This window comes from Paenibacillus oenotherae (assembly GCF_019443105.1).
GTDB classification, from domain to species: Bacteria; Bacillota; Bacilli; order Paenibacillales; family Paenibacillaceae; genus Paenibacillus_Z; species Paenibacillus_Z oenotherae.
In genome coordinates this window covers 115,343-173,013 of sequence record NZ_JAHZIJ010000002.1, presented here as the reverse complement: position 1 = coordinate 173,013, position 57,671 = coordinate 115,343, and the positions used below count along the sequence as shown (strand labels likewise).

The following is a 57,671-nucleotide window of genomic DNA, read 5'->3' as shown; positions in this document are numbered from 1 at the left end:
CAAGAAGGGGAGGTAAGCATAGTGGGGGACTTAGTCAGCCAGGCGCTGCAGCAGATCGGCCTAACCGATGCTGATGTTCAGAAGGGTACGATCACAACCGGAGGCACGGCGGGACCGACTTACTTGTCGAGCAATCCGCAATTTTCATCCGCTATTCCGGCGAAAACGATTGTTATTAACAGCGTGGAAGAATTGAAGGCGATTGTAGGCGCCAAAGCAGCAAGCAGCAGTCAATTAGGTGCCGTGCCTGCTCCTTGGCCGCAGGACAAAAACACGTTGCAGAAGCATGAGCTAACGGAATCCGACGAGCTGGATGTATATTCGGCGCTGAGGGCGATTGTGCTTGGACACAGCGATGCGGTGAACAGCTATACCGGTATCGTGAATGCACGGTATTTCCCGATGAGCGCAACTGCATATGCGGGTGAGGATATCGTTGTAACCGCTAACAATCCATTGATCATTGAGCCTCATGGCCATGACCCGGTTATTGTCACATTCAATACAGTTACCCTTGAGCAGGGCGGGCAGATTATTTGCGACGCTCCAGTCATTATGACGGTTAATACATTTACTAAACAATAATTGAAAATTCAGGAGGCGTTTATTAATGAATGCACAAACAATCCGTAATCAGTTCATGAGCAAATTCAATCTTACAGATGCTATTGTCCACACAGCTACAATCAATACAGGAGATACTCCGGGACCGACTTATATTTCGGCGCATCCTGATCATGATTCGGTTATCAAGCCAACCTATGTGACGATTCAAAACATTGATGATTTCAAGCAATTCGGAGGCAATCCGGATGAAGTGTATCATAACAACCTGATGGCAGAGCATCATGCTCCGCTTGCTGCCTGTGATGCCGCTTTGACCAGCCTTCCCTATTCCGAATTGTCAGTGACGCAGAAATCAGACCTGTGTCAAGCATATCAAACCTATGTTTATGGCAACTCGCAGAATGTACAGTCCTATAAGGATGCGCTTCAGAAGCACTTTTTCCCGGCGCAGCTGGCTGTGTTTGCCGCACAGGACGTAGTTGTCACGAAGGACAATCCGCTTATTCTCAGCGGCAACGGCGATCAGCCTGCCTCATTCAGCTTCGGCACGGTTACGATCCAGCCAGGCGGGCAAATCATCAATCAGGCGAATGCAACATTGCTCGCTGACAATCTGATCCAACAAACGGACAGCACTACGCAGCCGACGAATAACTTTATCAGCGTCGGTCCAGATGGACAGAACGGAGCAGCGGGCGGCAATGGCGGCAACGGCAATACGGGCAACCAAGGCAGCGCGGGCTCCGATGGCAAGAGCTCTTGTTCCACTGGAGCGGGCCAAGGCGATACGGGCGGCACTGGCTACAACGGAACCGGAGGCGGCAACGGTTCGCGCGGTACTGACGCTCAGGTCGTTAGAGCGACGTTTACGACAGTAGAAGGTCCTGTTATTTTGATGTCCTGCGGCGGCAATGGCGGCGCTGGCGGTGCTGGCGGCAACGGCGGCAATGGCGGTCAGGGCGGACCTGGAGGGAACTCAACCTCGTATTGCTCTACAGGTGCTCAAGGTAAAGGCGGCCAAGGCGGAACGGGCGGCAACGGAGGAGCGGGCGGCGATTCCGGCAACGGCCAGAACATCTACTGCACGTACCAGACACTAGGAACGAACGGCTCGATTTCTCTCGGTACGCCAACGAAAGGCCAAGGCGGTCAAGGCGGCGCGGCAGGAAACGGCGGCAACGGCGGTCAAGGCAATCCTAACGGAAATGGAGCTTCGGCAGGAACTCCGGGAGCGAACGGCAAGAATGGCACGCTCGGAACGGTATATATCAATAACGTACCGCAAGGTTAGTCGAACTCATATAAGGAGGGAAAACCGATGAGCGCAAATTGCGATATTCTCATTCAAGGCGCTAATGGAGCAAACGGGGCTAGCGGCCAAGCCGGACAAAACGGCGCAAGCAATGGCGCTAACGGAGCGCCAGGCACCTTTGACAAGAAAGACAAACCGAATTGCACTTCTGCAACGAACGGGCAAGCGGGCCAGAATGCAGTTTCTTCAGGCGGCATAGGCGAGCAGGGCGGAGCGGGAGCGATTCCCCCTGATTTTGTACTGAAATGCCAGAGCATTGTTACGCAATCGCCAATCACCATCTCCAGCCTCGGCGGCAATGGCGGCAATGGAGGAAACGGCGGCAATGGCGGCAATGGCACGAACGGCGGCAACGCCGGAGAACAGGCTTCCAAATGCTCCAGCTCGCTTCCTCCGGCTCTTGGCGGAGTCGGCGGCAACGGAAGTAATGGCGGCAACGGCGGCAACGGCGGCAATGGCGGCAACGGCGGCATGATTCTCGTACAATTCGTAACGGCTTCGATCAATATCCCGGCACTTGGGCAATCGACCGGCGGAATCGGCGGAGTGGGCGGTACAGCTGGCTTCGGAGGTCTTGGCGGCTTCGGCGGCAAGAACGGCTCGGCTTCCGGGCAGAACCCGTCGAGTGCTAATGACGGTGTTGGCGGAGCGGCTGGCGTTCCCGGCAACTCCGGCTCCAACGGCAGCAATGGCTCTGTTACGGTAGAACCTGTTAGTCAAATTTAATGTAAGGGCAGGAGGAATGGAGATGTCTTCGGATTCGATGACATTTATTGGCAAGTGGGCATTCAGTAATCCCGCAGGCAGCTCCTTATTGAGCCTGGATGAGTCTACCGCAACGTTGGTAGCCGTCCAGGCTTCTTCCGCCGCTGCCGACCAGCGCTTTAATGCGTATGGCGACAGCGCGAGCGGATTTTGGCTGCAGGCAGCTAATGGAAGCTATTTGGTATACGGGGGCAGTTCCTATACAGCGACGGCAGGGCGGGACGGCTCTCCGGCGCTGTTCATTCTGCAAACAGCAGGCACTAATGTCAATCTGATTGAGCAAGCTTCAGGCGTGCAGTATGCGGTGAATATGAGCGGAAGCACTGTAACCCGCGTCGCTGCAAGCAATCCGCCGGCAACGGCGCAGTTCATTCAACAAAGTATAACGCCGGGCCTTGCGCAAATTCAGCAATCCTCGGTTATTCACGACGCCGATTTAACATGGGCTTATTTGGCCAGCGCGGACGTCAGCTATGTGGATTTCTCGGGTTGTAATATGACGAATGCGAATTTTGCGAACGCGACTTTATTCGAGGCTACCTTTCAAGGACCGGATACGATCCTGTCGCAGGCTGTCTTCACCGGCGCGCAAATGAATTACGTCATAATGCCCAAATGCACAGCAGCGGACACCGACTTCTCCAACGCCACTATGAAATTTGCGGTACTGTCTGATGCGACGATGAAGAATTGCAATTTCACAAGCGCTAATCTGACTGATGCTTCGATTGACGGCGCCGACCTGACGGGTTCAGCGATGGCCAAAGCCAATCTGTATGGTGCGATACTTATCGGAACCGTATTGGCGGATGCTGATTTGACCGGTGCGAATCTGCTGCTTGCCAACGTGAACAGCATCCACATTCCAGGGGCAACGCTGAGCGGCGCCAATATGAATAATGCGGATTTAACGACTGCGGAAATTGATGCTCATACGAACTTTACCGGAACAAGCCTGCAGAATGTGCGCTTCTTGAATTGCGCACTGCCAGGCGTTACCTTTACCCATGCGGATTTGACAGGCGGGCTATTGGATGGCTGTGATCTGACGGGTACGGATTTCAGCTTCGCCAATCTGACGAACGCCTCGCTCAAGAACGGCGTCAAGCTGTTCAGTGCGAGCATGTCCAATGCAACGCTGACAGGAGCTAACCTTACAGGTGCCCAGCTTGGCGCCAAGCAGGAAGCTTTCACGCTCAGCACCTCGCTGATCGGGGATCTGAACGGCGGCGCGATCACGACGGGAATCAGTCAAGCTTTTCAAGCGGCGGGTCACCCGTTGTCAAGCGCGGCCACATTAACGGTGCGCATTCCAAGCCAGGATTGGGTCATTACCGATAACAACACCGTCTACACCATTACAAACGGCGGCTCTGTTTTGTATGTCTGGCTGTATGTGTCAAGCAATGATGCCGCGGTGTTGGCGGGTGCTTATATGCCGAATGCTATTTTCACTGATGCCAATTTGTACGCTGTCAACATGTCCGGCGTCAATTGGTACGGCAATCTGGCCAAGGCGGACAATGCGGATCTGGAGGAAGCGGATCTTGCCAATGCTAATCTTGCCAGTATGGACTTCTCTCAAGCGCGCATGTACGGTGCGAATCTGGATTCTTCGAATCTGATCGGGACGACGATGAATGGCACATTCCTGACCCCTTCCATCAATAAGAAGCAAACCTCGCTCGCATTCGCTAATATGCAAGGAACAACCTTTCAGCAAGCGCAGCTTCAGAATGCGGTTCTGACGAATGCAGCCGTATCGTTGAATGAAGGGCCATTCTTCAATCTCCCGTCTACCTATTCTACCGATCTGGACAATGGGACGATTTCTTCGGCGTTAAGGCAGCAGTTCCAGAACAATAACTACCCTCTGGATACCAACGCGAAAGTGACGGTCGTTACACTGGGCAACTGCTGGACGATCAGCAATGGTTCCAACACGATCTATCCTGTCTATTCGATTATTAAGATCGGTACTCTGCTCTATGTATCCGGAGGTCCGATAGGCGTGCCGCTGTTCCAGCTGCCGCAATCGATGACTGCCGAGTTCGATGCCCAGAATCTTGCGCAGGATATCCAAACTGCGTTCAGCACGAACGGCTATCCGCTGCTGTCCTCGGCGAAGATCGACATGGTTATCATTGCGGGCAGCAAATGGCATATGACGAATATAAGTACAGATACTACCCAACTGCAGCAAGGTTATGTCGAGTTCTATGTGATCAGCAACAGCGACGGTACGCTGCATGTCTACGGCTCCGTGTTGATGGTCATTCGTCCGGATGATACACATACGCTCGAACAGGTGCGGGTTGTCCTCGCTACTACGGAATTGACGCAGGATGTGATGGACGGCACGACAACCTGTCCGAATGGGCAGAAGCTGCAGCAGTACTTGAATCAGAAGCCTCCGCAGCATCTGACCTGGGAGGCCATGATGACGGCTGCCACACCGCCGAAGCCGCCTGCCTGCATACCGGATCCTTGGCATTGGTGCTGATCCCCTGATTCATGAATCCCCTACGCAATAGGATAAAGCGATAACAGGAGGTTATGAAATGACAAGCCCGGCCGGACCATCTCCAATGGACTATGCGCTTCAATTGGCGGGAGCGCATCCCGAGCTTTCTTCGCCGGTTCCGGCGATTCAAGCATCGGTGACCGCATATATCAACAGCCAATCGAATGAGCTGTATAATCTCGCTACTGCCATCAGCAAGCAGGGGGCCGCTTCTCCTCAGGGCGGATGGGCCAAGACCGTTAATATTGGCAAGTTAGGGGAAACTCCCCTTTATCAATATAATATTTCAGCGGCAACAGCCGCTGCCGCTGGTTCTATCATTCAAGATACACTTATCTTGGTCAAGGGAGACAGCAGTCTGCAGAACAAGCTGTGGACCGTGCAGGTGGGGACGGATGGTTCTTACCAGCCGGTTATTCCGGCGATTGCTCCATACGCCTGGACAGCGGACGGCTTTCAGCCGCAGTTCGGGATCGCTGTGGATACGGTTAGCGGAGACCCGGACACACTGCAGTTTCAGATTGTGGCAGCCAATGTATATCCGGCTTTCTACAGTGTATACGCTGAGTTTCTGAATGCCTCCGGAGCTCCCGTTACACCTGCGGGCTGGACTTCCAGACTTCCGAAGGGGTCCCCCTACGAGTCGGCCACGATGAAGTTTCTTGGTATTGTCCCGCCAACGCTGACGAATGAAGGCATTGATATGGCCGTCCAGCAGGCAGTGCTGTCATGTACAGCACCGCAGGGGACCGCGTCCATTCGATTAACCTTCGGAACTTTGGGAGCGCTTGGGTGGGACGGGATCGTGAACCCGCTTCCATTGATGCTCTCTGGAGTTCTTGGCTATGCGGTGCCTTGGATCATGAAGAGCGCAGGCGGCTATACGTCACCTGATTGGTATAACGGACTGCTGGCGAATTCGGCTATTACGACCGAGATTATGCAAGCAGCCGGATGTCTCTCTTCAGCCGCCACAACCGAGGATGCGCTGGAGCTGCTTAGCGGGGTAATCGGATCTCTCCTCTTCGGCGGATCGCTGCCTAAGCTGTTGGCGGCACTGAGAAAGGTGTACGATGACGCTTCCCTTATTGCGGCGGCTCAAGGCATTAACTGGCCTTTGGCCGGATTGCTGTCATCGCTGCAAACGGGTGTTGTGAGCGGGATCGTTGAGACGCTTTCCGTTCCGGCCACTTTCACACAGCCGTATCGCCTGGATGCGATCACTTCATCCCGTGTAGAGGTGCGGCCAGATCCCAATCATGGTGCATGGCCGCTCACCGCAGCTCGCTATAAGATCCAGTGGCAGGCCAATGGCGCGACGAAGACATCCGAAGGCTCTATGAACGGCATTTGGACAGATGCGGTGTTGTCTGCCAGCTTCGCCGATGTTCCTCGCGATACCGCAGTATCGGTTCAAGTGTTCCTCTATAACTCAGCGGGGGCCGTCGTTGGAGAGGGCCAGGCGCAAGGCTATGCGTCATCCCTGCTGCAGATTGCCATTGAGGAATCCGTTCCAGGTCCAGCGTCCAGTTATACGGCGGTCATGGAATTGTCTTATGACAGTACGGCAGGATACAGCTGGAAGCCAGCTGTTACACCTGACAAGTCAACGGTGGCGAACCTGGATTGCAGCAATGTTGGAACCCGGTTATGCCAGTTGACCGGCATGTCGTATAATGCGGCGGAGGCTACGTTGGTATATGGCTGGAGAGCGTCCGGCATTCTGGCTTCTCTTTGCGGCGGCGGGACTACTAATGGAGCGCAGATGTACCGGCTGCAGGCGATCTCGATATCGGCTTCTGTCGGGGAATCGCTGAACCCTCCATCCTGCGGATTCAATACAATGACAACGATCGCAAGCGGGAACGGCAAGGATAATAATTTGTTCTTCGATACTCGTGTTGTCCCAGGTGCTTTGCGGGACATCGCTTTGGGCGATGCCGGGCCGTTTCAATTTCCGTCAGGACAGAGCTGCGGGCATTTGACCCTGAGCGCTATTGATGACCTCGTCGTACATCCGGCAGGCTATGCCGCCGCTGTCAGCGGAGCGGCCAACATGCTGCAGATCGTGCAGCTTAGCGGCAGTCCGGTTGACGATGCGGCAGCACCGGGACCTGCTTCGGTAGGCGGCTCGGGAACACGGGCGGGTCTGCTGCAGCTGCCTGTCGCGGTTGCGCTCACGCCGGACGGCTTCATCGTGGTGCTGGAGAGCGGCAACAGGCGTCTGCAAGTGTTTGACGTTAACGGCAACAGTGTCAATTACTTTGGCTCGTCGCCATTCCTGCCGCTGCGGCAGGATTCAGGCGTCACTTACTTGGATCTCGATATCGATAGCAGCGGCAATATGTATGTGCTGTCATACCAGGGGAATGGGGCTGCCGCCAGCCAGTACCAGCTCGACATCTATTCTTCCAGCGGAACGCTGCTGTTAACTACTCCAAGCATGAACGCTGCGAAAATCGCCGTAGATTCATGGAACAATATCTATACGCTGGATTACAGTCTTATGCAAGTCGCCGGAGGCGACTGGAGTCCAATCGTCCGGGTATGGGCACCTATGACAACTACATAAGAAGAGAGAGGAAGGTTCGAACGCATGTCAAAGAAAGAACCACTTAGGCCTGCGCAAACGGACGGGGACGCTATCGCAATTATTGGGATGGGCTGCCGTTTTCCCGGAGGTGTGAAGGGACCGGACGATTATTGGGAACTGCTCAGAAGCGGCAAGGATGCCATCGTCGAGGTTCCTCCAGAGCGCTGGAACAAGGCGGACTTCTATCATCCCGATCGGGATAAGCCAGGGAAAATGGTGACGAAGTACGGCGGCTTCATCGATGGAATCGACCGCTTCGACCCGGAGTTCTTCGGCATATCCCCTCACGAGGCGCATCATATGGACCCTCAGCAGAGACATCTTCTTGAGGTGACGTGGGAAGCGCTCGAGGATGGCGGGCTGCAGCCCCATAAGCTGCGGGGGCATGGGGTCGGCGTGTTTGTCGGTGCTTTTGCGCTGGATTATCATGCGCTTCAGTTCGGTGATCCGTTCCAGAGAGATGCGGGTCCGTATACGGCGGCCAGCAGCATGACGACGATGATTTCGAACCGGATTTCATATATTTTTGATTTTCAAGGCCCGTCGATGACGGTAGATACGGCCTGCTCGTCTTCTCTCGTATCACTGCATCTGGCTTGTGAAAGCTTGCGCAATGGCGAGAGCCAGGTTGCTGTGGCGGGTGGCGTCGTCCTTATTTTCACCCCGCAGTACACGCTGGTGGAGAGCCGTGGCGGATTCCTGTCTCCTGACGGGCGCTGCAAAACCTTCGACGCATCGGCTAACGGTTATGTGCGGGGCGAGGGTGTCGGAATGGTGGTACTGAAACGGCTTGCTGACGCTGTTGCTGACGGCGATCACATACAAGGGGTCATTATGGCCAGCGGCGTCAATCAGGACGGCCATACAGTAGGCATCACAGTTCCTAGCTCGGATGCACAGGAACGGCTGATTCGGGAAACGCTCCGCAAGTCCGGATTGCCCGCTTCAGCTGTGCAGTACGTCGAAGCCCATGGAACGGGAACGCCAGTGGGCGATCCTATCGAGGCCAGAGCGATAGCCGCTGCCTATAGCGGCGAGCGGCCGGGTGACGGTCGTTTGATCGTCGGCTCATGCAAGACGAATATCGGTCATACGGAATCCGCTGCCGGTATCGCCGGGTTGATTAAGGCAGTGCTCTGCCTAAAGCATAAGCAAATCCCGCCGAATCTTCATTTCGACGAACCGAATCCCGCGATTCCGTTCGAGGATTGGAAGATCCGTGTGCCGCTGGAGCTCCAGCCATGGCCGCAGCACCAGGGCGCTGCGGCAGCCGCAGTCAATTCATTCGGATATGGCGGCACGAATGCGCATGTCATTGTCCGCGAGGCGATCGGATCAGAGATGCATGCCGGAAGGAGCCAGCAGTCCGGTACCGAAGAGCGCAGGCAGGATCGTGCAGCAGCATCGTCATCGGCTGCAACGGCAGACGGATCAGCGCTCTCGACGGGCGGCATCCCTGCTCCCCGCTCCTATCTGCTGCCATTATCGGCACGCAAGGCCGACGGGTTAAGCACGCTGAGCGCTGCTTACAAAGCACTCCTCTCCAGAGGTGCAGCAGCCGGGGCGGATTCGGATCATTTGCTGGCCGATCTCTGTTGGAGTGCGGGAGCACGGCGCGAGCATCACCGGTACCGCCAGGCCTTCGTTGTTCATGACAAGGCGGAATTGAATGGGCTGCTGGATCTGTCAATTGCGGGGCAAAGCGGCAAAGGCATCGCAGCAGGCAAGAAAGCGTCCGGCGAAATTCCGAGGCTTGTCTGGACTTTCTCGGGCATGGGCCCGCAATGGTATGGGATGGGGCGTCAGCTTCTGAGCCAGGAGCCGGTCTTCTATGAGACGCTGGCCCGCTGCGACCGTTTGTTCTTTGAGCTTGCCGGATGGTCTATGCTGGCTGAGCTGGGCAAGGATGAGGCGGACAGCCTGATGGACGAGACAGAAATTTCGATGCCGATCAGCTTTGCACTTCAAGTAGCGCTTGCGGCGCTCTGGCGCTCGTGGGGAATTGTTCCTGATGCGATCGTCGGCCACAGCGCCGGCGAGGTTGCGGCGTTCTATGAAGCTGGTGTCTATACTTTGGAAGATGCGTTGTGCGTCGTTTACCACCGCAGCCGTCTGCTGCAGCGTCTTAGCGGCAGAGGCGGAATGGCTGCTGTCGGCGTGACGGAGGCTGTGGCGGAATCCATGCTGGAGCAAGTGAAGGACAAGGTGGACATTGCCGCGATCAACAGTCCGTCCTCAGTTACGCTGGCAGGCGATTCCGAAGCATTGGAGCATGTTCTGCGCTTGGCGGGAGAGCAGTCTTATTTCTGCCGCAAGCTGAAGGTGCAGGCTCCGTTCCATAGCCACTATATGGAAGAGATCAAGGATGAGCTCTTGGCAAGCCTGCACAATGTGCCTGCCCGCGCCAATTCGATCCCTCTTTACTCCACCGTAACGGCTGAACTGGTGGATGGGGCAGCTGTTGATGCTTTTTATTGGTGGAGAAATGTGCGGGAGACGGTTCGTTTCGCTCCTGCCATTGAGCAGCTGCTCGGACTTGGCTATACTGCGTTTCTGGAGATCGGCGCGCATCCTGTACTCTCAGGCGCATTGACGGAATGCTTCAAGGAGCGCAGCGCGCTCGCTGTTGCTTCGATCCGCCGCAAGGAGGATGAGCATCATGCGATGATGAATTCCTTGGCTCAGCTGTATATCTGGGGTTTGGAACCGAATTGGGATGTGCTATATCCTCAAGGACAATGGATCAAGCTTCCGCCTTATCCATGGCATAGTGGAACCTATTGGCATGAACCGGATATGATCCGGCTCATCCGGCTTGGACATCGGGATCATCCCTTGCTGGGACGGCCGCTGCTCGGCGCAATGGCTGCCTGGGAGGGCGAGGTATCGCTGCTCCGCTTCCCTTATTTGCAGGATCACCGGGTACTAGACGGAATTGTGTTTCCGGCAGCGGGGTATATCGAGGCGATTATGGGAGCGCTGCAGCATACTTTGGGCCAGGGGAGCTACGTGCTGGAGCACATTGAGCTGCATAGAAGCATGACGCTGTCCCAGCCTTCTGCGGTGCTGCTGACCCAGCATTATCTCGATGTGGAGAATGGCACCTTTCAAATCTACGGTGCCGCGGATGCGCCGAACAGTCCGTTCACGCTTCATGCCTCCGGCCGCGTCAGGCAGCTTCAGAAGAGCGGCTTGTCATCTGCTGTTGATTTGAAGCGTGAGGTGCTGGCCACTCCGCATCCTATAGACAGAGATAAGGCTTACCGTATTCTGAACAATATGGGCTTTGACTACGGACCTTATTTCCAAGGAATCCGCGCCGTGCATCTGGGTATTGATGAAGCCTGGGTTGAAGTGGAAATGGACATCAGGGACAATGAGGCGGAGGGATATGAGTTTCATCCGCGCTTAATGGATGCCTGCTTCCAGGCTCTGCTGGCTGCGGAATTTCCATTGGAGGGCGAGACGCCGAAGGAAACAAGGCTGGAATTCCGCATTCCGGTACGCATTGGCGAAGTGCGCTATTACCGCAAGCCGGAAGGGCGGCTATGGGCGCATAGTAAGGTCAGTGAGCGGAATAGCATGATTACGAAGGGCGATCTGCACATTTATGATGAACAGGGCCGCCTTGTTGCCCGCTTTCTTGATTTTGTCAAACAGGCCGTTGATGCAGCAGTCGGCAAAATCAACAGCACACAGCTCAAACGATGGTTCTATGAGCTGCAGTGGCAGCCTGATTCCAAATTGCTTCCACCCGCGAAACGCATGACCAGAAAGGATGTTTGGCTTTTCCTGGGGGATGAAGGTGATTTTGCCGCAGCTGCGGCCTCGCAGCTGCACAAGCAGGATTTTGACACCGTCATCGTGAAAGCATCGGCTGACGGCTCGTATTCATTCACGCCTGCTTCCGGCATTGTTGGCAATCGAATGGATCCGGCGAACCGCGAGCATTATGATCTGCTTGTAAAGGATGCGCTGCAAGCCTATGGCAGCCGTCTCCGCGGCATCGTACACTGCTGGAATCTTGATCTGCCCTCTGCCGAGGGGATGGCTGAGAGAGAAGGGATCGAGCCTTGGTCACATGTGAAGGCCTTGAGCGGCCATTCTCTGCTCTATGCTGCGCAAAGCATAGCCGGATCGCATGCGTCTGCCCGCATCTGGGTCGTTACTTGCGGCTCCCAAGCCACTCAGAAGCGTCAAGATGAGACGCTGCAGCATCCTTTATCTGTCTTTCAAGCTGCGGCATGGGGGCTCGGACGGACGCTAAGCCAGCAGGAGCTGCGCGATTATTGGGGCGGCATGGTAGATCTCGATCCGGCTGCAACGACAGCGGAATCGGCGGAGCTGTTCATTCAAGAGCTCGTCAGCGAGGAAGCCGGGGCGGAGGATCAGATTGCATATCGCGGCGGACAGCGATATTTGCTGCGAATGAATCATGCAGCCGATATTCCTGGATTATCGCTGCCTATGCGCTGCCGTGGTGACGGTGCTTATCTGATCACTGGCGCTTTCGGAGCGATCGGGCAAGAGACTGCCAGGCTGCTCGTCAAGCGTGGGGCCAGAAGGCTTCTGCTCGTGGGCCGCAGCCGGCTTCCGGAGCGAAGCCAATGGAAGGATGCCGCTTCCGGCAGCAGCGATGCAGAGCGAATTGCCTATGTGCTGGAGCTCGAAGCTGCGGGTGTGCATGTCGAAATCATCAGTCTGGACATTACCAATATCGCGGCTCTGAGCGACTACATGAAGGCGTATGTTGGCAGCGGGCAGCCGCCGATCTGCGGTGTTGTACACAGCGCAGGTGCGGTCAGGGATATTCTGATCGAGCATATGTCACAGGAAGCGTTCGACGAAGCGTTCGAGCCTAAGGTGAAGGGCGCCTGGAATCTTCATCTGGCTATGGATGGACAGCCGCTGGAATTTTTTATTCTGTTCTCCTCGTTGGCCGCCATTCTTCCGCCTGCTGGCCAGGGCAACTATGCGGCCGGGAATGCCTTTATGGACGCGCTCGCTGCATATCGACTTGGGCAAGGTCTCCCGGCACTTAGCATCAATTGGGGCCCATGGACGGTAGGGATGGTAGATAAGCTGAACTTGACCGCGCACTTTCAAGAGAACGGGATTGATTGTATTCGGGCAGGGGAGGGGATGCGGCTTCTGGAGCATCTGATCGGACAGAACAACGCCCAGGTCGCTGTACTTTCTGCGGAATGGCGTGCTGTTAGACGGCTGTATCCGGGAGTTGCGCTGCTGAATCTGCTTGATAAACAAGCCGGGCAAGCGGGTGACGGCACAACGGAAGAAGCAACTATGGCTGACTTATTGAAGACGCTGGATGCTTCGCTTCGCGGGCCTCTCATTCTGGAGAAATTCACTGCGCTGGTTGCTGAGCTGCTTCATTTCGACCATGCTTCGCTCGATACGACCAAAACACTGCCGGAGATTGGCCTCGATTCCATGATGGCAATCAAGCTTCGCATCCGGATACAGAATGAATTCGGGACTGCGCCGATGGTGGGCGATTTGCTTAGCGGCATTCCTATTACGGCTCTGGCGGATAAGCTGGCTGAGCAGTATGAGCAGGGGCTGAAGCCCGAGCTTCAGCCTGTATAAAGCGAAGAGAAACAAATCTGACAATGCTAAAAAAGAATCGCTCCTTGCAGGTGGAAGTTGCGCCAACCATTTGCAAGGAGCGATTCTTTGTTGTACTATTATACGGCTCTGATTTCAAGCAATTCATATTTGATTACGCCATCAGGAGCGGATACATGAATAATATCGCCTACCGATTTGCCGAGAAGCGAGCTTCCTAGCGGGCTTTCGTACGATATTTTGTTATCCAGCACGTCGGCTTCCGAGGGGCCTACAATCATGTATTCGATGATCTCGGCGAATTCCAGATCATTCAGCTTCACGATAGAGCCTACAAAGGCTTTGCTCGTGTCTACACCCTCCACGTCTGCAATCTTTGCCTTGCGCAGCATTTTCTCGATGACGAGAATTCGAGTCTCCATAAATGCCTGATCATTCTTGGCGGAATGATACTCGCTGTTTTCCTTCAAATCACCGTAGCTAAGCGCTAATTTGATCCGATCTGCAATTTCTCTGCGCTTGACTGTCTTCAGATCTTCCAGCTCAGCCTCAAGCTTGGCCAATCCCTCACGGGTCAATATAATTTCCTCTTGCGACATTGATACAACTCCTAATTGAAACGAATATGTTCAGTTATCCATTCTACACGATATTGGTGCATAATCATACCGTTATTGAGCAGGCGGAGCAATGATTCACAGGGACTCCAACTTGCAGCAGGGAGTAGGGTGAGCGATTTGAGAGTGACAGGAGCGGAAATTTCCTATTTCTGAATGGATACGATGAACACACAGATAAAAAATCAGCGTTGGGCCTATTTTTCATCCGATCAGCGAATGAGCCTGGTAGTAAGGATTATCGGATTATGGATGGTTCATACATGCCGTCAATAACGCCGAAACAAACGAGATGCGAGCTGTGAGATGCGAGCGAGGCGAAACATGCGAAACGGCATTTATTTGCCAGCTTCTGACCCCATGAAGGTAAAATGCCTGCCAGCGTGCAGGTATTACACCTTAGTTTCCTCTTTACGGCCGATTTTTTCTCACATTCATGCATGATCGCAGGAAATTTGCCATTATGGCGTCTTGTAACCGAAATGCATGCACATTCGCAGGCTTCTTCCTCCGCCACGCTGCGTCAAACCATATTTGGAGGAAGGGAGGGCAGAAAGGTGGCCCCATATACATAAAAAATGAAAAAATCCGTTTAAAGCCATCTCACAGGCTAAAAACGGATTTTTTGTGTTTTGGGAAGCCATTTAAATTGTTCTTAAAGACTTTGTCAGTGGCCTCCTTTTCCGTGGTTCTGGAAGCATCTTTTCGCATCATTTGGGATTTGATCATTGAATATATACTTTCAAGCAGCCCTTTGTTTATTGCTTATTACGGAATGAAGAGCTGCGAGGAAGGTATAATTTGCTTGCTCTGGCTGCTGCTTGACCATGACAGTTGAGCGACTGCGCCAACGATGTTGTCGTAGTATTCCATCTTGATATCGTACTTCTGTCCGGCATTCAATGTAATGGTGCCGCTGTACTCCGTTGCCCCCTGATCAACCCAGTGGTCGATAAGGAGCGAACCGTTGACCCATAGACGGACACCATCATCGGTATTGGTATAGAACGTGTAGGTTTCTGTATACAATGGTGCCACTTTGCCTGTCCAGCGGACGCTGAACGTGTCGCTGCCTACACCGGAGGCTGGACTGCCTGTTCCCCAGTTGAAGTTGACGTTGGCATCTGTGCGCGTTGTAATAAGATTGGTAAGATCGGCGTTGTCGTAATACTGCCCAAGCAGGCCGTTAGTCTGCAAGGTGACGCTGGCCTGAGCGGAATTGGCGCTTTCTCCCGTGCTGTTGACGGCGCTGACTACATAGTAATAGGTGGTGTTATTGGCCAGTCCGGTATCGGTAAAGCTGGTTGCCGATACATTCGTGCCTACTGTTGTATAGGGCCCGCCGCTTGAAGTCGAGCGCTTCACATTATAGCCTGTCGCATTGCTGGCTGCGCTCCATGATAAGGACGCCTGCGAGGTGCCTGCCGTTGCCGTCAATCCGGTTGGTGTAGCTGGAGCGGGCAGTACTGCGAACAATTGGTTCTTGGGAATAATTTGCTTCGACTGGCTGCTGCTTGACCATGATAGGTATGCGGCCGCATCGTAGGCGTTGTCATAATACTCCATCTTGATATCATACTTCTGTCCAGCTGTTAGTGAAATCGTGCCGCTGTATTCCGTTAACGCCTGATTAACCCAGTGGTCGATAAGAAGCGTTCCGTTGACCCACAAGCGGACGCCGTCATCCGTACTGGTATAGAACGTATAGGTTTCCGTATACTTAGGCAGAACCTGTCCGATCCAGCGGACGCTGAACGAGTCGGCATCCACGCCAGTAACTGGACTGCCTGAACCCCAATTGAAATCGACCTTGGCGTCCTTGCGGGTCGTAACCAGGCTGGTAAGGTCGGCATTATTATAATATTGCCCGAATAATCCATCACCGATAGGCACGCTGTAAGGCGCCTGCACCATACCGTAGCCGTAGGAGCTGTCACGTCCAGGGGCACCTAGATCCTGTGCGGTCTCCGCCAGCTTCGCGCGGATTTGTGCGACCGTATAGGTCGGATATTGCTCCATATATTGTGCAGCAATTCCAGCCGCGTAAGGGGTTGCCATGGAGGTTCCTGTCATATACGTATACCCGTTATTATTGTATGTGCTGTAGACGCTCGTACCCGGTCCGGTCAGCTCCAGATGCGGCCCCTTGTTGGACGAGCTGTTTCTCTCATCTGTTGAGGTCGCATTGGCCACCGCGATAACGGAGTCGAATGCAGCCGGATAACGATCAGGATCGTCGCTGCTCGTATTGGAGCTGTTGTTCCCTGCGGCAGCGAGGATAAGAATGCCATTGTCATAGGCTGCATCACAAGCATCTTCAAATGCGGATGAATACGATTCCCCGCTCAGGCTCATGTTGATGATATCCATATTGTTATCAATGGCCCAGTCGATGCCGTCAATAAACCAGGAATAGTAGCCATAATTGTTGTCACCCAGCACTTTAGCGGAATACAAAAGAACATCAGGCGCTGCGCCTACCGTTCCAATGCTGTTATTCTTCGCCGCGATAATACCCGCCACATGGGTGCCGTGGCCATAGATATCGCTTGTGCTGGTGCTGTCTGTGAAGTTGACCTTGCTTTGGATGACCAGATCATCGTGGTCTGCAATACCGGAATCGAGTACAGCCACTTTAATGTTATCCCCGGTCAAGCCGTTGGTCCAGCCCTGAGGGGCCTGGATTCTGGCAATTCCCCAATCCTCGGTCTGCGCAGAGCCTCGTCCGATCGCATCCTCCTCAATAGAGAGGATATTGCTGTCATTGATTAATTCCTTCAGCTCCTCCTGCGATACGGTCATAGCCTCCAGATTAATGTGCTTGTATTTCTTGTGGTCTTTATATTTCTTTTTGCTTGCTTTTTTCGCTGCTGCTGCCTCGGGACGATATTTGACGATAACGCGTTTGTCCCCTGACGGATTCAGAAGCAGCTGCGGATCTACGATCTTCTGCGGTTCTTGCGACACGGCGGATGCCGGACTAGCGGCGGCGATAGAAAAAGTAATCATCGACGCAACAACAGCTACATGCATAAGTTTTCTTAACACAATTTTCCCCCTCACAAGTTTTGGAATAAATAGTTGCATAATTACTGTAAAAAAATAATAGGAAACAGTCAATATATTGATAGTCCTATTATTTGTATACATAAAGTAAACGCTGGATAAAATGAAAATTAGTTGTGTGTTTTTCTGATTCTTAAATAGTTAAGGGTGCTGATAAGAGTTCTTCAGAAGCTAAATTGGATGCCGGGAAATAATTTAATAATTATAGCAAAATATAGTATTATTAGGATTGATAATGTATGGGTATAGATGCCTATTTCAATTAAGGGGGTAGCAAACATGACCATCGATCTGAACGTAGTAGAATTGAAGGAATTGGACGCAAGTATTGTTGAAGAACTCTCGGAACTGTTAATTGATATTGTTGAGGATGGCGCTTCTATTGGTTTTTTACCTCCATTAAGTAAAGAGATCGCAAAACAATATTGGAAGGAAGCGCTGGGCTCGGGCGTTATACTGTGGATTGCCAGAAGTGAGAACAAGATTGCCGGGACGATTCAATTGCATCTGGCATTAAAGCAGAATGCGACCCATAGAGCTGAGGTAGCCAAGCTGATGGTACATCCAAGTCAACGTAGAAACGGGATCGCTAGAGCATTAATGAACACCGTAGAAGACAGGGCGGCGGTAGAAGGGAGAAGCCTGTTGGTATTGGATACCAGATCAGGTGACCCTTCGAATTATCTCTACCAATCGCATGGTTATATAGAAGCAGGAAGCATTCCCAATTACGCAATTTCGGCAGATGGCAATCTGCATGATACGATATTCTATTATAAAATAATCTCGCCAACCTATCATGCCTCTTGCTTGGAATAGGTAATGGAGCTTCCCTCAAGCGGAGAAATGATTAGGATGACGATAACAGATCGCCTGAAAAATCGCTTGAGAGAGGCTTACCACATTAGTGCTGCAAAGTGAATAAATACGAAGAATGACAGATGTTATTGCCATCATGGAGCTATTTGGATGGCTTGTTCATTGTTGAGATTCTTTCAAGCATAGAAAAGAACAGCCAGCCGGGAATGTTCTCATGCAGTCTAGACTGCCATTCCTTCGGGTTTTGAAGCAGTCCGTCTTCCGCAAGAGAGCGGACCGCTTGCTCGCCCATTTCCTGCTGCCATTGTGTAAGTCCAACCATATCGTTTGTCACCTCTTCAGATCTTTTGGGAATGGGTATGTCCGGTTCCGCTGTGCCAGCTAATACCACTTTGACGTGTGGAATAAAGTTCTTCTGTGCATCTGACACCGTATTGCCGCCAAAAAAATTGGTGCCGGGGCAGCTTTTGGCAGGGATGCCCTTCAAGCGCTTGCCTGAGTTGAGATCATAAACCGTGTCTCCGCTGGCGGAATACCAGTGATGGTAGACGATATGCTCCGTATGTACAGGAAGATTGAAGCGTTGGCAGAGAACAGCGTTGATGAATAATATCGTCTGCCTGTGCTGGGCGCTCATCTCGTCGCCATGATAGTCAAAATTGCCGATATGCTCGATGCAAATGCCATTGGCGTTGGCCCCTTTAATGCCGGCCGGCGCGATATCGAAGGGCCTGCCTAAGGAATAGGCGATCCGGCCATCCGGAAACGTCGTGAGCTGCTGGGCGATGTCGCTGAATTTGCGATCCCGCATGTGTGAATTTCTCATCGCTTCAAGCCGCTCGAAATGATTCTTCCCGTTGCAATGAGCATAGTTCGGAATCCAGGTGTGATGATTCTGGATCTTGTAGATTGGCCGGGCAACCTTCTGCTGGAATAGCCACAGTCTGAATTCCTCTCTTGAATCGAAGAGAATAAAGTTATTTTGTTTGATCATGCTCGGCTTCGCCTCGATCTTGAAGAATAGCGAGAACTTTGGCCAGAGCTTCAGGTGTGCGCATCCCTAGTCTGCTGTAGTTCTCAAGAATGGACACAAGCTCGTTAGACAGCCAGAAGTATATGACGCCGCTCATAACAAAGTTAAACCCCAGTGCGAGGTCAATCCGATGCCCGATCAATACCATAAGCAGCATCAGACCTTTCTTCAACAGTCCCCAGAAGCCAAGCGTGCTGCGCAATCCTTTCCCTTCTTTAATACTGGCGAAGCAGCCGCTTAAATAATCGACGATAAAAAATAGAAATAAAATTTCCAAAATTCCAGACCAACCTCCAAACGCGTATGTAATCGCTGACCCTGCCATTGCGGAAAAGGTGTAGAAGAAGGAGAAGTCTCTGTTTGCTACTATTTTTAATGGAAATTGTTCCAAATGATTGCTGCTCCTTTGCTTGGTTATTGGAAAGAAAGAGAGCGCCGGGCGGGCGCTCTCTCAGGAGTGAAATTATAAAATATATACATATCCGCCGGGAATGTTGTCACCGCCGACGGTAATAGAGCTGTTGATCTCACTTATTCCTTTGACCCTTACAATCATCCGGCCTGTTATGACGTGTTCGCCATAGCTTGGGATAATCAGGTTTGCTCGCAAATATCCAGACAATACCTGAATACTGGAAGGTAAATGGGTGGCGTAAATGATATCTATTCTGCCAGGAATATTTTTCCTGTAAGGTACGATCATTCGACTTGTCAGATTGTCATGTTCGCGGATATCGATTCGGCCATTTATTTGCTTGTAGTAAGTAACAACAAGATGACCAGGCATAATCTTTTTATTGATTAGAATATTCGAAGGAATGACCTTATGTATTCTGGTTTGAATGGAAGATGGCAAGCTTCTGGAGCCTTGTTGTCTTACAATCAAATTCCCGACTGTACTGTTGCGTATTACAATCAGGTTGCTCGTAATCTCATCTTGATCATGCATAATCCTTCTGACAGTAAGGCTAGCATTTATGCTGTCCCTATATTTAACTGTTATTTTGCCTGGTCTGCTCTTCGCGATAACAAATAGATTCCCAATTAATCTATCCTGCGGCAAATGTCCGCCCTTGACTCTGACAATGACATGGCCAGGAATGCTGTGATCCTTGTTTTGTCTGACGATAAGATGGGAGGGCATGATCTTTTTATTGACAACCAGTTGGCTTTCCAACCAATAGTTTAAATTCAGTACATGTATATGGGATGGAAAGTTCCTATCGCTCTCATACTCTGGAATAACAATTTTTCCAATAATATTTTTATAGCCAACGGGAACAATAACAATATTTGAAGGTATTTCTGATCTTCCAGCGCTATAGATTTTGTTATGCTTATAGGTAACTTCAATGAATGGCTTATTGCTTGAGCTTTCTCTTGTGGAGAAGTTTTCAATTTGAGGATGCGCCTCGTCCATAGCTTTAATAATAAAGCCATAGTTGCTGTCAGTGTGGGCGTACCATTCTTTAACTTGATTCGTTACGTCAATACGAATATATCCCGACTGACTGCCTAAACTCTGTACTGTAATTATTTCTTGCACGGCGGGTTGACTAAGCCAAGTAACGCCTGTTTCTTCCCACGAAGCGGAGGATGTATATACTCCGATTTGATGATTGCTGTTATTGACTTGAGAGTTGAACATCTTCAACTCTGCTTTTTCCACTGTAATGTTATCAGGAAGCTCGTCTATATCAAATTGGATTAAAGATCTGTATTTTTCCTTATTGGTGGAATTGCAGCCTACAATCATGGATTGCTCTGTACCGTAATTTAATGTCGGAATATTGCTGCGAACAAATGCATCTTTTACAGACGGCAGCTCAGTTATATAGCTTGGGGGTTGAATAATATCAAGCAGCCCGGACATTCGGTTAGTCGGCGTAATGAAAAGCGAGCCCTGTATCTGATGTCTATAACGAATATAAATATTGGCCTTTCGCTGATTTCCTGTTCTCGGCGGATTCCCGGCATCCTCAATCACATAATCGCTATAAACAGCAATATTGGCATGGAGGCTGTCAAATTTAGATACAGTGATGGATGCCGGAAGACTGGACTTGCCGGAACCGATTATATTAACTTTCCCAGACATTTTATTGCGGGGAGAAATAAAGATATATCCCCCTATACTTTTACTATCATTTTCCAAGTTCTCACTTCCCATCCCATTGCATTGAGATTAAGCAGGATCTGCTTCAACATGAATATCAAAATTCCCGCCACCCGTGGATGCAGGATCAACTACTAGCCTGATATAAAAATCCAACGTGTTGTCAAACGCCAGAACCTGATCAAAGGTCAGTGTTTCTTCACCGATAAAGGGGGCGTTGGATTTGCTCAGCTGAAGTATAAGTCCATCTATAGCATGCTGTGAATGAATACGAATGTTTTGTACGTCAAAAGGGTTGGTGTTCGCTAGAATGACTTTGACATCGAGTGATGTTTGGCCTGCGATTAAAGTTCCGAAATTAAGGTATTTTAGCACTTCGCCCAGGGATGTCGAATAATAATTTTGTGAGGCGTCCATAAACATCAGACCGGAATACTGATGGTTTAATTCGTTGTACGCAATTACTGTAGATAAGAGTAATGGAGTACTGATGATAGACTTTTCAGCAGCATGCATAGAGGCGATAGCGGCTACATCAGAAGCTGTGCGCTGCTCCAAAAAGTAGGCTATTCTTATAAGTCCGCTCGGCGAAAGATTCTCCCATTGCGATTGTGTGACGGCATTAATGACTGTCGATGTCATTCCTGCAAGCCTCACGTCGGCTGCATTTTCTATATTTATAGTTTGCCATGCTCCATTAAGGATAGATTTCCAGATAACCCCATCAGAACTGGCGACCATGCTAACTGCTCCAAGTCCCGACTGATTAATAGTTGTCAGTATGGATTGTAGTTGTCCATTCAAAGGAATAGGACTAGTTGGAATGACCAATTGGGGGTGGGGGATTGCAGACATTGTGACTGTTTTCGCTGCGATAGTTGAATCTGTAGACCAGAGAACCAGTTCAGGATTCGTTAATTCATCCAGCAAGCTCAGGTTGCCTGTAATTTGAACTTGTGCAGAAGTTTTGGCCGTTTCTTCGGTATAATAGACCAGCTCTATTTTGTTATTGCTTGGGTCGAGTCTTTGGAAGTCTTCGTTAGTTAATTTGCTGATAGGATCCAGATCCATCCCTTGTGTCAAAAACTGCTGTTCGGTTGGTTGAGAAGAGGTGACAGTTTGCCAATGCTGCATCACATTAACTTCCATCATCTGCATTTCCCCAATTGTCAAAGAAAATCCCCCATTTATTGCACTCACATTTATTCGATACATCTTGTAGGGGTTGTAGTTTTTAAAAGTAAATACTTTGTCGATACCTAATGTCCAATCCGTCATATTATCAATTGTATCTAATACAGACCAATTATTCCCATCGTTTGAAGCTTCGAATGTCCACGTTTTAGGTGCGCATTTTGTACCATTATATTGATCGGCTGTATTCCAGTTTTTTGGCTTTAAAGTATATCTACCAATAATAATGGGTACGGTGAAATCAAACCCTAACCAGCCGGTGGTGGTTATTAAGCTTGACCAGCCCAAATCAGTCAAATCATTAAACGCCTTCCATGCTTCATACCCTGCACTATAAAAGGAGCTTGCAATTGCTGTTCCTTTGGAGGAGGATATATTGGATGATAGTGCCGGGATTGCATCGCTTGTTTTATGAGTAGATTCATTAAATCGTTTATAGTTCCCATCTACTTTCACCATAACTTTGTTATTGTATACAAGCTCATGGAATTTCAGATCTGAAATTCCCCAGCTGTTAGTCCCGACCCTTGCAAGAGCTCGAATACGGTAGGACTTATACCTGTTGAGAGTAGGGAGATCAAAGGTGTATTCCACCAGGTTAGTAGATGTGAAGTTGGAGACAGTATGGAGTACATCGAATGAGCCGAAATTGTTATTGCTTCCTTCCAGCGTCCAACTCGTAAGATTAAACCCGTTGAATGTAATGGAATAGCGCTTAACTAACACAGAACGGTTGAAGTTCAAACCAATATAATCAGGGAAAACAGGGCTAATACCACTTCTGTATTGAGTGGAATTGCTACTGTCGAATGCCAGGTAAGGGGCTGTATTCACACTGCTCGGGGCAATGATTGAGACATCACCAACATTAGCGGCACTTGTAAAAACCGGGGTAATGTTTATATATTGCATCGTATACCTTCTTTCTATTAAAACGATTGACTACCTACGGATTCAATTAAGTAATTGCTATATTCGTCATGTGTTCAAATGCTTTCAGATCCAATTCATAACTGAATAATTTCCCCACCCCAAGCGCTCCGTTATTTTCCAGATCTTTCACAATGGTTTGTTTTTTTCGATTCAATTGGGTGAAATCGCTAATTCCATATAAATCAATCATGGCAGCAGTTACTGTCTCTGCACCTATAAGAAGCCATTCCCCATCCGTGTTTTCCATCATTTCGATCTCATCGATTTGAGGATACGCTGCATTAGACGCGGTAATGTTAAGTCTGTAATAAAGGTAAGGGTCAGTATTTGCTATTGGAAATATCTTTTTCTCGCTGGCAGTCCATACAGCACTGGTTATCGTGTCAAGCGTGGTATAGTTTACTCCGTCGTTGCTGCCCTGGAATTGCCAATCCTTGGGTGAATAATTAACTGCATTTGCAGAGCCTTTGACCGCATACATTCTAATAATCTTCTGATTATTGAACTTATATCCAATCGTATAGGGAGGAGTACCGTTAGCACCATCCCAGAAGGATCCGGCATTCTGATTAAATGCCCGATACGGCTCATAAGTTGTTCCATAATAGTAACTTGCAAACACCTCTCCCGAAGGAGCGACTGCTGAGGTCATCTTAGGTATGATATTATCCTTGGATTCAGCGATTAATTGATAAATATTCGATCCATCTTTAAATACAAATTTCAATTTTTCTTCATAGGGACTATAACCTGCAGGAAGTGCGTACTTAAAAGGTAATGATCCAAAGTTAGCGGTTGCTGCGCGGGATGGACTGGATGAACCTGATCCCAGTGTCGGATAGACTGTTCCTAACAGAGCGACATCTGTATGGGAGTCCCCTTGACTGACGCCGTTCTTCCAAAATTCAATTTTGCCGTTGTCCATGTCCAATAAAACACTAATAACGTCATTATTTGCCCAGGATGCTCCGTATGCTGCGACTTCAGGATATTTTACACCGGAATAGTAATAAAATCGTACATTAGCTGTATTAAATATCGTAGTCTCACTAGACGCGGATGAGTTGGAAATTCCGATAAACAAAAAACTATTGTCTACAACAGTTATTTCCCAGTACCATTTGCCTGTTGATTTGCCATGGGTTGCTTTCGTTGATCCCATTCCTGTATTTGTGGAAGTTAAATTTCCATTGGATAAGGTGACAGTCGACCCCTTGTTAGCCGGATCCCAAGTCACCTTGCTCATATCGGCGCTTAGACTATTGATCATATACATATTCGTTTTATCGATTGCTGTAGTAAATAAACTTCCTCCGGTCTGCCAAGACGAATCTTTCGGTATCGTATTGGGATAACTGGTTTTGAGCGCGAGATTCCCATTGAAGTTAATGTAAGGATTAGGTTGGAATTGCGATGCTTCCTGACTCGAGAAAGTATGATGTTCAACTTGTTTCAGCACCTCTGTTCCGGTTAGCTCCACTTTGATCTTCATATATCGGCCCTGAGGTGAATTTATTTCCCCGGTGGAATGATTAATAAGCTCAAATGGACTAAAGGTGAGCCTGTCACTGGAAGTAGAGGTGGAGAGTTTAATACTTGCGCCTGCTGGAATAATATTAACCATGCTGATTGAAGTAATTTGGCGAAAATATTTACCCAGATCAATCTCATTCGAGATAAAGGTACCCTCACTGCTGTAAAAGTTGAATCGCCAGCTGTATGTCCCAAAGTAAACGCCATACATAAGCTCTAAATTGGTTAGTGAGTAATCCGCATTATAGCTGACGGAGAAAGTATTGTTCGGATCGGAAGTAAATGTGCTCGCATTTTTGAATGAGCAGTATTGAAACAATCCCTTTAAATAAGAGGAGTTCGTATCATTAGAAGAAAACTGTGTCAGAAATGAACAATAGGAATAAGTAAGTTTGGTTATCGTACATCCTGCGGAGTTGCCTGTATAAATGGGGTATACAATACTTATAGATCCTGTATCAAATACACAATTGTTGAATTCCAGATTGATGGTCGCAGCATCATAAAAATATTCGTACACATTGTACCCAGCAGATGTACGCTTGAATGTTATTCCTATGAATTGATTCAATTTGCTCATGACCATAGTTCTGTTAATGGATATGTTTTGCAGGTTGAAGATGACAGAACCCATCAGGCCGTTCATAACACCGTATGTTAATCGTATGCCGCTTTTTAGAATGGATTGAAGTCCATCTTGAATGTCATATGTTCCAGCTGTAATAATCAATATTAACGAGTTGTCAATGGTTACAGACGAGCATGCTTTTTGAACTGTCTTGTAAGGACTGCTCAATGTCCCAAGGCCCGTGTCGCTGCCATTTCTCCCATCTACATATATCACCGAAGGATACAAAGAGGGATCAACTGCTTCAGGAAAAGTCTTTTTCGTTTGAAGTGTAAGTACACCATTCGTATAGTCAAGATTAGTTCTGATCCCATCATTAAGGTTAATTGTTCTTGTGCCTGGTACGATGATCGCCATTATATAGTCACCCGCCAATTGATTTCTGAAGCTATATTTGCTTCTATCGGTGCATCGAATTCAACGACTTCAATTCCATGAAGACGAATACAGAATATTCCATCTATATGGTTGTCAGAAACAAGTCTGAGATTAAAATAAGCAGGCTTATTGTAAGGCAAGCTGAGAATAGCTTTGAAATTAAAATTTATTTCGTCGATCTTCAGGTTGCTTTTGTAACCAAAGTTATATTGCGTGATCTGCGAATTCATATCCCCGGCTTGTCCAGATGGATTAAAGGATGCTTCTGCGTGTTTATATTGAATAATGTCGTTGTACATTAGTTGTTGTCCGGTTAAAAAATATTGTTTCTGTGTTGCTTTGTCTTTGATGAAAAATTCGATCATTTGTCCGGCTGCTTTAAATACACCGCCAAAAACCTCGTAGTAAAGATTCATTCCGTGCCCAACCAGTCCGAAACGAATGAGCTTTCGTCTATCTATCCTATTGAAGTTATTTTCTATGCCTGATGCTCGATCAAACTCATCCAAAAAGGTTCCGTCCGCATACGAAGCAGTCCAAATAAATGATTGACCGCGCACGGGACTGTGTAAAAAATTATTTTGCATGGTATACATTCCTCCATTGTATTGAAGTGAAAAAAAAAAGAGTCCCGAAGGACTCTAGCATATTCGAATGATGATTAATTAATAGGTGTAAGTCAGTCTGAGCAGAAAGTCTGTACTGCCTGCTGTAGCAATTGCAGTAGGTGTGGCATGAAATGTCACTTGGGCGAAATTAGCGGCAGAATTAGCGATTGTGCCATCATTGATGCTTCCTTTTATCGTTCCTGCGGGAGCAGTACCTCCTGCTTTAACGGCCTTGGTCGTTGTACCCCCAATAGCGGTAAAAGAAGTTTCGCTCATACTGTCAACACGGGCCTTTATCCACTTGTCAACCACAAGTTCTCCGGTGTCCCCGCCAGCAATGTCCTTCGTTGTGATCGTCGTTGCCGAGCAATCCGGCAGTTCAGTTGCTCCACCACGATTATTCCAGATTAAAAATGTTCGGTCAGCAGAAGTAGAGCCCGCATCCACCTGGCCGATCTGCCATGAGGTAGCTTCATTCGTATTGGTTGCATTGAACCAGCTGATAGTAGGTTGTGGCATATTAAATTCCTCCTAATTAGTTGCAGTATATTTAGTGTTGATATCGATTTGGACGGTAACACCTCGGATGTTATTATCCAATTGCAAAACATTAATCCTGAAATAATCCCCCTGATTGACCTCTATGTCCCCTATAACCGGCAAATTACTTTCCTTCATACCTGCAGGTATAATAAGGTTTTGGGCTAATAGATTATCCCAAACACCGTTATTGCTGAATTCAGCCCCGGCTACTTTTTCAATCGATAATTCGATAGGTGCAGACAACCCTGATTCTGAGCACGAAGAATATGCCTTTGTAATTATTCCGTCAAAAGGGATTTTGATGAGCGCATTCTGCACACCCTGTGACAATATTCTAGGAAACTGAAAAACGACAGTGCGCAATACAAAATTCCGATAATCCTCCTTATGCAGAAGACCATCGGAATTCTCCGACACATAGGGAATCGTGCCTCCCAGCAGATTGCCGATATTAATCCATTGATGCGAGACAACGCCGTCATAGCGATAGACATCGCCTGTCGTATTAAGGGTAACCTGCCATCCATTCTCAGGGCTTGGATATGTAGTGAGCAGATCATCGAATTCATCGACAGAATCCTGCCTGATGACGACTGTACTCGCGGCAGCATCAAGGGCTGTTTGAGCAGCTTGCTCCGCGCTGAATGCTGCCTCAGCGGCATTATCAGCAGCAATGTTGGCAGAAGTGGCAGCTTGTACGGCATCAGATATGGCGTTATTAATCTCAACGAGCTTCAGATTAAGCTCCAGAGAGAGGGTGCTTAAGCTATCGATATAATCCTGCAATGTGATAACAATATCAGGATTTCTCTGCACCATTGCATAGATTCTGCTGGCAGGGTACAGAATTTTACCTTTGCCCAGGTAATTCGAGACGAGAGTTACACCTTCATGCATGGGATGGAATTGAATCGATCCGTTAGCGTAATCCACCAGAAATTCGTTCTCTTCAAGTGATACTTTCTTTCTGTACAACTCATGCGCTACTTCGGTAAAACCGGAGATCTGAACCTTATGGGTTTCTGACGGGATCTCCAGCAATGTGATTAAGCCGTTGATGATGGGGAGGGAGTCTGCTCTTGGTTTGTACGGATCCTCTGCAGTTCCCTTGCGCCATATAATAATGGATTTATCGTTATACTCAAGATTGGTCTGTAAGCTTGGCAATTTATCACCTCCTATCCGGCCACATTGAATTTGCTGTTGCCTGAGCTTATCGTTGCCGTCGTATCAAGGCAGGTGTTAACCGTTGACCCGACTAGCGCGACTGCTTTGCCCCCTAGAAAGACTTTGCTGCTGCCTGATGTGATCTCGCCATTACTGCTGCCAGAGGTCGGAGTGATTGCTGTATATCGAGTATCAGAGGTGCTACTGGGTACTTCTGGATAATCAATCCATTGTTCGTTTGTAGAATCGCCTACCAAGGCTATATAATCTCCAGCAATTTTTAGCTTTGCTGTTGTTGTAGCAACTTCGCCAGTTATCTTTGCTCCCGTACTTGAAGTAGTGCTTGCACCCCAATGTGCAGCTCTAGGCGGTATTGGAGGATCGGCATCGGGGTCACCCCCATAGTAGTCTACCCAGTTCTCAATAGTGTAGCGTACATGGTTTGCTTTTATGGTATCTGTGATCGATGATCCTTCTATTGCAACGCCAGCCATTGTTCACCTCCAGTAAGGTCAGAAGTATCAAATCTAAGCAAAATTATACTGCGTTCCGGAGAAATTGATTTGTCCGGACGCATTGAAGTTCATGTTCCCGGTAATATCTGCTGTCAATCCGCTCGCGTTCAACGTGATTGTACCGGCAGTTTTATGCTTCATGGTGATGTCGTTGCCATTGGTTGTAATCTCGAAGCAGGTACCGGTTGAATGTTCAATTTTGATGATGCCATTGTTGGAATAGACGATAATTCCCGCATCGTTAAAGGCTAATTTTCTCTCACGAGATGGAGTACCGCTGCTGTAATAGGTGAAATCCCAGGAGGTGGAAGGTTTCTTGATAAATGCCTTGGCGCCTAATGCTGTACCGTCGCCTGCTCCCATTTGGATGACGGGATAAGCTGTATCATCAGGCAATGGCTCCCGCTCGAATTTGATCACCATTTTGTCTTTGTTATCTACTTCAAGATTATAGACGGGATACGAAGTGACAGTGGTCGTAGCTTTGGATTTGCTGGCATCAGTCCAATACAATTGCGCACCATTGGAGTAAACAGGGAATCGATTCGTTATTTTGCCTGTTCGCAGACTGAATATCTCATCCTCAATATGAATGTAATCAACGATTTCATTTTTATCATCTTCCTGTCCAAAAGTGACCAATTTATTAACGGCCAGATTCGAGATAAATCCGACTCCGCCGATGACGGTATTAACAACGATAGAATCGGATTCGATCCGGCCCGCGCCGACCATGTTCCATAAATCCATATCGAAAACTTTGTTCTCACTGTCCAGCATGACGCCGCCGCTGCCATTGGTAATCGCCAGCTTCCTGAACGTAGCGGTACCATCCATCCCGATATGCGCAGGCGCTTGGGCAGAGTTCTCATGACCGGCCCAGAATCCGCCCAGATTAGGGTCCAGCCGCATTATATTGGGATGCGTCCCTAATGTAATCGAGGAGCCTTTGATTTCACCGTCAGTCATGAATGAATTCCGAATTTTAATATCCTGCACATGTACGACACCATTCATGTCGGCCCAGAATTGATCTTGCCAATTGGGTGATTGGTCGGTACCAACGTTCTTTTGTATCGCGAAGCCTTTAGTAGCGTTCATCAAAGAGCGATACATCGTATCGCTTCTTGTCACAGTGATTCCTTCAGAAGCATGAATTAGAACATTATTGTACATGCTGCCAAGCTGCAGAGAAGAGAACTTGATGGAGTCATTAACCGCTTGAATGATGTTGGTAGCCTCGTCATAGTAGCTTTTGAAGAGGGCGATAAACTCCGTGCGGTCAATCGCCGTGGTCTCGCTCATATTCGCCAATAATGGAGTCAAGTAAGCGATAAGCGCATTATATGCAGTGGTAAATGCCGCTGGATCTATACGAATAGAAAGGTCTCTGCTGGTTGTTTTATAGGTATTCGCCTGTAACAACAGCTTCTGATACTCCGAGATGATCCGGGTTCTCTCGCCCAATACCTGCAGCTTCTCAATGGCGGTCAGCTTGCCGTCTACGATTATGTCGTCGAATTTGCCGAGGTTCATATACTTCGTATTGCTGTCCAGCATCAGCTCATTGGTATCACTGACGATTTTCAACCTCTTCGTCGTCATATCCTCAGCGAACAGCAGGCCGTTATGGTCGGCATAAAATTTGTCCACGAATGCTGTTCCGTTCCACTGTTGAATCTTCATGCCGTCTTCGCTATTAATGATGACTTTATTAATAAGATCGGGACTGCATGGCGCATTGCCGTCATAACGGTTGACCACAATGCCGAATAAATCCGGATTCTCCTGATACAGCCCAAGCTTCATCGCTTCACGGCCGCAGCGGTCGGTTATGGTCGTCTTCGGGCCTTCCGTCAGCCAGATGCCATGCTGATCGCCTATCGTGACACGCTGCCCCAGAATAAGCTTGCCGAGCACCATCTCGGCAATAACACCATCAGCGGACAGAGCCGTCTCATAGCGCAGGCCGCCTGACCGTGTAAGCCCGATAGCCCCGTTCGTCATTCGCAGAAATCGGAGCGGGTCATTGGGATCGGTGATCGTAATTCCTTTATCATCTATCGCTACCGTCTGATTGACCGCCATATTGATCTGATTCGTAACCTTGTCCCAGAAGTGATCGAACAGCTGACTGAATTCACTCGTATCTACGACGGCTTGGCCCCATCTGGATTTATGGATGTCAACAATGTTAGTCGTATTCCTCGAATCGTAGACGTATTTCTCCAGCTGCGATCGGCTATTCGTCAAATCTTTGAAATGGGCAATGGTCAGGTTGATGCTGGAGCTCTCGTAGTCGAAGCTCATTTCAATGATTTTGGCCTCTACCTTGAGGTCGAACATCTCATAGCTGATAATGACTTTATCGCCAAGACGCAGCTGATTCCAGCTTCGCTGCTCCTCCATAACCTCCATGAAATTGAGCAGGTCGATCTTGATCGAGAGCTGAGGCGTGTTCAGCTCCTTGAACTTGTCTTTCGCAGCCTGCAGAAGATCCTCTTCCTCGATATAAGTATCGTCCTTGAATTCATGCACAAGAATGTAGAGATTAAGCTCATCCAGCTGAGCAGGAGTGAAGTTGTTATCCGGGCCCAGAAGAGTCCGAATGTTATTAATGGCCTGATTTAATGTAGTCAGTTGGGAGTGGAGGGAGGCGAGCTCCGCGTCCTTGGCTACAATCTCCTGCTCTTTGTTGTCGAAATTATATTTTTGAATGATCGCTGTCCCGTTATCAGCAGCTTGAAACTCTTCGGTGCTAATACGCATGACTTGCATGAATACACCGGAATGCCCGGAGCCGTTCAAGCTCACGGATATTGCTCCTGCTCCGGCAGGAACCTTATGAACAACCTCCCAGGAGCTGCTGGCAATCGGGCGCGCTTGTCCATCGACAGCCAGAGCGATTCCGGTTCCATCATCAATTTGACAAAGCACTGCATACGGGAATTGAGGGATGACCGCGAACGTCTTCGTGACGGGGCTCCCCTCATAGTTGAATTTCTCGAAATACATAGCTCCGGGGAAGTTAAACTGATCTCTAATCTGTATCTCGGTAATTCCCTTTAATTGGATTATTAATTGGTCGCGTTCCGCGTTTTTCAAATCGATTGCACTGTCCAATGCTGTCTTCTGGGCCAGGAGGGAGTTGTAGACTCCTTCGTTATCCTCAACCAATGCCTTAAAGTCAAGCAGCGCATGACAGAGACTATCGCTCATATAATGGCTGTGCTTCAGCACATTCCCGCTGTTATCCCGGGAGAAGGGGTACATAAAATAAGAAAAATCCTCGATATACCCCTGCCCGGTCGGGTTGATCTCTTGGATCCCCAAGCTGTCTCTGCCTTCCGGAATGAGACGGGTTACGATGACTTCCGCATTGGACTCTTTGCCGATGCTCTTCAAATATTTCTGGTGCGATAACGTCCCGAGCCTGTTCATCCCGTGCAATTCCGGCTTGATGAAGCTGATTGTACGATTAACCGTATCCCACTGAATGATGGCATTATACGTTTCGGCAACCGCATAGACGGCATCCAGCAGCGTATTGTCCAGAAATTCAAAGGATCTTCGCGTTAGCTCGAAATCTGCATCCAGCGTATCGATCGACCAAATGCTCGTGGAGAGAATATCATTCAACACTTCCCGCGCATTCAGAGAAACGGCTTCGTAGCGGCTGATCAGCTTGTCATTCAGCTCCTGCGGCAAATAAAGGCATTCGATCTCCTTGGAATCACCCTGATTGCCGGTCGTGTCCATAATCTTGGTCACAATATACCATTCGGACTGGTTCCCGATCTGCACCTTGATATGATAGCGTTCCTTGATGAGATCTGCATTGCGGTTCCGGACAAGCTCGCTATTCTGCTCCACATAGAATGGGATCTTGAAGGAAAATGAAAACAGGGAGGTTAGCGACAGAGACCTGCTCTTGTCATAGGCCTCGCTTACTTTCGCAATGATCTCTCTGTTAGGCTTTGCGATGAAAATAACGGCTTCGACGGGTTTAAGATTGTAGTCGATATCTCCTAACAATTCCGGTCCTCCTTTCGTAATTAGATGAGACGGAACTGGTAGCGGAACTGAATTTGCGCATGGCCGCTAACTCGAAAAACATGCTCACCGACAGGCAGGTTGAGATAATGATCATTGAAGTTCGAATATCGATAGGTTGCGCTCAGACTGGATTCAATGTACTCCCGCTCACTGTTGACATAGACCGTTTCATTATGATTTAAATTTACAAACTTGAATTGTTCGTTTCCTTGGGAGACGTTAATTAATGCAAAATCCCCGCTTCCGTTCTTCGTGACCCAAATCTCAGGCTGGCAATAGGAGTCACCCTTGTTCTCGAACACAATGACGGGCTCCAGCTCAAAGGTAATACCGCTGAATACTGGCCGGTTCAGAGGGTTCGCTGAGTCCAGAAATACTCTATAACGCAGCAGAGCATTGCCCAGCGGAGCGCTCGGCTTCATAGCCGGAATCGCTCCATGCTGTGTGCAGAATTCCCATTCGCTCCAATCATAGCCCCCATTATAGGAGACCGAGGTTTGAACATTGATCCCTGTATCTTCGGGCTGCTCGGCAATCCAGGACACCTTGCTGATCGCTCCGTCACCGTCCAGAGAGAAGGAGAGGGGGTACGATTCATAGTAACCGCGCATACCCGATAACGTAAGCCATGTCGACACAATATCACCTACTCAATCTTTCCGAATGGCCTGAAGTTAGCTGAAACACCGGATTCTTTCCATTTGACAATGCGATACGTCATCCAGACGACACCACTATCCGAGGTTGCAATGCCATCAGTTGTAACCCATTGGGGCTCGGATTCCCCCGACGTTCCCGATACTGTGCAGACATAGAATCTGTCATTGGGAACAGAAGGGACGATGATTTCGTTCAGCTCATAAAAGGTGGAGGGAGCCCAGGTTGTTCGATCCCTTGTATCTTCGGTTGTCGTCAGCGCAGCAACGAGCCATATTGGCTCATAGGGGGCGCTGTAGCCGGATTGAATACACTCATAATAATGACCATTATTGGTGGTGGTAAGAACCTTGTCGCCAATGTTGTAAGCATGGATCGACTGCCATTTGGGCGCCGCTTGTCCTGCTCTAATATTGACAGCTCCAATGTATCCTCCAATATTGACATCATTGTAATAGACACGCTGCTTTTTGCTCCACATACCTGAAGTAGGGATTTCATTGACATAAATATCCGAAGCATCATCGAGCTTCTGGAAATTATTTGCCAGGCTGGCGATCGACTGGTGAATATGGTCTGCAAGCTCCGGCTTGACCAGACCTAAATTTGAAGTTGTTGTAGACACAAACGCGCTCCTTCCTAAATGTCTTTCCAAGTTATTGAAGGATCTAGATCCTCCCATTTGTTCAAGCTGGCATCCAAGGTCAGATGCTGATTGCCATCAAGCGCAAGGCCATGATTATGGCCGGCAGCGAAGCTGCTCTCCGAGACAGAGACGATCGTCTCATTCCAATCGTAAACCTTGGACAGAGCGAGCGGGGAATAGGCATAGGCATCATTGCACCTGAAAGTGAGATTCATATAACCTTGCTTCAAGCCGTTATGGATGAGGACAGGGTTGTCGATACAAAGCGCATAATAAATCTTCTCAGGATGATTAGAGAAGATAAGCGGCTTGTAATAATCGGCCTCCGTCAGCCATCTTCTTACTTCTTGAATGGTTCGCTCATCCCATGTATCCTCGAAAGCGAAGCTGACGGACAGGGTCAAAGGGTCTCGTTCGATCCGCTGAAAGCTTGGCTTCGTTCTTCCACGCGTCTTATCCTCAACGATGGAGCGGGAGGAGGCGAGGTATTCCTCCTGCATGCCGCCGTCTAGGGTTACATTGGCGATATTGAATCGCTTGCTCTCTATGCCGTCATAAATAAAGTACAATGAATCGCGAATTGTCATTTGTATCACCACCTTAAATAAATAAGAGGAGACATAGAAGTCTCCTCTTAACGGCCTAGCCGAATACCGCGTCTATTCAATCCATTGACCAGTTGGTCTGCGAAATCTTCGCCACTCTTAACGATACCATTGACGGTGAGCTGGATGTTCTCGATAATTGTTCCTGCTGAAGCTGTGGAAGGCTGCAGGAGAGGGAGGACGCTGGAAATTCCGCTGCTCATACTATTCGCTATGTTATGAATGAACTGAAGGGGGCTGTCCAGAACAACCTCGCCTTTTCTTAGAATGGCCGGGATATCATTCGAACTGACGAATTTCTCCCACCATTTCTCAGTTGTAGTTCCTTCGACCCCAACTTCTCCGCCATTATGATACATCTTTAAATCTTTAAGTTCGTCATAGCTTTTATTCTCGAATTTATGTTTAGCTCGATAACCCTCATTAATTTTTGACAACTCCGCAATTCTATCCCTGATCTCTTTCTCTTCGGCTGCAGTCATTAAGCCGCTTCTCTTTATTTGAATCGCGAGCCTTTCTGCTTCTTCTTTATTACTGAGATAATGGTCCCAATCCTTCTTAATATCTGAAGCATTGCTGGCAGTACTGCTGCTGGCAATGCCAGTGCCCGGAGCCGCTGCTGATGGGGAGGGGGCAACTGCTGAGCTTGTTGATGGGTTTTGGCTCGTAATTGCACTATTGCTCGTATTTGCGCTATTGCCGGGAGCAAAATTGGTCACTGTATCAAGGTTTTTATTCATAGCATCAGTGATATTCAGCGCAATTTTTTCATTTTCATAGTAATGTTGGTTTGCACTTAAATACCCAAAAAATTCTTGATACTTCTTTTTGATCGTATCAAGCTGATTAATAACTGCTGTCTGATCCTTGCTTAGGAGATCTTCCCGCATCTTATAGAAGGTTGCTTCGTCCTCCAGCATCCCTTTATATTTCGCCGCAATGCCATCCTTATCTTTGTCGTAGCGATCCAGCGTCTCCTCATGATTACGATCTTCTTGTTCTCTGAGCGCCTCTAATATTTTCAGGTTATCATCGGTCTGCTCTTGCAGTGCTTGCTTCTGAACTTCTCTGCCGCGATCCAGATTGGCCTTGCGAATTTCTTCATCCTTTTTCTGCAGCTCTTCTTGCAGGTCTTTACGTTTCGCTTTAGCAGAGTAGGAATCATCCAGAGAAAGTACGTTTAATTTATGCTGGATTTCTGCACGCTCATCATCAAGCTTATTGATATTATTCTCGTGGTCTTCAGCAGCTGCTACGCGATCCAAAGCCTTCAAACGGGCATCAGTATAATCTTCAATCTTCTTCTTTTCGGCATCAAGATTATCAACGCTGATCTTGTGTCGTTTTTTCTCGGCTTCGATGGAAGCATCGACCGCTTTTTCTTCAAGCTCCTGGCGCTGCTGCAGCATTTCTTTGTAGTCAGCAACGATTTTGTCCACATTCTCTGTGCGAATGTTAAGCTCTTCCTGCATCTCCTCATCGACCATTTTGATGTATTCGATACTGTAGTTGCGGTAAGCCTCTTTCAAAATATTGTACCGTGTTTCCACGCGATTACGTTCTATCGGGTCTAAGTTCGTACTCAATTTTCTTTCCAACTCCAAAATGTCTTTGGAGAGGTCTTCCTGACCGTATTGAAGCGCATTTTTGATCTGCTCGTCATATTCCTTGGCTTTTAATTTCTCCTCATCGGTGTCAATGTTGCCCAAGAGAGACTTTTGGTACTTCATTTCTTCGATCCCGTAGTCGTGACCCGAGATTTGATTCTCTGCCTGCTGTCTGCCGAGCTGACCGGCTGTTTGTACAGCTTCTACAGTTGTTTCATTTGCTTTGGCAGATAATGATTCCAGGTAGATCTCGTTGGCTTTCTTCACTCGGGGATCCTTTGTGCTTGCAATGATTCCTTTGGTGGTATTGATTTCTGCCTGAATGTCATCTCTCTTTTTTTTGATTGCTAGCAGAATTTCGCCAGTATATTGAGCTAATTTCTTCTTATCTTCTTCCGTATCAATCTCACCGAGAAGGGCGATTTTGCGATTGCTATTGGCTTGATTCTGCTCGGCTACTTTTTCAATCTGTTCATAGCCCAACTGCAGGGCATTGGCGAGGTCAATGATACTTTGCTTCATTTGAACATTGGTGTTGTCAATTTCAGCAGGCAAGTCCAGATAACGCTGAACAAAGCCTTCAATCTCCTGGATCGTAAGGCCAAGTCTCTGTGCATCGGTGCCTTTGGAGAGGGAGATCAGCTTGCTCTCAACATCACTTACAACCTTGCCAGTCTTATCTACCAGACCGAGCTTGGAGAGCTTTTCTCCCAGTTGCTGCTGCTCCGTAGTTTGCTTGAATTTCAGATTGTTGAGTGCTGTAGAAAGCTTCTTGTAAAGCGTGATCCGCTCGTCGATCTGGGTATTATAGGACCAGCCCTTGGCCTTCGCTTCATCAATTTGCTTCTGGTTCTCTTCGAGCAATCGATTATATTTGGTGAATTCATCTTCAACATTATTTAAATCTAAATTTGGCTTATATTCAGGAGGTTCTTCATGTGTATTCTTTGTTTTACCTTTCCCATCATCTTTTGTTCCATCACCAGGAAGACCGCCGCCGGCTAAAGAATTAACAGTTAGTTCTGTATTTTTTTTTATAAAATTAAGATTTGAAATGAGCCCCTTTGCTTCATTAGCCTGGTCTTCAAGAGCTTTTTCTTCTGCCCCGAAAATGATGCCACCGCGATCTTTCTTATATTTTTCAACTTTTTCATCAATTTTTTCATATGCTTTAGAAACTTCGGTAACACCGGCTATTTCATCCTCATAAAGACCGAATTTCTGAAGTAGAATTTTTCCATGTTCAAGTAAAGAACCTCTAGCATTCTTTACTGATTCGTTTTGCGCGTTTGTCAACTCGTTAATGTAATTACTTACAGCCTCTGTATTTAACTCGATTTGTCCATTTTCTATCTTGAACATTTCGATTAGCTTGTGATCACTCTGAGCTAAGTTTCTTACCTCTTCTGCACCAAACGCTTTTTTATTTGCATTATCCTCAAGCAAGCCATTTAGAATAGATAACGTTTTGAATGTCTTCTCCGTAGACTTGCTGAATTCATCTGCTTTTTTCTTTCCTAATTCGCTGATATCTATTTTAGGCTTAGGTACCCGTTCAACTGCATTAAACAGATCAAGAAAAGAATCCTTAAACGAAGCTAACTCTGGTTTTCCCTCAGTTAATGTATCTACCAGTCTAGCTAATTCCAACTGAATTTTTGTTATTCTTTTGTCATCTCCGGATGCTACAGCCTGGTTGAATTGATTTACAAGTGTTTGAAAGTCAGATTGCATCAACTGGTCCATCGTTTGTTTCATAGATTCAATCGAAGGGTCAATAGCTTCCCCTTTATTGAGGATAGGATCAATAATCCCTTTCATGAACTCTTCTTGTTCTTTTGAAAGCTCTTTGCCCTGTGATTGCAATGTGCTTTTATATTCATTCATTTGACCCTGCAAAACATTTCTTCTTACAGATAGCGCATCATTAAGGGTAGTAGTTGATTCATTGATATCTTCACTTAAATCGGCGAATTTAACCCCTAGACCCTCTAATGCTGAGTCGATATCAAAATTGGCGCTGGGGTCATATCCCTTGTAAATATAATCGTCGCCAGCACCCTCTATTTCATTTTTATCAAAGTAGTTATTTTTAATCTTTGTTTCCCCAGAGTTTTTTAATTCAGTTAACTTGTTGATTCTTGTCTGTATCATTTCTTGTTCTTTTATGTACTCGTCGATCTCCGATTTCGAGTCATTAATCGTATCAAGGTTTGATTGATCCTGAGAGCGCAGAAGAACCAGCTTATTTGCATTCTCTTTTGCTAATTGAGCATCTATAGCTTTTGTCTTTTGGTTAATCAAATCAATGTTTGTTGTTAAGGCATTGTTCTCTGCATCTATTCCTGATGCAGCAACCCCATAAGTATTAATTAGCTCTTTTTGAACATCAAGCAGCCGTTGCTTGTCTTCTGCTGATGCAGTATTATTATCGACATTTTCTTTCAGTGAAGTATATTCGGAGGCTAACTCTCCGATCGATTTCTTCTGTTCGTTAAGAGAAGTGATCGTTTGATCCGACGACTCAATCATTGATTCTATCGATTCGGATGTCCTCGATGAGTAATTGATCAATTCACTAAGCGCCCATGTAACACCTGTTATTATTGCAATTGGAGCGATGAATCTTGAAAGGGCCATCAAAGATACACCTAGCCCTCTAATGCCTGCGGCTGCGAGACCACTTGACGCTGCTACAGCTCTTAACTCTAATTTAAGAAGACTGAGTTTCATCGGAATCGTTGTCAGCACAGTATATAGGGGAGTGAGACCATTTCTGGTGAATAGCGATATATAAGTAGTTGCGACAGCGACAATCGTTGGAAAGAGACCTATGGATTCTATTACTGTTGCTAAAGCATTAGCCAGGCTAGTAAGTGCAACGATCATTGTATTGATGGCTTCTGATGAGAATGAAGCTTGAAACACACCTGTCCAGGCATTCTGAAGCTGTGTAAGCTTTGCCTCTGTACCATCTTGAATTAGGTTGAATTTCTCATTCGCGAGCCCAGCGGAGTCAAGAGCACCTTCGTACAAACTTACTGAATCCGCATAGCCTTCCATTAGACTCATGAACATACCGCTGTCTGAGGAACCGGCAATGGCGGTACTTATGTCAATTTGCTTTCTATCGCTAAGGCTGTCCCATTTGCCCCCCAGCTCATCCATGACATCTCCGAAGTTTCGGAAGTAGCCTGCGGCATCCGTGAACTTAACGCCTGCAGATTCGACGGCCTGTTCAACCTGATAAAGCTGCGTTCCATCTTGTTCAATAGATCCGTTCTCTTGCAGCGACTGGATACGGGAGAGAATGGATTCTACAGAGCTGCCAATTGCGGAGGCAGACTCACCCGATTTGCTGGAGATAGAAGCGACCCAACTGGATACCTTCTCAAACTCAAGCCCGACGCTGCCCGCTGAACTGCCGATCTGCCCCATGGCCTCGCCAATTTTTCCGGCTCCTGTTCCTGTAGCATCCCCCAGATAAGTGAATACATCGGATGCCTGATCAGCCGTGACCCCCATATTTTTCACCGATGAAGCAAGAATCTCCCCAGAGGCAGCGAATTCAAGGTTTGAGATTTTGGCAAATTTAATTGCACCCTCCATCTTCTCTATCAGTTCCGGACCTTGAAGCCCTTGCTTTGCAAATTCAACTGCACCTTCAGCAATCTCCATCGTGGATGCGCCCATCTTCATCCCTAGCTCGTGGAATTCATCCCCGTATTCGGCAACTTGCCTCTGGCCTATTCCGAGCGTCATGGAGAGATCGGTAAGCGGCTTGTTCAGATCATTGATATAGTTAATGCCGGCTCTGAAAAATTCGACGGTAAGAAGAGGGAGCAATCGATTAAAGGACGCTTTCAGTTCTTTACCCAGATTGAAAGCAGCGGTTCCTGCTTCAGCTGTCGCTTCGGAAGCCTGTATTGCTGTAGAGATAATATTTTGCAATTCATCATTGATGGCTGTGAGTACGACAGGTTGTATCAAGTTGTTCGCCATTTCACTCATCGCAGCGCTCAATTCACCCAACTGATCATGAATCGCCGCATTCATCCGAATGGCTTCCGAATAGGCTTTGTCGCTCATGATCTTGTAGTCGTTCAGCTTGGTCGCTGATGAGCTGGCAGCCTGATTCATGGAATCAGCCAAATCTTGAAAGCTTCTGTTCAAATCATCGACGGCGGAAGACAAATAATCCTCGATATTAAATTTAATCGATAATAGAGCAGCCTCTTTCTCAAGCTTCTTTATCCCTTTGTTTACTTCTTTAAGTGAAAGGCTTTGATTCAATCCAGCTATAACGAACAGCTGTAAATTCTGGTTCGACAAATTGATCACACCCCTTTATAAACAAAAAAAGAGGAGCAGTCAAAATCGACCAACTCCTCCTAATATTGCGCCATGCAGCAAACTATTCCTCAGCATAGCTCTCTTCCAGCAGCTGGCACCATCTGTCATAGGCGAACTGTTCCTCGCCTTCGAATGCGATTCCGCAGTGAAGGACAGATTCTTTCACACTGAGCAGCATGCTTTTGCGCTCTTCTGTTTCTTCAATAATAATTTCTTCTTCGATCAGCTCTTGATAGGCTTTAACAAATGCGGCCCGATCAATAATATCGTATTTCTCAATACCATCTTCTTGAATGGTTCTAGGCTTGCCTTCTTCGTCGAGATGGGCATGCTCCTGAATCAGCGCCATGTAATCCTCTTTGAACCGGTTAAAATATTCTGCCAGCAGCTTCATGAAACGCGTTCGCATCCGGCTGCGGTAGTCGACAATTTTCAGTTTGTACAGGAAGGCAATGAACGCCTCCAGCTCATGATTGTACAGCTTCAACTAGCTCACTCCTGTCCGAACGGCCATTTTTACTCTCGGCGGCAACCAGCCTGTCAATCTCAAGCACAAGATTATCGGTGGCTTGCTTGAGCTCCTCAAACAGCTTCTCGATCTCGGCCTTCTCAAAGCCTGCCACAATTTCCTCGACATATTTGCCATCCTGCAGTTCATTAAACAGAGCCAGCAAACCATCGTAACCGCTGGCATCGGTCTCCAGACTGGTAAAGTTTTTGATCAGCAGGGCAGTGGACAATAGAACACCGATTGTGGCATCGATCTTCTTGTGCGATTCGAAGGACTCCTTGAAGACGGCAAGCAATTCCTGTGCCGTGGCCGTAATTTTGGTAGGGCGGAAGACTACATCCAGATCGACGAATCCTCCACTTGTCAGGTGGACTCGCTTTAATTCTTTGAATGCTGAAGCATTCTGCTTTTTGACCGTAGATAAGGACAGGTTTTTCGTTTGTTTGCGCATTATAACATCTCCCATATGATTTTGTTGAAATTACTATATTATTTTTATATAAAGATGAGAGAGCACAGATCTCTTTCATCTTTATGTAAAAATAAGGGGTTGTCCCATAAGTAGATTATTTTATCGTTCCTGGGAGGTGAGAGGAAATCGGTCGATAAGGGAAAAAGAAGGTGAAATACCTGCACGCTGGCAGGCATTTCACCTTCATGGGGCTAGAAACGGGCAAATAACTGCCGTTTCGCATGTTTCGCCTCACGGGAACCGAAATTTCCAAAGAGGACCTTCGGAACAGTCCCTAGCGACAGCGCGGCCTATTATTCTTCGTAAAGAACGAGGTCGGCAATCGTTTCTTCGCCATTCACATGAACAGGGAAGAGGTCCCACACCAGGCTAAGCGAGGAAGGATCGCCTTGGGAAGAGCTGGCAAGCGAGAAATTCGGCTGCAGCTTGGCTTTGTAGTAAATAATTTGCGCATCCGTTGCTTCGCCTTTAAGCTCATCCACATAAACAGTGTCAGCAACAAGCTTCACATATTTAGGGAATCCATTAGCGGTGAAGGAAACGGATTTCGAATTTACTGCTTGGTATTGGTAATAAACTTGAACCTCGTCACCTGCAACAACGGTGGCAGCAGAGCCAAGTGTTACTGTCGTTCCTGTAACAGTTTCCACTGGCTGAGGCGTCTTCGCAATGACACCATTCACCAGAGGGAAGACAGCTACGCCGCTGGCGCCGCCAACAGGAGCTTTACGCAGTGCGATTGTTCCGCCGCTGCCTACTACGATCGTTTCAACCTCGTAAATATCTTTTGCGCCGCTAATGATGCTTTCGCCTGTCAGCATAGCAATATGCTCAAGCGTAAAGAGCTGCGTCTCGACAGTCAGCTTGAGATCCTTCTCTCCATCCCATGCGATACGCTTGCTGCCTGCGCCCCATGCGAACACACGAGTGCTTGTACCTTCATAAGTGGATGTATTCGCATAATCGAAATACATGATCGGTTCATTGCTTGCAAAATCATACACCTGAAGCTTCAGAACATCCCTTGAACCTAGTCGACCTACATCAAATGCCATATTATAAATCCTCCTTAGTAATATATAAATTCTGCAAAAAGCGCAGAATTATAATTTGGTTTTCGCAATGATCTCCGGCAGTTTTTCTCCCTCTTGAAGATAGCCATTCGCCCACACAGGCAGCAGAGTATCCCGTCTATGCTTAATGCTTAGTCTTTCGAACTGCTCATAGACCTGATAAACGGTGAGTTGACCAACATTAAAGATGCTGATTGCGTTGCCTTCCACACAGCACAGAATCGAAAGAATATCCTTCAGCTCCAAATAATCATTGTTCTTGCCTTTGGCACTATTTTTGAGCTTATTGATTTTTTGCAGCATCAGTTTGGCGCGTTCGCTCTTAAAGGTAAGGGCCGGAGCTTCTTCTTCCTCAGTGCCATTGAGCTGCCTAATAATCGCAATAAAGTCTTTATAGTTGCCGCTGTGCAAGAAATTCAATTCTCCCAAGCAAAAGGACTGCTGATGCTCTTGATAGATGACCTCTTCTTTAATGAAGAAGGACAGCGCCTTGGCAATATACTGTGCGATTCGCTGCTCAGAGACGAGTACCACATAATCGTCGACACCCGATAATTGCATATAAGCCTCTTCAGAAACGCCGAGCAGGTTCATTACAATTTTCTCTTTGTCGAATGTGGCAAGAATAAGATTGACCCGATACTCCAATTCGCCAATACGCTCTATTTCTTCAATAGATGGAGAATAGATGTTGACGCCGTTGAATGGAACGGGCCTGCCTAAGAAGGCTGACAATCTGTTAATCTTCAATTCAATCACCTTGTATCATTCCTGATTTTTAAGCAGCTTGCTGCATATAGGTGATGAGGCGGGACGGATTGGGAGAATATCCGCTTGCGAAGCTTTGTGGGACAAAGCTTTCCCGCCTCATCGCTTAGGACAGCAGGGGGGAGAAGGGTTAAATTTTTTGCATCTTCTATTTATCCGAATAGAATGATGCCGGTTTATGTACGTCTCCCTTAAATAGCATGATGAAATGGTGTATAAAAGGAGTGAAATCATTGGTTTTACTGGGTTTTATACTATTTATATATTATAATTCCGGGCATTCAATCCTGTCGCAGCCCTTATTCCATAAGGGTTTGCAGCAATTTTCAAGAATCGAACTGTCTTTTTTTTCGCATCCTTTGCTTCGCCTTCTCCCTGTCCGCTTTGACTGCGCATTCGGGACACATCTTTTGATTTCGGGACACGCGCTCCATTCTTTTCCCGCAAAGCTCGCATTGAATCGTTCCTTCTTTTATATGTTTCCTCAGGTTCTCGACTATAATGTCCCCGAAGCATGACCATAGCGTAGTTTTGTGGCTGCTCTTCTTATGCTGGTACAAATATTCAACAAGAACGTCGACGACAAAATATTTGTCTTCATTAATAGTAAGAATCTCGTTTCTAATTCTCGCATAGGCCTGCAGATCATCGGATGTGGTCTCGCCATCCTTGGGCGCAATGCTCATAAACCTCTTTTTCCGGTCAAGCTCCGTATATTTATCGATGATGGCCTCATTGAGCCCTGGGGGTTTGCCGCTCATCAAGAGGGTGTAGTCGAAGGAACCTAGATTCGCCGCCTTGAAATTCAATCTTGGGTTGGGAATCAGCTGTTCAAGCCGATTGACGACACTGCGATTCGGCTTCTCCACATCTTGAGCGGTTTTATCCTTGGCATATAGATAGAAGTGGGGGAGCTTCAGCTTCGTATATTCCCGGATCATCTGGTCGATTTCTTTGGGTCTGACAGGCTTGTACAGTGTTTTGGCATAATCAATCGTGAAGTTGTTCTCCATGCACAGCCATTTGATCACATCCAGATTCATAGCTTCGCTGTTCCAGATTTTCGAGATGTTGTTGCTGATGATGCCAATATTGCCGCCTGTATAAGCCGTTGTCAGTCCCTTATAAATATTGTGATTCGTAATAAGCTCTTCCTCAGCGTTGGCCATATTGTAGTAAAGGGGAACAATATCGTGCATATTCCGTTCAGCAGCCCTAATAATCGTATCATCGGCGCATACGAGGCTTTTGTCCCCGTCGACGTCAAACATGAGAATCTTGCTTATCGGATCATGAACACTGGTATACAGGCCATCTGTTACGAACCAGCGGCTCTTTTCTTTGTCCACCACATTGCTGCGGACGGCATGCTCGCGATAGAGATGGGGGCTGCGCAGGCAATCCAGCTTATTCTGATCCTTGTACAGCGCACAGTAGACCTCGCCATTCTGAAGAAGGCCGGCAGGAGCTTTGCGGCCCAGAACTAAATATTCAGAGAAGGCATACAGGTCCGGACATATAAAGGTATAGCTGCTGTTCACTCCGATCTTGCCTGCTCTGGCTTCCCGGACGAGCTTTTTCTTCACATCCTTCAAAATTTCGCGGCTGTAGGTATCATTCAGCAGCTCAGGATAAATGTCGAGCGCCTGCTGAAAAAAATTTTTATTCCGGTTGGCCTTGACGACGCCAAGCACTTTGAGCATCGTATTCTTGTCGGTGCCGATTCGGATGATCTTCGAAATGGTATCCGAGCAGAGTGTGTTCAGCTCCTCATCGGTCATATCGGTAAGTGTCTGCAGCGTCTGGTAGCTCATGTTGGCATCGGTGAAGTACTCATCCTCTTCATTGCAGACGCCGGCTTGGCATTTGTACTGCTTATAGTACGTCTTGTATTCCTCCCAGGAGGAGTAATATTTCCACAGCTTAAACTGGCTCTTCGTAAGAATGATCTCAATTTTATCGTCGATGAGATGATATTGCTTGCCATAAATATCGGTAACTGTACCGTACCTTTGAGCGGGCTGTCTTCGGTTCTGCTCCCGAATAAATTTGTCGAAAGGGAAGGGGACCAGCAAGCCCTTGATCCAGGGCAGCCGGATCATCATGCTCTTCTTCTGTTTGCCTGGCAGAATCATGCCGCAGCCGTCCGTGTGGTTAATCGGAATGTTCATCTTTTGCCGTGTAATTTCATACGTATTCTCATCGATAAAATCGACTACGCTGGCCACCTCTGTCCGCATATCATCCACAACAATCGCACGATCAATATCAAAGCCGTCCCATTCGTCTGTCGCACTGTTGCAAAGAGCAAGATAGGCGAGATATTTATTGATATTAATCCCGCCTTGCGCATTGATTCGGCCGATACTTAACCCGCACATTAGCGACTGCTGATGCTGCTCCAGAATTTGCGCTTTAATAAAGACCGTTTTCTTCGTTCTGATTTGACCGGCACTTGCTGTAAAGCTTATATATTTCTCGCCGCCGAACCAGAACCCGTTCACAATAATATCCTCCAGCACATGAAAGTAGTAGGCCTGAACAACTATAATATCTCTCGACAATGTGTTTGCCTCGATCCCGAGCGTTCTGGTGAGTACAGAATCGAACACGGAGATGATATTTCCCTCCCGGGCGGCGTCCTCCCGCAGCGTTCTAGTCTCCTTGTTCTGTGCGAACAGTGCAACAATCCGTTCCTTTAATCGTTTGATTCTTTCGTTCACAAGGAGGAGGGAGGCATCTATTTTGCAGCTTCTTGCGTCTGGAAGATCCTTTTTCGTTCTCAACTTTTTCAAGCTGTTCCTGAACAGATAGCATCGATTCAATCGATGGTGGATTCCAAGCTCTTTTTCATTATAGAAATCACTCGTATCTACACTATAGATTTGGACTTGTTTACTTAAGCTAATCGCAATCACCTCATTGTTATTGTACTTGCATTATTTCTTCAGATGTCTCACGTTCATATACCAGTCATCACTGCAGTCCTCTATGTATCCTGCGCCACTGTGGCTCGCAATTCCCCAACCGGCTTCCGTGTGCCTGGACGTACTGACGATTCGCTGTGTAGCTTCACAGAAACCATCATAAGCCGTAAACTCGCCGTTATAATATTTGTCTTGCCATGTCAATCGTGAAAGGTTCCCCAAAGTGATCCTCCTTCCTGGACATCGATAATTTCAAATTAGTACACTATTTTAATATTAAAATGAGGTGTAATAAGGAGCAGCCAATCCATCCTTTCTCAGCCTCATCCAGGCGCAATTACCTTAAAGACACTTTAAAATATAAAAATAGTACTGTCAATACAGTTAATGTCCAAAATACAGCCCGCCTTGAAAGGAGGAATATTCGAAGTAAAATACATTCTTTGCTGAATATGTGTGGATCATGATATATTAGAAAGGGCAGGTGAAGCGCTAATATACAGAAAGCTTGGTGAGACTCATTACTAGAGAACCGTTAACAAAATCAGAAGCACTCAAACTCATTATTCAGGGGAAATTGGTCAAGAGTGATACGACAGATGGCTATGTAACGATCAAGAAGCGTCCGAAGGGTATTTACGAGATGCGGGTTTTTTTTACTGGAGAAGAGACCCCGGTCATTTTCAACGGAAACCTTACAAATTTACACGTAGTAATGAATAAATACACGGATTACTATATAGAGGTACAGCAATAACAGGTGGACTTGATAATACATGTTGACTCTGCTTCGGCAGATCGATTATGTATTATTTTTATTTTATATGCTATACTGTACAAAATGAACGGAGAAAGCACAGTAGTGTATTGCGATTGGAGTGGGGTGGGGGAGTATGTATATCGATCGTGAAATTCTGGAATCGAGCATTCATAATATTTTTACAAAACATAAAAATAGGAGAAAATTCATACATGCAGTGAATGAAGTGCTGGATGATTGCGGCATAGACAGCCCGTTCACAGCTATTGTCTCGAACCCCAAGGAGCTGTCATCACTCGATCCTGGGATGCTTTGTTTGCTGACTGTCAGACTGAAGGAGCAGATTGAAGATTGGGAGCTGAATCCTGCCGACTACTACACGGATAGAGAAATTGCCGAATCGCTGCAGCACAGCGGGCTCAGAACGTCAGAGTCAATAACCTTGCCCTATACAATCCCTCATGTTGTCAAGCTTACAATGGAGGATTATGTGACAGGCATATCCGGCAGCGAGTTAATCAGGCTGTATAAGTCCAATCTGATCGAATATGATTTTGAGACACAGAGAAGTCCGGTCTACAAAGAAACGAGATCCGGGATTGTTGAGATGCCGGATGTTAATCATAAAAGCGTCAAAGAGATCGCCCAGTATATGGTCAGGAATGATTACTTGCCGGATACGATTACATTGAACATCTATTCGGAGGATGTTATTCCGTTTCATTATGACGATCAAACGAAGGCATTCACGATACATGAAGGTGCCAGAATAACGATATTGGATGGCTTTCATCGTCTCAAAGGGCTGATGAGGGCCTATTCGGTCAACAAAAATATGGATGTGAAATTCAACCTGTCGATCAAATCGTATGACAATCATACAGCAAGAAGATATTTTGGCCGGATCAATAAGGTCAACGTTGTAAAAGCAGGCAGAATCAAAGAATTGCTGGGTGAGAGAGCTGCTGATCAGGTGGTGAGAGAGGTTCAGCGGAACTCGGAATTAAAAGGCAGAATCTCTTCTACCCAGAGTGTCAATGCCAATCCTGGTCATATTACAACATCGGAGATTCTGGCCGATTCCATTGATTTGTTTTTTGGGAATCTGAATTTTATCGAGACCAAAAAAACATCGCAATACCTGTGCGAGTTTTTCAATTATTTGCTCGGGTATTTCCCCCTCACGAATAAGCAAGACAAGCGGGCCGACCCGCTTCTGTTCTGCGGATATGTTTGGTTGGCCAAATACATGCAGGATGCCGGAATTCCAGTAGAGCATGTGGATCAACAGGTGCATAAAATCAACTTCGACAGCAAAGAGCTGAGGGAAATTATCGAATCGAAGAAATATGGCGTTAAGACCAAAAAAACGATTCTGACCCTTGCGCAATATTTTGAAAAATATGTGAGGTGATACTTTGTGTCCAATAAAATCTATGAGGGCGGCTTCTATAATGAAGAGCAAAAAAAACGGTTCCTCAAATATTATATCGATTATAAGGACGACAGCTCTGTCAAAAATTACACGGCCGTTCTATCTCGGGCCCAATATGTGGAATCCAGATTAAATAAGGATCTGTATGATTTCAATTCCGATGAGATCGAGCAGTTGATGAAATACTTCAATTGTACGACGATCACTTCGGCATACGGGCGCTTGAATTATATTCAGAACTATATCAACTGGGGAATTGCCGAGGGGTTAACCAAGAGCGTCGATAACCCATTGAACGGATTGATAAGCCGTGAGTTTTGCAAGCGGCTTGTAGGTGACTACACGCGGGTTCTCGCGACGGAGCAGGATGTCCTTAGAGTGGCGGAATCATGCCTGAATTTTCAGGATAAAGCCGTTATTTTGGCTATTTTTGAGGGTATAGGCGGCAAGGAGCTGTCAGAGCTGACCAATCTGCGGAGGGCGGATATTGATGAAGGGCAGCTAAGGATCAAGCTTACAGATAGCAAGCACGGCACGAGATATATGACGTTCAAGGATGACTATATCATACGGAATCTGATCAGGGCGAATGAAGAAGAAACCTATCATATGTGGAGCAGCAATAAGCAGAGAAAGCGTGAACGGGTACTAATAGCGCTGGGCAGGAGCAGCTATGTCATCAAGCATATTGTGAACAGGCATGGCAGCGATGAAGATACGCCTGTCAAAAGCTATGGCATCACGACAAGACTGCGCCACATCCAGGAGCATTTCAGCAGCGACTTTGAATTTCTGAACCCTACCAATCTAAGAAACTCTGGCATGCTCAGAATGGCCAGAGACATCTACTGGGCCACAGGAAAGTTCAATATAGAAGATGTGAGAAACATCTGCCTGAGGTACCATGTTTCCGTAGGTTCAACAAGCGGCGAAGCGAAATTGAAGAACAACTTCCTGAATATAGAAACTATCGGGCTGGTTTATGGTGGACGGCCGGAATAAGCAGCCGGAAAGGATGTCGATTGAGACATCTTTTTTTGTTGCATTCTTAGGTTGCCGAGTTGGGGATATAGTGATATAGTATTTCTACAGATAAATAAGAACGAGTGTTCGTATTTTGGAACAAGCAAATTCTGGATCTGTATAGCAGACTTTTATTCCGCATGTAATGACTGATGTCAACATGAGGAATTCCACACATATAGAATCAAATATTGAAGCAGCAATCCAGTGAATGACCATTTGATCGCATTTCGTTCCATGCAATAACAATGAGCAAGAGGAGGGAGAGAATAAAAATAACCCCAAATCCAGACATTCGCACTGTCGGATGAAGGGTTGTGGCAATCGGGTGTGTGCCGATTACAAGTATAACATAGAGATAATAATTAAATATGAATATTCAAGAGACTGAAAAAGTCTTGACAAAGGGTGGATGCTATGCAGAATATCTTCACATCACATGTATTAAACGCATTAAACATTGATCGTGAATCGGAATTCGCATACACGATTAATTTTCTTTTGAATAATGGCATGAATGCTGATCTGTTTATTGAAGACAACAAGGGATTGCGAGGTGTGGAGCTTTTTACCGGATTGTACAGGGAGCGCTACAAATTGCTGGAGAGAACGCGGTACAGCTGCTGCGAGGAGTTTATCGAGAGCTATCACAGAGATCCTAGAGCAGCGCTTGAGAGAATGTTCGGGGAATATATAGATGAGGCTAAATTCCGTCATGTTCGAACTGGAGCAGAGGATATATATAGATTGCATATGAAGGATCCCAATGCGCGCTTTATGCGGGCAGCCGCATATATGTAAGAGACGAGAAGGCCGACAGCCGGCCTTCATTATCGGCTCTATTCAATTTAAAAATAAGATAATCATGTTCTGTCATGCTTACATAGAATCGTCTAACTGGAATAACTCCATGACGAAAGGAGAAACGATAGTGAAGAGCGCGGAAGCTGAAGTCGTTATTGTAGATGGGGATGAAGGGGATGCGGCAATGAATCGGATTACTGGCGAGGACACCGGCAAAGCGTGTAATGTCAATGAAGTGCAAGAGGCCATAATAAATTTGCTGCACAGCTATAACAACAAAGGGGATGTGCCGAGTGTATTTGAAGTGATGTCGATAGCATGCGCATTGCCTTTTGTGGAGGGGGTTATGGAAGAGAAAACCTATTTATCGTATCAAGAGTGGGTGGAGAGACATAAGTCGCGGTACGAGGAAGAGATCAATAACTATTTTCGGCTTTAGCCCGGCTTAATGGAGAGTCGCTCGCCCAACGAAAGGGGAGAGGGTTTTGGAGCTCATACTGGAGGCATGCTCGCTTGAAGAAGCGGAGTTTGCCAGGCCTCAAGTCAGCAGATTCGGAATGTTTACACAGAATAAGCTCTACCTGGTCAGATGGGACAGCAACGGTGAGTCTTATGTGCTGGATGATAAGAACCGGGAGAACTACGGGTATGGATTAGTATGCAGGATGCTGTATTTTAAATATAAAAATAGTGATTTTATTTTCCGATAAGAAGGTGCTGAACTGACATGAAGTGGACAAAACGGGAGCCTGCAGTGCCCTATTCTCTAGCCGATTCTATGAAAGAAAAGCTTATAAAAATTCATGGTATTGAAGAGCCTGACAGGTTCTTTAACCCTGCGTCTGATGAGCTTCATGATCCCCGGCTGCTGAAGAACATTGATCTTGCCGGCAGCCGCATCATGAAGGCCATTCATAATAACGAGAAAATCTCGATCTATGCCGATGCCGACTTTGATGGCTGCGTATCCTGCACGATTATGTACCGGTATTTGAGACATTACACCGAGCAAGTGAGCTATTTTCACGCACAGCGGTCGGAGGGGCATGGCATCGAGAAGGCCAAGGATAGAATACCGCAAGGGACGAATTTGCTGATCATTGTTGACAGCTCATCGGACGAGCCTGAGGCGTGCCGAGAGATCGCGGAGCGCGGAATCGACATTATTATTTTGGACCATCACGCAATGAGCAGCCCCAATCCTTACTGTATTCTTGTTAATCCGCAGCAAGAGGGATGTCTGTACCCTAACAAATCGGCTTCTGGCTCCCTGGTTTCCTGGAAAATATGTAATCATCTGGATGATCGGATGGGCGACAACAGAAGCGGACTCTTCATCGATCTGGCAGGTACAGGAATTTACAGTGACCAGATGTCGATGCTTGAATACGAGAACCGGTATATTGTGCGTGAAGCATTGGACAACATCAGCAATCCCGGATTAAGAACAGCGCTTGATATGATGGGTAGAAGAGGGGAGCTCTCGGCGACGGATATCGGCTATTCCATCACTTCCTATGTCAATGCGGCAACACGTATGGATAGAATGGAGATTATTCTTGCACTGCTGACCGAGGACGATCCCGCCAAAGCCGGCCAAATAGCCAAAAAGGCAAATAAGCTCAATAAAGAAAGAAAAAAAATTCAAAGAGAAGCGCTAAAAAGAATAATACCAGCCATCGATTCATCAAGCAGGGACCAATGTACTGTCATTGTTGACACCCGGTTAGGCCGGGGGTTTAACGGTCTTATTGCCGGGGAGTTGGCCCGATTATACCAGCGGCCTTTTATCATTCTGGGCGAGAGTCGGGAGTGTCCGGAACAATATTGCGGCAGCTTCAGAGCTGCAGGAGCATTTCCGCTGCTGGACTATATTAGAGCGCTGCCGGAAGTGGTTCATTCAGGGGGACATCAGACTGCTGGCGGTGTATGCATAAACAAATCCAATCTCGAGAGCTTCAGACGATCATTGAATGAAGCATTAGGGAATCAGTGCTTTGAGCCAATGGCTGTTTACGAATTAGAGCTGAATGCGGATGCAATAACAGCAGCGCTTATCCATGAGATTAAAGACATATACAGGTTAACAGGGAAGGACTTCAATGAGGCCAAATTTCTTGTTCGCAATGTCATCGTGTTGGAGAAATCGCATATCGGAGATGGGGATGTACTTAGATTGGAGCTTGCTTTAGAATCGGAGCATCGAACGGAGAAGCTCAGCCGGAACCCTTTTGCACTCGAGGCGATCAAGTTCAGAGCAGACAGGGAATTTGCGGCTGCCCTGCCGCTTGGTATTCCAATCGAAATAATCGGTACCCTGAATATTAATAAATGGATCAGAAGGAAGCCAGGAGAAGCAGAAGCGGTCAATCAGATCATTATAGATAGCTGGAGAACCAATTGTTAGTAATATAAAAATAATACAAGCAAGGAGATTAACTACTATGGCTTATTCAACTTTTTATGGCATTGCGAATACGATGGAGGGCAAAGCCTGCATCATCCATTCTCTTCCCTCTGGCAGAATTCAAGCCGAGCAGGCGGCGAGGGAGCATTGCAGAAAGCACGGTCTCTCCTTTCAGTACATCCTGCCCGATAAAAGGACATTACGACAGCCTGAGCCACGGCGTACGGATTGGAAGGAACGATTCGCATCTAATCGCGGAAGCCTGGCCTTCGGCAGAAAAGACAGATGATCTGTTGATGCAAACAAGCCGTTCTATTGCCAAGGGTATGGCTCTTGCAGCTCGTATCGCATAGCAATATTTTTAATTCTAAAGTGGATGCCGAAGACATCTCTTCGCACACCTTCAGCGAACCGAATGATGTAGCGGGATGTTTTCTCCAACCTATTCTTAATTTCAGAATGTCCGTTGTTGGCGTAATATTCCTTCTCTTGGGAGGCTTTAAGCATGATCGTCATGATGTAGTCATCCAGAGTGATCGCTTCTGCAGCAGGGGCCAGTTGGAGTCTATTATTGGCGCTGTCCAAGCTATCAATCGTCAGATGAAGAATTTGTTCCTGGGTTAAACCTTCGCTCAGAAGCAGGATAATAGCCCGATCCTGAAAGTTTACGAGATGCTCTTCGATAGAACGAATCAATTCTTTCTTAGATAGCGACACTAGCAATCCCTCCGTCAACAGAACTGAGTTTATTATAAAATAGGGTCAAAAAATATACAACGTCGGGCAATAGCGTTTCTTCAAACGGCGAACAAACCTGAGTTAAGGCAGGCTTTCTCTCATTCCGCCCCGTTGAATGACGAAAAGCCTGCTGAGGCGCAGGCTTTTGCGTCGTATTCGATTCTATTGGACTAATGCGCCCCATATTCCTGCGCTATTGCAGGCATTCTACCTTCTACCGCTACGTCTAACCGGATTTCCTGCACTATTGCAGGTTTCGTTCTCGGCAAGTGTCTTATCGTGTTGTTAGGGAAGTGGAAGGGTGGAATGTATATGAGCAAGCTGCGTCCCGGAAATTAATAGCCGCCAAAGCCGCCGAAGCCCATGCAACTGCAAGCGACTATCACCAACAAAATAAACAGAACAAGGATCGTTCCTGCGTTTGTGAATGCTCCACCAACGAAACCGGACATTTATCCATGCACCTCCTTCCGTATAAGGTACCCTGTAGAATATGTCCGGAAGTTGGTTCATGCTTGGGTGTTTGCCGCCTCCGTGATATTTTGTAAATGGAACGCAGTGTTCGGGACATGCAGCCCCTTTATACGTTTAAGAGTAGAATAATGCTGCACCATCGAAATGGATATAGAAAAATGGATGAATATGTTGTATAAGTAATAAAGAACAAATCCATAGGGGGAAAACAATGAAAAGGTTTGGAATTGCATCCGTTATTATTTTGATTTTATTGGCAAGTACAGCGAGCGGACAGAGTAAAAGTTTGCATGGAGAGTTTAAAGGAAACCCGGTCGTGAAAGTCAAATCAGACGGAACTATAGTAAAGCCAGCGAAAAATCCGGCGATTCTGTTCCAGGGAGAAGTTTATGTCCCGGCCAACATTTTACAGAAAATAGGCCTTAAATTTGTTTATGACAGTAAAGCGCAGTCTGTTGATATAAGCAAGTTCAATCGTATGTCCGTGCTGTATACATTAGATATGTCGGAGCTGTTAAGGTTTACGAAAGAATACGGCGTCGATTCCGTGCAAATCATTGCAAGTGAAAATACGCATGATATTGTTTTTACACTCGAGGATAATATTTTGTCCCTATTGGAGAACCATGAAGGTCTGATGACCACAGTATTATATGGCGCTTCGGCACAAGCTACAACGATTCGGATCGTCGACGGGGAAGGCAATGAGTTCACAGCGCCATCCCAAAAAGTGGTAGACTTTGTATTTGGCAAAATTCAGGATAAAGAGCTGTGGAAGTCATTCAAGCTCAATGGGGAACCGATCGAAAATTATTCATAGTAAACGGTATTGGCGGATAGTGGACGAAGCCAATAGAACGAAGGGCTGTTCCGCATGTCACTCAAGTGACTGATGGGACGGCCCTTCGTGTCGATTTATGCCGTGCTGCAGCTGCAGATCAGTCCCTAATATTGCCGGACATTTTCAGCCGTTTGGCGATTTGTTTAAAATCCTCGGCCGAGATTCCCGGGGCAAATTCCTCCTCCACTTCGGGAGCCTCTGGTATCGGCACGCCCTCCGGTACGCCTTGAATCACTTCCAGCGGCAAGCCATCTTCAGGATGAGTGCCTTTCCAGATCTGTTCGATGGCATTAAAATCGTTGTCGCTCCAAGTATACAGCCGCGTATGAACGCCTTTTTCCTCATATTTCGCAGCTTCGTTGAATGACTTGTTGCTCAGTGAGGGGATAGGGATAAGCTTCGTGACGTCAACACCTGTCGCAATCTCCAATGCCTTGGCGTAAGCTACAACGTGAACACCGCCCCGCACGAGAAGGAATCCTACGACTTCGCGCGCAGCGGGATGATCCGTCATCTCATACACTTTCATTTTATGTGTTCTGGCCCCGCATTCCAGAAAGAAATTGTGAAGCAAATCCTCCACCAGATTGCCGCTGTTGAACACATTCGCTCCGGTCCATGGATTTCCCATTGAGTCGAATGGCATAGCGCCTTGTGCGCCTGCCAGGAACGGATAGGACAAGCGGGCATCCTTAACGGAGGCGAGCGGAGTGGAGTCCGGTTTCTTATATTTCGTTGAGCCTCGCAGACATTTATTGACGGCATGCGATACCAGCTCAACATGGCCGAGCTCTTCCGCCGTAATACTCATGACCAGATCGTAGAAAGGCTTGAGCTTTTCTTTGGAACGGAAATTAAAGGATTGGTATAGGTAGTTGTTTAACGTCGACATTTCGCCGAACTTTCCGCCCAACAACTCTTGAACGGCAGCGGCAGCATTGGGGTCCGGCTTTTCAACATCAGGAATCTCGATCATGATCTCATCCATGCGTTTGAACATTATTATCTCGACCTCCTAGATATGAGCTATCCTTCACCCATATAGTTAAACGCAATGAACATAGATTAAACGGTACGGTTATTCGATTGCATTGTCATTTAGGGATGCTCTAGCTGCAGCAGCCGTTGTGATTTCCACTCGATACGCAGGGGAACAAGCATACGGTCAAACGGGGCATGTTAATAATATTAGCCATGCGGATGATGCAGCATTGATTAGAACCCACGAATGATTTACTATGAAATGGGAACTGCAAAAACAATCCCCTCAAAACAAAGGAGCTGAGCAAGTGTCTGTCGATGTTTATTTGAATTTTAATGGAAATTGCCGTGAAGCCGTACTGTTCTACGCGGAGGTATTCGGAACGGAAGAGCCCAAATTCATGACCTTTGGAGACACACCGCCGAGCCCGGAATATCCACTTCCAGAGGAAGCGAAGAGCTTGATCATGCATACACGGCTAGTAATTAGCGGCAGTAATGTCATGTTCTCCGATGTTTTCCCAGGCATGCCCTTTACTGTGGGGAATAACGTCAGCCTCGCCCTGGTCATGGACAACGAGGATGAACTGAAATCCGCGTTCTCCAAGCTGCAAGTAGGCGGCAAGATCGGCATGGAGCTGCAGGAAACGTTCTGGAGCAAGTGCTACGGCAGCTTAACGGACAAGTATGGCGTAGAATGGCAGTTCAACCTAGGAATTGGAGAATATTAAGGTTTAAACGATTTCTGCTAAGAATCCCCTTCCGGTAGAGACAAAAGAAGGACAACCCGTACGGGCTGTCCTCGGACTTGTCGGCTGGAGGGGATTTTTTATTCCCCAGTGAAAACGGAATTACAAAGATCTTTTAAAATTAACTGAAAATTCATTATATTCCTACTAAAGCACTATTAACATAAAAGTCACTTAATGTAATAATATGCCTGTAATATAAAGCAATAATTAACAAAAAGAGAATAAAAAACAAGAAAGGTGTGGTTGAATTGGCAATCTCCAAGACAGGACCAGCAAGCAAAATTGAGGAAAATTTATTGATTGACGGTACGGGCAACAGTATTACTTTTACGACGGGCAAAGCCCCGAACTTTAGATCCAAGCTCGCGAACGAGAACCTGGTGTCTCCTACTAACGCAGTTCATATTAACACCCCAAATATTGAAGATGTGGAGTTAAGCGGGAATGACATTCAAGCGAATACTTACGGTATTTTGATCAATTCCGCTGCCAAGAATGGCCGCACGTTCAGAATATTGAATAACAATGTCTATTCCAAGAAATCAGATGCGATTGAGATTAACGTTCCCTCCAGTTCTGTCGGGGAAAGTTATGACGGAGTAAGAGAAGTTTTTATTATGGGTAACAGGCTCACGGCGGATGAGGATCCTGACGATCCGATCAATGCAGGGTTTGGCATCGGCATTGCCAATGCGAGAGAAGTGCTCGCGATTGGCAATATCGTGAACAAGAGCCGTCAGGAAGGGCTGCATATTGAGGACGACCAGGAGAATACGATCGTTGTCGGCAATGTATTCAGGGGGAATCTCAAGGGCGGAGCGAAAATTCTGCATAACGGCGGAAGCGGAACACCGAGAATGCCTATTGTGAACAGCAACTTCTTTATTAAAGAAGGAACCGAAAAAACAAACACCGGTATATGGAGAATATATGATCCTACAGGGGTCATCCCGGCCAATATAGCGAACAACTATATCAAAGGCTTCGCGTTAGGAATTAATGCCGATGGAGGCTCTGTTCCGATCTATGCTGAAGGCTGCGTCGTCGAGGATTGCACGCTTGCGGTCAGAGCCGGCAGCGGTGTTCGTGTTATCGGCACGGTCGTATCGATTAACACGCCGAATCTGGCACAGGGAGCCAGCGGGGCGATCATCGACAGCATCGTCTCCGACATTGCTCCAACAACGATTCTGACCTATACAGGAACGGCCGGGAGCACAGGTGCGACGATCAAAAAGTTCGGCGCCAAGACGTTGGCGACCCCAATCACGGCCAATACCGCAA

The 57,671-nt window shown here is 47.3% G+C and carries 42 protein-coding genes (1 of these 42 cut by a window edge); 17 read left to right on the top strand and 25 right to left on the bottom strand.

The window, feature by feature from the left end; genetic code table 11:
- The first annotated feature begins 21 nt into the window (after positions 1–21).
- Genes K0T92_RS05020 through K0T92_RS04995 form a run of 6 tightly spaced genes read left to right on the top strand, consistent with a single transcriptional unit; the run spans position 22 to position 13,368 of the window.
- Positions 22–585 (top strand): hypothetical protein, encoded by a 564-nt coding sequence (locus K0T92_RS05020; protein ID WP_219871342.1) that lies wholly within the window; start codon positions 22–24, stop codon positions 583–585.
- 25 nt (positions 586–610) lie between these two features.
- Positions 611–1,858 carry a hypothetical protein gene (locus tag K0T92_RS05015; protein WP_219871592.1) on the top strand — a complete coding sequence of 416 codons (1,248 nt, stop codon included), beginning with the start codon at positions 611–613 and terminating at the stop codon, positions 1,856–1,858.
- A 27-nt stretch (positions 1,859–1,885) separates the two neighbouring features.
- Positions 1,886–2,605 (top strand): hypothetical protein, encoded by a 720-nt coding sequence (locus tag K0T92_RS25250; protein WP_219871341.1) that lies wholly within the window; start codon positions 1,886–1,888, stop codon positions 2,603–2,605.
- 22 nt (positions 2,606–2,627) lie between these two features.
- Positions 2,628–5,147, top strand: a complete 2,520-nt coding sequence (locus tag K0T92_RS05005; RefSeq protein WP_219871340.1) for a pentapeptide repeat-containing protein — start codon at positions 2,628–2,630, stop codon at positions 5,145–5,147.
- 58 nt (positions 5,148–5,205) lie between these two features.
- Positions 5,206–7,740: an NHL repeat-containing protein gene (locus K0T92_RS05000; protein WP_219871339.1), complete on the top strand. Its 2,535-nt coding sequence runs from the start codon at positions 5,206–5,208 to the stop codon at positions 7,738–7,740.
- A gap of 24 nt (positions 7,741–7,764) precedes the next feature.
- Positions 7,765–13,368, top strand: a complete 5,604-nt coding sequence (locus tag K0T92_RS04995; RefSeq protein ID WP_219871338.1) for a type I polyketide synthase — start codon at positions 7,765–7,767, stop codon at positions 13,366–13,368.
- Between the two features lie 98 nt (positions 13,369–13,466).
- On the opposite strand, the gene greA is transcribed toward K0T92_RS04995, so the two are convergent.
- Positions 13,467–13,946, bottom strand: coding sequence for a transcription elongation factor GreA (greA, locus tag K0T92_RS04990; RefSeq protein WP_219871337.1), 480 nt, complete (start codon positions 13,944–13,946; stop codon positions 13,467–13,469).
- A 786-nt stretch (positions 13,947–14,732) separates the two neighbouring features.
- Positions 14,733–17,012 (bottom strand): S8 family serine peptidase, encoded by a 2,280-nt coding sequence (locus tag K0T92_RS04985; protein ID WP_219871336.1) that lies wholly within the window; start codon positions 17,010–17,012, stop codon positions 14,733–14,735.
- Positions 17,013–17,309: 297 nt separating this feature from the next.
- Here K0T92_RS04985 and K0T92_RS04980 point away from each other — a divergent pair, with 297 nt between their 5' ends.
- Entirely contained in the window at positions 17,310–17,849 is a 540-nt protein-coding gene (locus tag K0T92_RS04980; protein WP_219871335.1) for a GNAT family N-acetyltransferase, read from the top strand.
- A 142-nt stretch (positions 17,850–17,991) separates the two neighbouring features.
- On the opposite strand, the gene K0T92_RS04975 is transcribed toward K0T92_RS04980, so the two are convergent.
- The 20 genes from K0T92_RS04975 to K0T92_RS04880 form a co-directional block, all read right to left on the bottom strand.
- The gene (locus K0T92_RS04975; RefSeq protein ID WP_219871334.1) at positions 17,992–18,843 is read right to left on the bottom strand and encodes a peptidoglycan recognition protein family protein; all 852 of its coding nucleotides are present in this window, start codon (positions 18,841–18,843) and stop codon (positions 17,992–17,994) included.
- Complete coding sequence (locus K0T92_RS04970) at positions 18,827–19,207, bottom strand: phage holin family protein (RefSeq protein ID WP_219871563.1); 381 nt, start codon at positions 19,205–19,207, stop codon at positions 18,827–18,829. Before K0T92_RS04970 ends, K0T92_RS04975 begins: the two co-directional genes overlap by 17 nt.
- A 138-nt stretch (positions 19,208–19,345) precedes the next feature.
- Complete coding sequence (locus K0T92_RS04965; protein WP_219871333.1) at positions 19,346–21,037, bottom strand: DNRLRE domain-containing protein; 1,692 nt, start codon at positions 21,035–21,037, stop codon at positions 19,346–19,348.
- A 30-nt stretch (positions 21,038–21,067) separates the two neighbouring features.
- Positions 21,068–23,104 (bottom strand): discoidin domain-containing protein, encoded by a 2,037-nt coding sequence (locus tag K0T92_RS04960; RefSeq protein ID WP_219871332.1) that lies wholly within the window; start codon positions 23,102–23,104, stop codon positions 21,068–21,070.
- Positions 23,105–23,150: 46 nt separating this feature from the next.
- Complete coding sequence (locus K0T92_RS04955; protein WP_219871331.1) at positions 23,151–25,643, bottom strand: SPRY domain-containing protein; 2,493 nt, start codon at positions 25,641–25,643, stop codon at positions 23,151–23,153.
- A complete protein-coding gene (locus K0T92_RS04950) occupies positions 25,643–26,251 on the bottom strand; it encodes a hypothetical protein (protein ID WP_219871330.1) in 609 nt (202 codons plus the stop codon). Before K0T92_RS04950 ends, K0T92_RS04955 begins: the two co-directional genes overlap by 1 nt.
- A gap of 78 nt (positions 26,252–26,329) precedes the next feature.
- Complete coding sequence (locus tag K0T92_RS04945; RefSeq protein ID WP_219871329.1) at positions 26,330–26,791, bottom strand: hypothetical protein; 462 nt, start codon at positions 26,789–26,791, stop codon at positions 26,330–26,332.
- Between the two features lie 12 nt (positions 26,792–26,803).
- The gene (locus K0T92_RS04940; RefSeq protein WP_219871328.1) at positions 26,804–27,982 is read right to left on the bottom strand and encodes a hypothetical protein; all 1,179 of its coding nucleotides are present in this window, start codon (positions 27,980–27,982) and stop codon (positions 26,804–26,806) included.
- Positions 27,983–27,993: 11 nt separating this feature from the next.
- Positions 27,994–28,476, bottom strand: a complete 483-nt coding sequence (locus K0T92_RS04935) for a PAAR domain-containing protein (RefSeq protein ID WP_219871327.1) — start codon at positions 28,474–28,476, stop codon at positions 27,994–27,996.
- A gap of 33 nt (positions 28,477–28,509) precedes the next feature.
- Entirely contained in the window at positions 28,510–32,532 is a 4,023-nt protein-coding gene (locus K0T92_RS04930; protein WP_219871326.1) for a phage tail spike protein, read from the bottom strand.
- A 20-nt stretch (positions 32,533–32,552) separates the two neighbouring features.
- Positions 32,553–33,191 (bottom strand): phage tail family protein, encoded by a 639-nt coding sequence (locus K0T92_RS04925; protein ID WP_219871325.1) that lies wholly within the window; start codon positions 33,189–33,191, stop codon positions 32,553–32,555.
- An 8-nt stretch (positions 33,192–33,199) separates the two neighbouring features.
- Positions 33,200–33,835 carry a hypothetical protein gene (locus tag K0T92_RS04920; protein ID WP_219871324.1) on the bottom strand — a complete coding sequence of 212 codons (636 nt, stop codon included), beginning with the start codon at positions 33,833–33,835 and terminating at the stop codon, positions 33,200–33,202.
- A 14-nt stretch (positions 33,836–33,849) separates the two neighbouring features.
- Positions 33,850–34,443 (bottom strand): distal tail protein Dit, encoded by a 594-nt coding sequence (locus tag K0T92_RS04915; protein WP_219871323.1) that lies wholly within the window; start codon positions 34,441–34,443, stop codon positions 33,850–33,852.
- Between the two features lie 47 nt (positions 34,444–34,490).
- Positions 34,491–40,400 carry a phage tail tape measure protein gene (locus K0T92_RS04910; RefSeq protein ID WP_219871322.1) on the bottom strand — a complete coding sequence of 1,970 codons (5,910 nt, stop codon included), beginning with the start codon at positions 40,398–40,400 and terminating at the stop codon, positions 34,491–34,493.
- Between the two features lie 82 nt (positions 40,401–40,482).
- The gene (locus K0T92_RS04905; RefSeq protein WP_219871321.1) at positions 40,483–40,908 is read right to left on the bottom strand and encodes a hypothetical protein; all 426 of its coding nucleotides are present in this window, start codon (positions 40,906–40,908) and stop codon (positions 40,483–40,485) included.
- Positions 40,889–41,383 (bottom strand): hypothetical protein, encoded by a 495-nt coding sequence (locus tag K0T92_RS04900; RefSeq protein ID WP_219871320.1) that lies wholly within the window; start codon positions 41,381–41,383, stop codon positions 40,889–40,891. The genes K0T92_RS04905 and K0T92_RS04900 overlap by 20 nt, the downstream gene beginning before the upstream one ends.
- Positions 41,384–41,697: 314 nt before the next feature.
- Positions 41,698–42,459 (bottom strand): hypothetical protein, encoded by a 762-nt coding sequence (locus tag K0T92_RS04895; protein WP_219871319.1) that lies wholly within the window; start codon positions 42,457–42,459, stop codon positions 41,698–41,700.
- A 48-nt stretch (positions 42,460–42,507) separates the two neighbouring features.
- Positions 42,508–43,236: a hypothetical protein gene (locus K0T92_RS04890; RefSeq protein WP_219871318.1), complete on the bottom strand. Its 729-nt coding sequence runs from the start codon at positions 43,234–43,236 to the stop codon at positions 42,508–42,510.
- 335 nt (positions 43,237–43,571) lie between these two features.
- Complete coding sequence (locus K0T92_RS04885; RefSeq protein ID WP_246627893.1) at positions 43,572–46,031, bottom strand: RNA dependent RNA polymerase; 2,460 nt, start codon at positions 46,029–46,031, stop codon at positions 43,572–43,574.
- A gap of 153 nt (positions 46,032–46,184) precedes the next feature.
- On the bottom strand, positions 46,185–46,394 hold the full coding sequence (locus K0T92_RS04880; RefSeq protein ID WP_219871316.1) for a hypothetical protein: 210 nt from the start codon (positions 46,392–46,394) through the stop codon (positions 46,185–46,187).
- A gap of 671 nt (positions 46,395–47,065) precedes the next feature.
- On the opposite strand from K0T92_RS04880, the gene K0T92_RS04875 reads away from it, so the two are divergent.
- The 7 genes from K0T92_RS04875 (at position 47,066) to K0T92_RS04845 (ending at position 52,890) form a co-directional block, all read left to right on the top strand.
- Positions 47,066–48,346: a DNA sulfur modification protein DndB gene (locus K0T92_RS04875; RefSeq protein WP_219871315.1), complete on the top strand. Its 1,281-nt coding sequence runs from the start codon at positions 47,066–47,068 to the stop codon at positions 48,344–48,346.
- A 6-nt stretch (positions 48,347–48,352) separates the two neighbouring features.
- Positions 48,353–49,369: a phage lytic cycle repressor MrpR family protein gene (locus K0T92_RS04870; RefSeq protein WP_219871314.1), complete on the top strand. Its 1,017-nt coding sequence runs from the start codon at positions 48,353–48,355 to the stop codon at positions 49,367–49,369.
- 438 nt (positions 49,370–49,807) lie between these two features.
- Positions 49,808–50,191, top strand: a complete 384-nt coding sequence (locus K0T92_RS04865) for a hypothetical protein (protein WP_219871313.1) — start codon at positions 49,808–49,810, stop codon at positions 50,189–50,191.
- Positions 50,192–50,321: 130 nt separating this feature from the next.
- Positions 50,322–50,633, top strand: coding sequence for a hypothetical protein (locus tag K0T92_RS04860; protein ID WP_219871312.1), 312 nt, complete (start codon positions 50,322–50,324; stop codon positions 50,631–50,633).
- Positions 50,634–50,679: 46 nt separating this feature from the next.
- On the top strand, positions 50,680–50,904 hold the full coding sequence (locus K0T92_RS04855; protein ID WP_219871311.1) for a hypothetical protein: 225 nt from the start codon (positions 50,680–50,682) through the stop codon (positions 50,902–50,904).
- 17 nt (positions 50,905–50,921) lie between these two features.
- Entirely contained in the window at positions 50,922–52,601 is a 1,680-nt protein-coding gene (locus K0T92_RS04850; protein WP_219871310.1) for a DHH family phosphoesterase, read from the top strand.
- A 37-nt stretch (positions 52,602–52,638) separates the two neighbouring features.
- Positions 52,639–52,890 (top strand): hypothetical protein, encoded by a 252-nt coding sequence (locus tag K0T92_RS04845; RefSeq protein WP_219871309.1) that lies wholly within the window; start codon positions 52,639–52,641, stop codon positions 52,888–52,890.
- A gap of 23 nt (positions 52,891–52,913) precedes the next feature.
- Here K0T92_RS04845 and K0T92_RS04840 read toward each other — a convergent pair whose 3' ends face one another.
- Positions 52,914–53,318 carry a hypothetical protein gene (locus K0T92_RS04840; protein ID WP_219871308.1) on the bottom strand — a complete coding sequence of 135 codons (405 nt, stop codon included), beginning with the start codon at positions 53,316–53,318 and terminating at the stop codon, positions 52,914–52,916.
- A 356-nt stretch (positions 53,319–53,674) separates the two neighbouring features.
- Complete coding sequence (gene yjcZ / locus K0T92_RS04835; protein ID WP_219871307.1) at positions 53,675–53,791, bottom strand: sporulation protein YjcZ; 117 nt, start codon at positions 53,789–53,791, stop codon at positions 53,675–53,677.
- A 233-nt stretch (positions 53,792–54,024) separates the two neighbouring features.
- Here yjcZ and K0T92_RS04830 point away from each other — a divergent pair, with 233 nt between their 5' ends.
- Positions 54,025–54,633, top strand: a complete 609-nt coding sequence (locus K0T92_RS04830; RefSeq protein ID WP_219871306.1) for a hypothetical protein — start codon at positions 54,025–54,027, stop codon at positions 54,631–54,633.
- A 118-nt stretch (positions 54,634–54,751) separates the two neighbouring features.
- Here the strand turns inward: K0T92_RS04830 and K0T92_RS04825 are convergent, their stop codons facing one another.
- Positions 54,752–55,654: a manganese catalase family protein gene (locus K0T92_RS04825; RefSeq protein WP_219871305.1), complete on the bottom strand. Its 903-nt coding sequence runs from the start codon at positions 55,652–55,654 to the stop codon at positions 54,752–54,754.
- A gap of 289 nt (positions 55,655–55,943) precedes the next feature.
- On the opposite strand from K0T92_RS04825, the gene K0T92_RS04820 reads away from it, so the two are divergent.
- Positions 55,944–56,366 (top strand): VOC family protein, encoded by a 423-nt coding sequence (locus K0T92_RS04820; RefSeq protein WP_219871304.1) that lies wholly within the window; start codon positions 55,944–55,946, stop codon positions 56,364–56,366.
- A gap of 269 nt (positions 56,367–56,635) precedes the next feature.
- Positions 56,636–57,671, top strand: partial view of a right-handed parallel beta-helix repeat-containing protein gene (locus K0T92_RS04815; RefSeq protein WP_219871303.1) — the 5' portion only. The gene runs 281 nt beyond the window's last position; the window shows 1,036 of its 1,317 coding nt (coding positions 1–1,036); its start codon is at positions 56,636–56,638; its stop codon lies off the right edge, out of view.

What these genes read in the sequence shown, in the direction of transcription:
- K0T92_RS04970 (WP_219871563.1), bottom strand. Translation starts at nt 19,207, where the DNA reads ATGGCAGGGTCAGCGATTACATACGCGTTTGGAGGTTGGTCTGGAATT.
- K0T92_RS04995 (WP_219871338.1), top strand. Translation starts at nt 7,765, where the DNA reads ATGTCAAAGAAAGAACCACTTAGGCCTGCGCAAACGGACGGGGACGCT.
- K0T92_RS04900 (WP_219871320.1), bottom strand. Translation starts at nt 41,383, where the DNA reads ATGCGCAAACAAACGAAAAACCTGTCCTTATCTACGGTCAAAAAGCAG.
- K0T92_RS05000 (WP_219871339.1), top strand. Translation starts at nt 5,206, where the DNA reads ATGACAAGCCCGGCCGGACCATCTCCAATGGACTATGCGCTTCAATTG.
- greA (WP_219871337.1), bottom strand. Translation starts at nt 13,946, where the DNA reads ATGTCGCAAGAGGAAATTATATTGACCCGTGAGGGATTGGCCAAGCTT.
- K0T92_RS04845 (WP_219871309.1), top strand. Translation starts at nt 52,639, where the DNA reads ATGGCTTATTCAACTTTTTATGGCATTGCGAATACGATGGAGGGCAAA.
- K0T92_RS05005 (WP_219871340.1), top strand. Translation starts at nt 2,628, where the DNA reads ATGTCTTCGGATTCGATGACATTTATTGGCAAGTGGGCATTCAGTAAT.
- K0T92_RS04955 (WP_219871331.1), bottom strand. Translation starts at nt 25,643, where the DNA reads ATGGCGATCATCGTACCAGGCACAAGAACAATTAACCTTAATGATGGG.
- K0T92_RS04935 (WP_219871327.1), bottom strand. Translation starts at nt 28,476, where the DNA reads ATGGCTGGCGTTGCAATAGAAGGATCATCGATCACAGATACCATAAAA.
- K0T92_RS04830 (WP_219871306.1), top strand. Translation starts at nt 54,025, where the DNA reads ATGAAAAGGTTTGGAATTGCATCCGTTATTATTTTGATTTTATTGGCA.
- K0T92_RS04825 (WP_219871305.1), bottom strand. Translation starts at nt 55,654, where the DNA reads ATGTTCAAACGCATGGATGAGATCATGATCGAGATTCCTGATGTTGAA.
- K0T92_RS04960 (WP_219871332.1), bottom strand. Translation starts at nt 23,104, where the DNA reads ATGCAATATATAAACATTACCCCGGTTTTTACAAGTGCCGCTAATGTT.
- yjcZ (WP_219871307.1), bottom strand. Translation starts at nt 53,791, where the DNA reads ATGTCCGGTTTCGTTGGTGGAGCATTCACAAACGCAGGAACGATCCTT.
- K0T92_RS04980 (WP_219871335.1), top strand. Translation starts at nt 17,310, where the DNA reads ATGACCATCGATCTGAACGTAGTAGAATTGAAGGAATTGGACGCAAGT.
- K0T92_RS04895 (WP_219871319.1), bottom strand. Translation starts at nt 42,459, where the DNA reads ATGGCATTTGATGTAGGTCGACTAGGTTCAAGGGATGTTCTGAAGCTT.
- K0T92_RS04945 (WP_219871329.1), bottom strand. Translation starts at nt 26,791, where the DNA reads ATGCCACAACCTACTATCAGCTGGTTCAATGCAACCAATACGAATGAA.
- K0T92_RS04975 (WP_219871334.1), bottom strand. Translation starts at nt 18,843, where the DNA reads ATGATCAAACAAAATAACTTTATTCTCTTCGATTCAAGAGAGGAATTC.
- K0T92_RS25250 (WP_219871341.1), top strand. Translation starts at nt 1,886, where the DNA reads ATGAGCGCAAATTGCGATATTCTCATTCAAGGCGCTAATGGAGCAAAC.
- K0T92_RS04865 (WP_219871313.1), top strand. Translation starts at nt 49,808, where the DNA reads ATGCAGAATATCTTCACATCACATGTATTAAACGCATTAAACATTGAT.
- K0T92_RS04850 (WP_219871310.1), top strand. Translation starts at nt 50,922, where the DNA reads ATGAAGTGGACAAAACGGGAGCCTGCAGTGCCCTATTCTCTAGCCGAT.
- K0T92_RS05015 (WP_219871592.1), top strand. Translation starts at nt 611, where the DNA reads ATGAATGCACAAACAATCCGTAATCAGTTCATGAGCAAATTCAATCTT.
- K0T92_RS04875 (WP_219871315.1), top strand. Translation starts at nt 47,066, where the DNA reads ATGTATATCGATCGTGAAATTCTGGAATCGAGCATTCATAATATTTTT.
- K0T92_RS04915 (WP_219871323.1), bottom strand. Translation starts at nt 34,443, where the DNA reads ATGACAATTCGCGATTCATTGTACTTTATTTATGACGGCATAGAGAGC.
- K0T92_RS04950 (WP_219871330.1), bottom strand. Translation starts at nt 26,251, where the DNA reads ATGCAAAATAATTTTTTACACAGTCCCGTGCGCGGTCAATCATTTATT.